At 64.3% G+C, this 55,772-nt stretch carries 59 protein-coding genes, 1 tRNA gene and 1 pseudogene (2 of these 61 cut by a window edge); 52 read left to right on the top strand and 9 right to left on the bottom strand.

Annotated features, from left to right (window positions below):
• The 20 genes from ACVENA_RS06640 to ACVENA_RS06735 all read left to right on the top strand — a co-directional run.
• Positions 1-1,474: the 3' portion of an acyl-CoA dehydrogenase gene (locus ACVENA_RS06640; RefSeq protein WP_449328118.1), read on the top strand. Its footprint begins 275 nt before the window's first position; 1,474 of the gene's 1,749 nt are visible here — the last part of the coding sequence; the start codon falls outside the window, past its left edge; its stop codon occupies positions 1,472-1,474.
• 171 nt (positions 1,475-1,645) lie between these two features.
• Positions 1,646-4,189, top strand: coding sequence for a TonB-dependent receptor (locus ACVENA_RS06645; protein WP_449328119.1), 2,544 nt, complete (start codon positions 1,646-1,648; stop codon positions 4,187-4,189).
• A gap of 144 nt (positions 4,190-4,333) precedes the next feature.
• The gene (locus ACVENA_RS06650) at positions 4,334-6,028 is read left to right on the top strand and encodes a sigma 54-interacting transcriptional regulator (protein WP_449328120.1); all 1,695 of its coding nucleotides are present in this window, start codon (positions 4,334-4,336) and stop codon (positions 6,026-6,028) included.
• Positions 6,029-6,228: 200 nt separating this feature from the next.
• Positions 6,229-6,570: a phenol hydroxylase subunit gene (locus ACVENA_RS06655; protein WP_449328121.1), complete on the top strand. Its 342-nt coding sequence runs from the start codon at positions 6,229-6,231 to the stop codon at positions 6,568-6,570.
• A complete protein-coding gene (locus ACVENA_RS06660; RefSeq protein WP_449328122.1) occupies positions 6,567-7,562 on the top strand; it encodes a phenol hydroxylase in 996 nt (331 codons plus the stop codon). The genes ACVENA_RS06655 and ACVENA_RS06660 overlap by 4 nt, the downstream gene beginning before the upstream one ends.
• A gap of 12 nt (positions 7,563-7,574) precedes the next feature.
• Complete coding sequence (locus ACVENA_RS06665; protein ID WP_449328123.1) at positions 7,575-7,844, top strand: MmoB/DmpM family protein; 270 nt, start codon at positions 7,575-7,577, stop codon at positions 7,842-7,844.
• 14 nt (positions 7,845-7,858) lie between these two features.
• The gene (locus ACVENA_RS06670; protein WP_449328124.1) at positions 7,859-9,373 is read left to right on the top strand and encodes a YHS domain-containing protein; all 1,515 of its coding nucleotides are present in this window, start codon (positions 7,859-7,861) and stop codon (positions 9,371-9,373) included.
• A 70-nt stretch (positions 9,374-9,443) separates the two neighbouring features.
• Positions 9,444-9,800, top strand: coding sequence for a phenol hydroxylase subunit P4 (locus ACVENA_RS06675; protein ID WP_449328125.1), 357 nt, complete (start codon positions 9,444-9,446; stop codon positions 9,798-9,800).
• A 5-nt stretch (positions 9,801-9,805) separates the two neighbouring features.
• The gene (locus ACVENA_RS06680; protein ID WP_449328903.1) at positions 9,806-10,861 is read left to right on the top strand and encodes a 2Fe-2S iron-sulfur cluster-binding protein; all 1,056 of its coding nucleotides are present in this window, start codon (positions 9,806-9,808) and stop codon (positions 10,859-10,861) included.
• A gap of 2 nt (positions 10,862-10,863) precedes the next feature.
• Positions 10,864-11,325, top strand: a complete 462-nt coding sequence (locus ACVENA_RS06685) for a GlcG/HbpS family heme-binding protein (RefSeq protein ID WP_449328126.1) — start codon at positions 10,864-10,866, stop codon at positions 11,323-11,325.
• Between the two features lie 92 nt (positions 11,326-11,417).
• The gene (locus tag ACVENA_RS06690) at positions 11,418-11,831 is read left to right on the top strand and encodes a 2Fe-2S iron-sulfur cluster-binding protein (protein ID WP_449328127.1); all 414 of its coding nucleotides are present in this window, start codon (positions 11,418-11,420) and stop codon (positions 11,829-11,831) included.
• Positions 11,771-12,763 (top strand): catechol 2,3-dioxygenase, encoded by a 993-nt coding sequence (locus ACVENA_RS06695; protein ID WP_449328128.1) that lies wholly within the window; start codon positions 11,771-11,773, stop codon positions 12,761-12,763. Before ACVENA_RS06690 ends, ACVENA_RS06695 begins: the two co-directional genes overlap by 61 nt.
• A gap of 3 nt (positions 12,764-12,766) precedes the next feature.
• Positions 12,767-13,516: an SDR family oxidoreductase gene (locus tag ACVENA_RS06700; RefSeq protein WP_449328129.1), complete on the top strand. Its 750-nt coding sequence runs from the start codon at positions 12,767-12,769 to the stop codon at positions 13,514-13,516.
• Between the two features lie 9 nt (positions 13,517-13,525).
• Positions 13,526-13,957 carry a tautomerase family protein gene (locus ACVENA_RS06705; protein ID WP_449328130.1) on the top strand — a complete coding sequence of 144 codons (432 nt, stop codon included), beginning with the start codon at positions 13,526-13,528 and terminating at the stop codon, positions 13,955-13,957.
• Between the two features lie 375 nt (positions 13,958-14,332).
• Positions 14,333-15,049, top strand: coding sequence for an NAD(P)H-dependent oxidoreductase (locus ACVENA_RS06710; RefSeq protein WP_449328131.1), 717 nt, complete (start codon positions 14,333-14,335; stop codon positions 15,047-15,049).
• 269 nt (positions 15,050-15,318) lie between these two features.
• The gene (locus tag ACVENA_RS06715; protein ID WP_449328132.1) at positions 15,319-16,248 is read left to right on the top strand and encodes a catechol 2,3-dioxygenase; all 930 of its coding nucleotides are present in this window, start codon (positions 15,319-15,321) and stop codon (positions 16,246-16,248) included.
• 267 nt (positions 16,249-16,515) lie between these two features.
• Entirely contained in the window at positions 16,516-17,268 is a 753-nt protein-coding gene (locus ACVENA_RS06720) for a LuxR family transcriptional regulator (protein ID WP_449328133.1), read from the top strand.
• A 57-nt stretch (positions 17,269-17,325) separates the two neighbouring features.
• Positions 17,326-17,931 (top strand): acyl-homoserine-lactone synthase, encoded by a 606-nt coding sequence (locus ACVENA_RS06725; RefSeq protein WP_449328134.1) that lies wholly within the window; start codon positions 17,326-17,328, stop codon positions 17,929-17,931.
• Positions 17,932-17,942: 11 nt separating this feature from the next.
• Positions 17,943-18,821: a phytanoyl-CoA dioxygenase family protein gene (locus tag ACVENA_RS06730; RefSeq protein ID WP_449328135.1), complete on the top strand. Its 879-nt coding sequence runs from the start codon at positions 17,943-17,945 to the stop codon at positions 18,819-18,821.
• A 24-nt stretch (positions 18,822-18,845) separates the two neighbouring features.
• A complete protein-coding gene (locus tag ACVENA_RS06735; RefSeq protein WP_449328136.1) occupies positions 18,846-19,601 on the top strand; it encodes a DNA -binding domain-containing protein in 756 nt (251 codons plus the stop codon).
• Between the two features lie 28 nt (positions 19,602-19,629).
• Here the strand turns inward: ACVENA_RS06735 and ACVENA_RS06740 are convergent, their stop codons facing one another.
• Positions 19,630-19,833 (bottom strand): helix-turn-helix domain-containing protein, encoded by a 204-nt coding sequence (locus ACVENA_RS06740; RefSeq protein WP_449328137.1) that lies wholly within the window; start codon positions 19,831-19,833, stop codon positions 19,630-19,632.
• A 783-nt stretch (positions 19,834-20,616) separates the two neighbouring features.
• Here ACVENA_RS06740 and ACVENA_RS06745 point away from each other — a divergent pair.
• The 8 genes from ACVENA_RS06745 (at position 20,617) to ACVENA_RS06780 (ending at position 25,947) form a co-directional block, all read left to right on the top strand.
• The gene (locus tag ACVENA_RS06745) at positions 20,617-21,024 is read left to right on the top strand and encodes a DUF736 family protein (protein WP_449328138.1); all 408 of its coding nucleotides are present in this window, start codon (positions 20,617-20,619) and stop codon (positions 21,022-21,024) included.
• Between the two features lie 68 nt (positions 21,025-21,092).
• Complete coding sequence (locus ACVENA_RS06750; protein ID WP_449328139.1) at positions 21,093-22,064, top strand: ArdC family protein; 972 nt, start codon at positions 21,093-21,095, stop codon at positions 22,062-22,064.
• Entirely contained in the window at positions 22,061-22,483 is a 423-nt protein-coding gene (locus ACVENA_RS06755) for a DUF2958 domain-containing protein (protein WP_449328140.1), read from the top strand. Before ACVENA_RS06750 ends, ACVENA_RS06755 begins: the two co-directional genes overlap by 4 nt.
• An 84-nt stretch (positions 22,484-22,567) precedes the next feature.
• Complete coding sequence (locus ACVENA_RS06760) at positions 22,568-24,355, top strand: ParB/RepB/Spo0J family partition protein (RefSeq protein ID WP_449328141.1); 1,788 nt, start codon at positions 22,568-22,570, stop codon at positions 24,353-24,355.
• Between the two features lie 51 nt (positions 24,356-24,406).
• Positions 24,407-24,595 (top strand): hypothetical protein, encoded by a 189-nt coding sequence (locus ACVENA_RS06765; RefSeq protein WP_449328142.1) that lies wholly within the window; start codon positions 24,407-24,409, stop codon positions 24,593-24,595.
• A 38-nt stretch (positions 24,596-24,633) separates the two neighbouring features.
• Positions 24,634-25,101, top strand: coding sequence for a hypothetical protein (locus ACVENA_RS06770; RefSeq protein ID WP_449328143.1), 468 nt, complete (start codon positions 24,634-24,636; stop codon positions 25,099-25,101).
• Positions 25,094-25,594, top strand: coding sequence for a hypothetical protein (locus ACVENA_RS06775; protein ID WP_449328144.1), 501 nt, complete (start codon positions 25,094-25,096; stop codon positions 25,592-25,594). The genes ACVENA_RS06770 and ACVENA_RS06775 overlap by 8 nt, the downstream gene beginning before the upstream one ends.
• Positions 25,595-25,683: 89 nt before the next feature.
• The gene (locus ACVENA_RS06780; protein ID WP_449328145.1) at positions 25,684-25,947 is read left to right on the top strand and encodes a hypothetical protein; all 264 of its coding nucleotides are present in this window, start codon (positions 25,684-25,686) and stop codon (positions 25,945-25,947) included.
• A 13-nt stretch (positions 25,948-25,960) separates the two neighbouring features.
• On the opposite strand, the gene ACVENA_RS06785 is transcribed toward ACVENA_RS06780, so the two are convergent.
• Positions 25,961-26,191, bottom strand: coding sequence for a hypothetical protein (locus tag ACVENA_RS06785; RefSeq protein ID WP_449328146.1), 231 nt, complete (start codon positions 26,189-26,191; stop codon positions 25,961-25,963).
• 206 nt (positions 26,192-26,397) lie between these two features.
• Here ACVENA_RS06785 and ACVENA_RS06790 point away from each other — a divergent pair, with 206 nt between their 5' ends.
• The 4 genes from ACVENA_RS06790 (at position 26,398) to rlxS (ending at position 30,077) form a co-directional block, all read left to right on the top strand.
• Positions 26,398-26,631 (top strand): helix-turn-helix domain-containing protein, encoded by a 234-nt coding sequence (locus tag ACVENA_RS06790; protein WP_449328147.1) that lies wholly within the window; start codon positions 26,398-26,400, stop codon positions 26,629-26,631.
• Entirely contained in the window at positions 26,628-27,212 is a 585-nt protein-coding gene (locus ACVENA_RS06795) for a S26 family signal peptidase (RefSeq protein WP_449328148.1), read from the top strand. The genes ACVENA_RS06790 and ACVENA_RS06795 overlap by 4 nt, the downstream gene beginning before the upstream one ends.
• Positions 27,200-27,820: a lytic transglycosylase domain-containing protein gene (locus tag ACVENA_RS06800; protein ID WP_449328149.1), complete on the top strand. Its 621-nt coding sequence runs from the start codon at positions 27,200-27,202 to the stop codon at positions 27,818-27,820. The genes ACVENA_RS06795 and ACVENA_RS06800 overlap by 13 nt, the downstream gene beginning before the upstream one ends.
• A 292-nt stretch (positions 27,821-28,112) precedes the next feature.
• Positions 28,113-30,077, top strand: coding sequence for a relaxase/mobilization nuclease RlxS (gene rlxS / locus ACVENA_RS06805; protein WP_449328150.1), 1,965 nt, complete (start codon positions 28,113-28,115; stop codon positions 30,075-30,077).
• Positions 30,078-30,080: 3 nt separating this feature from the next.
• On the opposite strand, the gene ACVENA_RS06810 is transcribed toward rlxS, so the two are convergent.
• The 3 genes from ACVENA_RS06810 to ACVENA_RS06820 all read right to left on the bottom strand — a co-directional run bounded on the left by ACVENA_RS06810 (position 30,081) and on the right by ACVENA_RS06820 (position 32,742).
• Entirely contained in the window at positions 30,081-31,094 is a 1,014-nt protein-coding gene (locus ACVENA_RS06810; protein ID WP_449328151.1) for a toll/interleukin-1 receptor domain-containing protein, read from the bottom strand.
• A gap of 80 nt (positions 31,095-31,174) precedes the next feature.
• Positions 31,175-32,014, bottom strand: a complete 840-nt coding sequence (locus ACVENA_RS06815) for a nucleotidyl transferase AbiEii/AbiGii toxin family protein (RefSeq protein ID WP_449328152.1) — start codon at positions 32,012-32,014, stop codon at positions 31,175-31,177.
• A 116-nt stretch (positions 32,015-32,130) separates the two neighbouring features.
• Complete coding sequence (locus ACVENA_RS06820; RefSeq protein WP_449328153.1) at positions 32,131-32,742, bottom strand: type IV toxin-antitoxin system AbiEi family antitoxin domain-containing protein; 612 nt, start codon at positions 32,740-32,742, stop codon at positions 32,131-32,133.
• Between the two features lie 252 nt (positions 32,743-32,994).
• On the opposite strand from ACVENA_RS06820, the gene ACVENA_RS06825 reads away from it, so the two are divergent.
• The 15 genes and pseudogenes from ACVENA_RS06825 (at position 32,995) to ACVENA_RS06895 (ending at position 46,771) form a co-directional block, all read left to right on the top strand.
• Positions 32,995-35,034: a conjugal transfer protein TraG gene (locus tag ACVENA_RS06825; protein WP_449328154.1), complete on the top strand. Its 2,040-nt coding sequence runs from the start codon at positions 32,995-32,997 to the stop codon at positions 35,032-35,034.
• Between the two features lie 2 nt (positions 35,035-35,036).
• On the top strand, positions 35,037-35,432 hold the full coding sequence (locus ACVENA_RS06830; RefSeq protein WP_449328155.1) for a CopG family transcriptional regulator: 396 nt from the start codon (positions 35,037-35,039) through the stop codon (positions 35,430-35,432).
• A gap of 47 nt (positions 35,433-35,479) precedes the next feature.
• Positions 35,480-36,430, top strand: coding sequence for a P-type conjugative transfer ATPase TrbB (trbB, locus tag ACVENA_RS06835; RefSeq protein WP_449328904.1), 951 nt, complete (start codon positions 35,480-35,482; stop codon positions 36,428-36,430).
• Positions 36,431-36,448: 18 nt separating this feature from the next.
• Positions 36,449-36,790: a TrbC/VirB2 family protein gene (locus ACVENA_RS06840; RefSeq protein WP_449328156.1), complete on the top strand. Its 342-nt coding sequence runs from the start codon at positions 36,449-36,451 to the stop codon at positions 36,788-36,790.
• Positions 36,787-37,071: a VirB3 family type IV secretion system protein gene (locus ACVENA_RS06845; protein WP_449328157.1), complete on the top strand. Its 285-nt coding sequence runs from the start codon at positions 36,787-36,789 to the stop codon at positions 37,069-37,071. The genes ACVENA_RS06840 and ACVENA_RS06845 overlap by 4 nt, the downstream gene beginning before the upstream one ends.
• Positions 37,065-39,503 carry a conjugal transfer protein TrbE gene (gene trbE / locus ACVENA_RS06850; RefSeq protein ID WP_449328158.1) on the top strand — a complete coding sequence of 813 codons (2,439 nt, stop codon included), beginning with the start codon at positions 37,065-37,067 and terminating at the stop codon, positions 39,501-39,503. The genes ACVENA_RS06845 and trbE overlap by 7 nt, the downstream gene beginning before the upstream one ends.
• 26 nt (positions 39,504-39,529) lie before the next feature.
• Positions 39,530-40,261, top strand: coding sequence for a P-type conjugative transfer protein TrbJ (gene trbJ / locus ACVENA_RS06855; protein WP_449328159.1), 732 nt, complete (start codon positions 39,530-39,532; stop codon positions 40,259-40,261).
• A 126-nt stretch (positions 40,262-40,387) separates the two neighbouring features.
• Positions 40,388-40,924, top strand: a complete 537-nt coding sequence (locus ACVENA_RS06860; protein ID WP_449328160.1) for a hypothetical protein — start codon at positions 40,388-40,390, stop codon at positions 40,922-40,924.
• On the top strand, positions 40,917-42,227 hold the full coding sequence (gene trbL / locus ACVENA_RS06865; RefSeq protein ID WP_449328161.1) for a P-type conjugative transfer protein TrbL: 1,311 nt from the start codon (positions 40,917-40,919) through the stop codon (positions 42,225-42,227). The genes ACVENA_RS06860 and trbL overlap by 8 nt, the downstream gene beginning before the upstream one ends.
• Positions 42,227-43,045: a conjugal transfer protein TrbF gene (gene trbF, locus ACVENA_RS06870; RefSeq protein WP_449328162.1), complete on the top strand. Its 819-nt coding sequence runs from the start codon at positions 42,227-42,229 to the stop codon at positions 43,043-43,045. Before trbL ends, trbF begins: the two co-directional genes overlap by 1 nt.
• Positions 43,042-44,007, top strand: coding sequence for a P-type conjugative transfer protein TrbG (trbG, locus tag ACVENA_RS06875; protein ID WP_449328163.1), 966 nt, complete (start codon positions 43,042-43,044; stop codon positions 44,005-44,007). Before trbF ends, trbG begins: the two co-directional genes overlap by 4 nt.
• Positions 44,004-45,224 carry a TrbI/VirB10 family protein gene (locus ACVENA_RS06880; RefSeq protein WP_449328164.1) on the top strand — a complete coding sequence of 407 codons (1,221 nt, stop codon included), beginning with the start codon at positions 44,004-44,006 and terminating at the stop codon, positions 45,222-45,224. Before trbG ends, ACVENA_RS06880 begins: the two co-directional genes overlap by 4 nt.
• Position 45,225: 1 nt before the next feature.
• On the top strand, positions 45,226-45,456 hold the full coding sequence (locus tag ACVENA_RS06885) for a DUF2274 domain-containing protein (RefSeq protein WP_449328165.1): 231 nt from the start codon (positions 45,226-45,228) through the stop codon (positions 45,454-45,456).
• A pseudogene (locus tag ACVENA_RS06890) lies at positions 45,453-45,560 on the top strand (helix-turn-helix domain-containing protein); the annotation flags it as partial. The gene ACVENA_RS06885 and the pseudogene ACVENA_RS06890, both read left to right, overlap by 4 nt.
• A gap of 110 nt (positions 45,561-45,670) precedes the next feature.
• Positions 45,671-46,771, top strand: a complete 1,101-nt coding sequence (locus tag ACVENA_RS06895) for a tyrosine-type recombinase/integrase (protein ID WP_449328166.1) — start codon at positions 45,671-45,673, stop codon at positions 46,769-46,771.
• A gap of 17 nt (positions 46,772-46,788) precedes the next feature.
• Here the strand turns inward: ACVENA_RS06895 and ACVENA_RS06900 are convergent.
• From ACVENA_RS06900 to ACVENA_RS06910, 3 genes are all read right to left on the bottom strand, one after another.
• Positions 46,789-46,864: transfer RNA gene (locus ACVENA_RS06900), tRNA-Lys, on the bottom strand.
• A 306-nt stretch (positions 46,865-47,170) separates the two neighbouring features.
• Positions 47,171-47,359 carry a ribbon-helix-helix domain-containing protein gene (locus tag ACVENA_RS06905; RefSeq protein WP_449328167.1) on the bottom strand — a complete coding sequence of 63 codons (189 nt, stop codon included), beginning with the start codon at positions 47,357-47,359 and terminating at the stop codon, positions 47,171-47,173.
• Complete coding sequence (locus ACVENA_RS06910) at positions 47,304-48,098, bottom strand: hypothetical protein (protein ID WP_449328168.1); 795 nt, start codon at positions 48,096-48,098, stop codon at positions 47,304-47,306. The genes ACVENA_RS06905 and ACVENA_RS06910 overlap by 56 nt, the downstream gene beginning before the upstream one ends.
• On the opposite strand from ACVENA_RS06910, the gene ACVENA_RS06915 reads away from it, so the two are divergent.
• The gene (locus tag ACVENA_RS06915) at positions 48,091-49,056 is read left to right on the top strand and encodes a YadA family autotransporter adhesin (RefSeq protein ID WP_449328169.1); all 966 of its coding nucleotides are present in this window, start codon (positions 48,091-48,093) and stop codon (positions 49,054-49,056) included. The genes ACVENA_RS06910 and ACVENA_RS06915 overlap by 8 nt on opposite strands.
• 232 nt (positions 49,057-49,288) lie before the next feature.
• Here the strand turns inward: ACVENA_RS06915 and ACVENA_RS06920 are convergent, their stop codons facing one another.
• Entirely contained in the window at positions 49,289-50,326 is a 1,038-nt protein-coding gene (locus tag ACVENA_RS06920; RefSeq protein ID WP_449328170.1) for a LacI family DNA-binding transcriptional regulator, read from the bottom strand.
• Between the two features lie 137 nt (positions 50,327-50,463).
• Here ACVENA_RS06920 and ACVENA_RS06925 point away from each other — a divergent pair, with 137 nt between their 5' ends.
• The 4 genes in view from ACVENA_RS06925 to ACVENA_RS06940 are tightly spaced (at most 7 nt apart) and all read left to right on the top strand, a layout consistent with a single transcriptional unit that may run on beyond the window.
• Positions 50,464-52,953: a TonB-dependent receptor gene (locus tag ACVENA_RS06925; RefSeq protein ID WP_449328171.1), complete on the top strand. Its 2,490-nt coding sequence runs from the start codon at positions 50,464-50,466 to the stop codon at positions 52,951-52,953.
• Between the two features lie 7 nt (positions 52,954-52,960).
• Complete coding sequence (locus ACVENA_RS06930; RefSeq protein ID WP_449328172.1) at positions 52,961-54,283, top strand: family 1 glycosylhydrolase; 1,323 nt, start codon at positions 52,961-52,963, stop codon at positions 54,281-54,283.
• Complete coding sequence (locus ACVENA_RS06935; RefSeq protein WP_449328173.1) at positions 54,280-55,245, top strand: alpha/beta hydrolase; 966 nt, start codon at positions 54,280-54,282, stop codon at positions 55,243-55,245. The genes ACVENA_RS06930 and ACVENA_RS06935 overlap by 4 nt, the downstream gene beginning before the upstream one ends.
• A gap of 2 nt (positions 55,246-55,247) precedes the next feature.
• Positions 55,248-55,772 carry the 5' portion of an alpha/beta hydrolase gene (locus ACVENA_RS06940; RefSeq protein ID WP_449328174.1) on the top strand. The gene runs 507 nt beyond the window's last position, so only the first 525 of its 1,032 coding nucleotides appear in the window; its start codon is at positions 55,248-55,250; its stop codon lies off the right edge, out of view.

The following is a 55,772-nucleotide window of genomic DNA, read 5'->3' on the forward strand; positions in this document are numbered from 1 at the left end:
TGCGGTTTCGCCCGAGCTTGGCGGGATGGGGCTGCCTTTCTCTCTGGCCGTGGCGGCGATGGAATCGCTTGGCACAGCCAATATGGGCTTCGGCCTGATCCATCTTCTCTCCTCCGGCGCGATCCACGCCATCGAAGCCTACGGCTCCGACCATCAGAAGAAGGTCTGGCTTCCCCATCTCGTGAGCGGTCGTTGGAACGGCACGATGAACCTCACGGAACCCTTGGCGGGCAGCGATGTCGGGGCCTTGCGGACGCGTGCGGAACCGGCCGCTGGCGAGGGGCAGTGGCGCATTCGCGGCCAGAAGATCTTCATCACGTTCGGCGAATGCGACCTCGTTGAAAATGTCGTCCATCTCGTCCTCGCGCGAACGAACGATGCGCCCTCGGGCACAAAGGGGATTTCCCTGTTCCTCGTGCCCAAGCTGCGGCTCGACGATCAGGGGCGGCCGACCATTCCCAACGGCGTGCGCTGCGTTTCCATCGAGCACAAGCTGGGCATTCATGGCTCTCCGACCTGCGTGATGGCCTATGGCGAAGACGGCGAGGAATGCCTCGGCGAGCTTGTCGGCGAGCTTGGCGGCGGCATGCGGGCGATGTTCGTGATGATGAACAAGGCGCGCCTGCTGGTCGGCAACCAGGGCGTGCAGATCGCCGAACGCGCGACTCAGCAGGCGCTCGCTTATGCTCATCAGCGTATCCAGTCGGCGCGCGCCAGCGATCCGACTGCGGGACCGGTGGCGATCATCGAGCATCCGGATGTCCGGCGCATGCTGCTCCGGATGAGGTCGCTGACGGAGGCCGCGCGCGCGCTGACCTATGCCTGTGCGGGCGCGATCGATATGGGCTCGGCGGGCGATGGCAAGGCGGCAGCGCGCGCCGAAGTCCTGACCCCTCTGGCAAAATCCTGGGCCAGCGATATTGGCTGCGAGGTCGCCAGCCTCGGCATCCAGGTGCATGGCGGCATAGGCTACATCGAGGAGGCGGGCGCTGCCCAGCATTATCGCGATGCCCGTATCGCCCCGATCTACGAGGGAACCAACGGCATTCAGGCCGCTGATCTGGTGGGACGCAAGCTCGCGATGGCGGACGGCGCGGCGATCGGCGATCTGATCGAGGATATTCTCGCAGAATGCGGTGAGGAGCCCTTGCTCGGTGCTCTGGCTCGGGCGTGCCTGGAGGTCCTCGCCTGGCTCAAAGGCCGTCCCGTGGATGATCGCCTGGCGGGAAGTCACGATTTCCTGACGATGCTGGCCGTGGCCACGGCCGGTTGCCTCATGGTGCGGCAGGCGAGGGCAGCCAAGGCCGGGCTAGCTGGTGATGCGGACAGCGCATGGCTCCAGGCCAAGGCGGCCACGACACGCTTTTTTCTCGATCGGATCGTTCCCGAGGCATTGGGGCGCAAGGTCGGCGCGATCGCCGGATCCGAAGGGCTCTATGGCCTTTCGCCCCAGGCCCTCATCGGTGTTTGGTGATACGTTTGGAGCATCGCGGAGCGGCTAAAATGGTATTGGATAGTATCTCTTCCGCTGACTAACGAACCTTTCCAAGGATTGAAGTGTCACCGCCTTTGGAGAGGCAAATTCAATATACTCGGCCATGTTCCGAGTTCCTCTCCCGAAGCGCGCCCAAACAGGGAGGGGATTATGACGAAATATCTGCGCCTCGGGATTTCCGCGCTCGCGGTCATCACCGCATCGGCTTCGCCCGCCTTTGCGCAGGAGGCCGCGCCGCAGGCCGAGGAAGCGGCGCCCGAAGGCGGGCTGCAGGAGATCGTGGTCACTGCCCAGAAGCGCGCCGAGAACGTCCAGAGCGTGCCGGTCGCCATTACCGCCGTTTCCGGCGACATGCTGACGGCCAAGGGCATCACCGATGTCGCCAGTCTCGCCGGCCAGGCGCCGAACGTGACGCTGCGCAGCACCGCGCAGTTCGGCGGATCGAGCTCGGTCCTCATTTCCTACATTCGCGGCATCGGCCAGAACGACTTCGCATTCAATCTCGAGCCGGGCGTCGGCGTCTATATCGATGGCGTCTACCTTGCCCGCAATATCGGTGCGAACGCCGATCTGCTCGACCTGCAACGCATCGAGGTGCTCAAGGGGCCGCAGGGGACCCTGTTCGGACGCAATACGATGGGCGGCGCTCTCAGCATCGTCACCCGAGATCCGGGCAATGAACTGAAGGTCAAGGCGGAAGTTACCACTGGCCGCTTCAATCGCATCGATTTCCGCGGTTCGATCGACATTCCGCTCGTCGAGGACCGCCTTGTCGCGAGCCTTGCCGTTTCGACCAAGCATCGCGATGGCTACCAGGAGCGCATTCCCTACACCGGCTATACCGACCAGAACCCCATCTATCTGCTCGCCACCGGCGGGGCCTATGGCGGTCCGACCAACACCAATTCGTTCGAAGGCAATCTCTACCCGATCACCAGCCAGAAGCGCCCCGATCGTTCGGGCAACCAGAACCAGACGGCCGTGCGCGGCAAGTTGGTCTGGACGCCGACCGATAACCTCAAGGTTCGGCTGATCGGCGACTATCTGCGGGTGAACGAACAGGCAGCGCCGTTCTCGTTGCTGCGCGTCGAGCAGAATGCCTATGTCGCGGTCTACAACACCTGCATCACCGGCAATCAGGCGGTGATAGACGGTGTTTCGGCCATGGCCGGCTTGCCTGGGCTGTCCAACGTCTGCAACGGTATACGCGGGAACGTGGGTTCGCCGACCGGCACGCAGCCGTCTCTGGCAAGCCAGGCCGGCCAGCATCTTCCCTATGACGGTCGCTACGTCGTCAGGAAAGCGGACGGCAGCATCGATCCCGACAAGTCCTATGCGGCGGGTGCCAACTTCAACATCGTGAAGAACTGGGGCCTCAATGGTCAGATCGAATATGATGTCGCCGACAACCTGCAGCTGAAGTCGATCACGGCCTATCGCAAGCTCGACTCACGCTTCGGCGCCGATGTCGGCGGCGATCCGTCAGGCGCCTTCCAGCCTACCTTCGGCGATGATGAGCAGCAGTTCACCCAGGAGCTCCAACTGATCGGCAAGGGCTTCGGTGGCCGCTGGAAATACGTCTTCGGCGGTTACTTCTTCCACGAAAGCGGGAGCCATGTCGAAGGTGTGAGCTTCACCGGTGGCCTGCTGCAGATCAATTCGCCCAATGACCGCTACGACACCAAGTCCTACGCGATCTACACCCACAACAACATCGAGCTGATCCCCGATCGGCTGGGGATCACGATCGGCGCGCGCTACACCCACGAAAACAAGTGGTTCGAGGGCACGCAGCAGGACGAGAACAGCTTCGTCTATCGGCTGATGGCGCTGCCGCCGTCGGTTCTCGCCGACCCGTCCGATCCCACATGGCTCTATCCGCTGGGTCGGAACACGCAGAAGTTCAACAACTTCTCGTACCGCATCGGCGCCGAGTACCACATCGACAGGGACATCATGGCCTATGTGTCCTATGCGACCGCCTTCAAGGCGGGGGGCTGGACGACGCGCCTGACCGGGCCGTTGTTCGACACCACGACGCTTCAGCCGCTTCCCGCCCCGACCTTCGGCCCGGAAAAGGCCAAGACCGCGGAAATCGGCCTGAAGGCCACCTTGCTCGACCGCAGGCTGCGTCTCAACTTCGCGGCGTTCCACACCGACTATCGGAATATCCAGCTTACTTTCGTCAACGGCTCCTCGCCGGTGACCGCCAATGGCGGCAACGGCAAGATCGACGGCTTCGAAGTGGAAATGAACGCCGCCCTGTTGCCGCATTGGTCGCTCGATGCCAGCGCCGGCTATCTCAACGCCCGTTACACCAAGATCCTGCCCGGTATTCCGCTGACCGGCGACGAGGATTTCGTGAACACGCCGAAATGGACGGCTCAGGTCGGCACGTCCTACGAGATCGAGACCGGCATCGGTTCGTTCACGCCCCGGATCGACTGGACCTTTGCGACCAAGACCTACAATGACGAGACCAACACGGCGGACCTGATGACGCCGTCGCACAGCTTTTTCAATGCGTCGCTCACCTACAAGATGGCGAACAGCGGGATTGAGCTGCAGGCCGGCGTCACCAACCTTACGGACAAGCGGATCATCGCTTCGGGTTTCTCGAATGCGGAAGCGGTCTACAGTGGTGTGTTCAGCCGGCCGCGTGAGTGGTTCCTGACCTTGCGCTATTCCAATTGATCCACCCTGCTTGGGAGGTCGCCTGGGCGACCTCCCGCCTTTTCGCCACATGCGCTTGCGGGACAGTCCGTCTCTTCATTCTCGGGACAATTGCTGCCATGAAACCGGAAAACATAGTCGCGGAGAAGGTAGCGGTGTGATCCAATGGATGAAAATCGCCTGATTGAGCAATATGGGCTTCACGAAAGCCTGAAGTTCCAGACGGCCGACGGACATATCTGGTTCGATCAGGCGCGTATGCTATTGTTGCATGCCACGACGCTTGGTGAGATGCGTCGCGAACTGATCGAGCAACTCGGCAGCGTCAAGGCCAGAGGCATTCTCTGGCGCTTCGGCTTTCGTGGCGGTCAGAGCGACGCCCGCGTCGCGGCCAAGCGCGCGACGAAGGCGGACGACTACGATTCCTTTCGTCTGGGTCCCGCGATCCACGCGCTGGAAGGCATGGTCAAATCCGATATTGTCGACCTTTCGATCGACTGGGAAGCTGCGAGCCTAGAGGGCGTCGTTCAGTGGATTTCGAGCTGGGAAGCCGAATCCCACGCCGAGCTCGGGCTAGCTCTCGATGAGGCAGATCCGACGGCGTGCTGGAGCCTGACCGGCTATGCATCGGGTTATGTCAGCGAGTATTTCAAGCGATTGATCCTGTTCCGCGAGGTCGAATGCGTCTGCGCGGGTCATGCCAAATGCAAGGTTGTCGGAAGGCCGGCGGAAGGTTGGGGCGACGATTCGCCGATCGAGCAGCTTTGGCTCGAGCATGGTGATCTCAGGCGTTTGGAGGCAGAGGAGGAACTGCGCCTACTCCGGCGGCACGCGCGCCGCGGCGAAAGCCGGCCGCCGGCACCGGGGAAGGGGCCGATCATCGGCGCTTCGCCCGCCTTTATCCGCGCCTTCTCATTGCTCGGCAAGGCCGCGCAGAGCGCGATCAATGTGCTCCTCCTGGGAGAAACCGGGGTGGGCAAGGAAGTCTTTGCCCGTTGGCTGCACGAAAACGGTCCGCGGGCTGCCGGACCGTTTGTCGCGATCAACTGCGCGGCCATCCCACTCGATTTGGTGGAAGCCGAGCTGTTCGGCGTGCGGCGCGGGGCTTATACCGGGGCCGATGAAACGAGGCCGGGGCGTTTCGAGCGCGCAGATGGCGGCACGCTGTTCCTCGACGAGGTGGGCGACCTGCCGCTCGCGGCGCAAGTCAAGCTGCTGCGCGTGTTGCAGACCGGAGAACTTGAGCGTCTCGGCGATACGCGTCCGATCAAGGTGGATGTCCGCATCGTATCGGCGACCAATGCGCATCTGGAGGACGCCATTCGGGAAGGGCGGTTCCGCTCTGATCTCTACTACCGGTTGGCGACCTATCCGGTTGCGATCCCGCCGCTGAGAGAACGGGGCGGGGATATAGGGCTTCTCGCCCGCATGCTGGTCGATCGCTTCTCACCGCGTTATGGCAAGCAGGTCGTCGGCTTTACCGATCATGCGCTCTGGACGCTCGAAGGCTATGATTGGCCGGGGAACGTGCGCGAGCTCGAAAACGTCATTGAGCGCGCGGTGCTGCTCGTCGATGATGGCCAGGTCATCGGCACCGAGCAACTGCCGCCCGAATTGCTCCGGGGTGAAGAGGGCGCGATCGGCGTGAGCCGGGGTGGGGCGCTCGTTCACAAACCGGCGGCATCGTGCGAGAAGATGCTCGAGGACATGCTTGTCGACGGCTTCGATCTCGCCGCGCACGAGCAGATGATGGTCGAACTCGCGCTACGCAAGACCGGCGGCAATCTCGCCGATGCGGCCAGGATGCTCAACCTCTCGAAGCGCCAACTCACATACCGCCTCAACAAGCAGGGCGTGTGATCGTCGGCCTCGTGACATTTTTGGTCCGGTAGTCGACCGGACATGACAAATATGTCCTGAGATCCCGCCGCCCGCCGGGCTTCACCTTCGAATTTCCCCCAATATCCGCTCATTTTGCAAAGTGGCACGGGCCTTGCTGAACAGGTCTCGCGCCCTGTCGAAAAGGCGCGACAAAACAGGATGGGAAAGGTCTGCAGGTCATGGAAGGCGAAAGCCCGGCACAAACCGCGAGAAGCTACGAGAGCGGCGCTCATGCCTCGTCTAGTGACACGGTGTTTGATCCGTCGCGCAAGTTCGTGCGCGTGAACGGCGAGCGGCGCGGTCTGGTCGAATTCGACTTCGGCGTGGGCGACCTCGCGCTCAGCGTCGAGATGATGCTGCCACCTGAAGATTTTCGCCAATTCTGCGCAGACCAGCAGGCCACCCTGGTCACGGCGAGCCGTGACGCTGCCCAGGGGGACGAAGCGGTCGCGATGTCGTGGCGCCCATCGGACGTCCAGCACCTCATAGAGCGGCAGGCCAGCCTGCCTGGAGAGCAATGATGCAGATCGACCTCAAGACCATCCAGATCGAGCCGAAGCGCAAGACCTTTGACAATCTCGTGCGGCGGTTCGGCGACAAGCCGGCCTCTCGTTATCAGGAAGCCTCCTACGATATCCAGGCGAAGGAGAATCTGCACTACCGCCCGACATGGGCGCCGGACCAGGAACTCTACGATACCCAGAGTTCGCGGGTGAAGATGGCGGACTGGGACGCCTTCAAGGATCCCCGTCAATATTTCTACAGCACCTATACATTGACGAGGGCTCGCCAGCAGGAAGCGGTTGAAGGCGCCTTCGCCTTCGTCGAGAGCCGGGGGTTGCACCAGTCCGTGCCGGTCGATGTGTCGAGCGCTGCGCTCGCCGTGTTGGTGCCGCTGCGTCATGCGGCCTGGGCTTCTAACCAGAACAATGTGCTGATCGCCGGGTACGGCGTGGGCACGACCTTTACTCAGCCCTGCCTCTATCAGGGCATGGATGCGCTGGCGATCGCGCAATATATCTCGCGCGCTGGCCTCTTGTTCGGTGGAGCCGAGGCGCTGTCCGCCGGGCGCGAGGCATGGATCGGGGCGGATGTCTGGCAGCCACTGCGGAGGCTCGCCGAAGACACGATGGTGGTGCGCGATCCGGTAGAACTGTTCGTCGCGCAGAACTTCGCCATCGACGGCCTGTTGTATCCGGTCGTCTATGAAACGCTGATCGATGGCGTTCTCTCGGCCAGAGGCGCCTCGGCGATAAGCATGGTCACCCAGTTCCAGGTCGATTGGTACGCGGAAACCGCCAAGTGGGTGGACAGCGTGCTCAAGATCGCCGCCGCAGAGAGCGAGGGCAATGCCGCCGCGCTCGCGGAATGGTTCGCAAGCTGGAGCGCGCGCGCCGCCGCGGCGCTTCTGCCTGTCGTGGAGCCGGTGCTGGGCGAGGGCGCGGACGCCGTGATCGCCGAGGCGCAGGACAGCCTGCGCAAGCGGGCCGCCAAGGCCGGCCTCGCGCTCTGAGGAGAGATAATCATGTCGACCGTGTTCATTGTGTTTCAGGCCAACGAGGAAACCCGTCCGATCATCGAAGCGATCGTGCAGGACAATCCGGCCGCCGAAGTGGAAAATCAGCCGGCAATGGTGCGCGTCGCGGCGCCCGATGAAATGACGATCAAGCGCGAGACGATCGAGGAGCTGATCGGCCGGCGCTTCGATCTCCAGGAACTTCACATCAACCTCGTGACCCTGTCGGGCCACGTCGACGAGGACGACGACCGGCTCGTGCTGAGCTGGAACAATTGAGAGGATACCCGATCATGGACATGCAAACCCCGGCGCCCAAGCTCGGCATCAAGGAGCGCTATCGCCTGCTCACCCGTGACCTGGGATGGGAGCCCACCTATCAGTCGAAGGAGGCGCTTTTCCCCTACACCCGTTATGAGGGGATCAAGATCCATGATTGGGACAAATGGGAGGATCCCTTCCGCCTGACCATGGATGCCTACTGGAAATACCAGGCGGAGAAGGAGCGCAAATATTACGCCATTCTCGATGCCCATGCCCAGAACAACGGGCATCTCAATATCACCGATGCGCGCTACCTGACCGCGCTCAAGATCTTCATCCAGGCGATCAGCCCCGGAGAATATTGCGCGCACAAGGGCTTCGCGCGCATCGGCCGCGAGTTCGAGGGCGTCGGCACGCAGGTCGCCTGCCAGATGCAGTCGCTCGATGAAATCCGCCACGCGCAGACCCAGATCCACGCCGCATCCAACTACAACAAATATTATAACGGCTTCCATGCCTTCGCCGACGGCCGCGACCGTATCTGGTACACCTCGGTCGCGCGCTCCTTCTTCGACGATGCCATGTCCGCCGGGCCGTTCGAATTCATTACCGCGATCGGCTTCGCCTTCGAATATGTCCTGACCAACCTGCTGTTCGTCCCGTTCATGTCTGGCGCCGCCTACAATGGCGACATGGCCACCGTGACCTTCGGCTTCTCCGCGCAGTCGGACGAAGCGCGGCACATGACACTGGGCCTCGAGTGCATCAAGTTCATGCTCGAGCAGGACCCCGACAACCTGCCGATCGTGCAGGGCTGGCTCGACAAATGGTTCTGGCGCGGAATGCGGATGCTCTCGCTCGTCGGCACGATGATGGATTACATGCTGCCCAAGCGCGTGATGAGCTGGAAGGAAGCGTGGGAGATCTATGGCGTCGAGAATGGCGGCGCGCTGTTCCGTGATCTCGCCCGCTATGGCATCCGCCCGCCCAAGGGCTGGGACCTGGCCAGCGAGGCATCCGAGCATGTCACCCATCAGTTCATGCTTGGGCTTTACCAGTGGAGCTTCGGCACGGCCTTCCATGCATGGATCCCGAACGAGCAGGACATGGACTGGCTCTCGAAGAAATATCCGGACACTTTCGATCGCTACTACCGGCCGCGCTGGGAGCACATCAACCAGATGGCGGCGGCCGGCACGCCCTACGCCAACTATGGCCTCGCCAAGCTGTGCCAGACCTGCCAGCTCCCTGTCGTCTTCACCGAACCGGGCGATCCGACGCGCCATTGCTATCGCGAGACTGTCTACGAAGGCGAGAAGTTCCACTTCTGCTCCGACGGCTGCAAGGACATTTTCGAGCATGAGCCCGAGAAGTTCGTCCAGGCATGGCTGCCGATGAACCAGCTGTTCGCCGCGCCCAACTTCGGCGACCTCGGCAAATGGATGGAGTGGGTCGGCCTGCGGCCCGGGATCGACAATGGCGACTATTCGACGTCCGAGGACCGCGCCAATTTCGAGACCTGGCGGCAGAGAGCTTCCGCCTGAGGCCAGGCGCGGACAGCGCTCCGCGACGCCCGCGCCCCTGACACCACTGCATTCGTAGAAAGGACCCATCATGTCGGTCAAGGCTATCGGGACATACAAGTTTCCTTCGCGCGATCGTGAAGAGATATTCGGCGACAACATCATCACCTATTTCAGCTGGGAGCAGCACCTGCTGTTCGCGGCGCCGTTCCTGCTGTTCACGCCGAGGGACGTTACCTTCGGCCAGCTGATCGAAGACCGGGTCAAGCCGCTTCTAGTGTCCGATCCCCAGGCCGGTGAGATCGACTGGAACGGTGTCGAATGGCTGAATGGCGACAAGCCGTTCGCGCCGGATTTCGCGGCCACGCTGGAAGCCAACGGGATCGGGCACAAGGATCATATCCGCATGATCACCCTGTTTCCCAGCGCGCTTTTCCCCAAGCCCTGAACGCCATGGCTCATGAACTGACGATAGAGCCGCTGGGCGCGAGCGTGCCGATCGAGGAGGGGCAGACCATTCTCGATGCCGCCCTGCGCGCCGGCATATATCTTCCCCATGCCTGCGGCCATGGTCTGTGCGCCACCTGCAAGGTGCGCGTCGTCGACGGCGAGGTGGACCATGGAGATGCCTCCAGCTTCGCGCTCATGGATTTTGAGCGGGACGAGGGCAACACGCTGGCCTGCTGCGCCACCGTCGAGGAGGATGTCACGATCGAGGCGGACGTTGATGAGGATCCCGACGCCGAGGTCATCCCGATCCGCGACTTCGCTGGCCGAGTGACCCGGATCGAAAGCCTGACGCCGACAATCAAAGGCCTGTGGATCGATCTCGGTCAACCTCTCCACTTCCAGGCCGGCCAATATATCAATCTTGTCTTGCCGGACGGCATCGGCACGCGCGCCTTCTCGATCGCCAGCGCGCCGGGCGATGGGCAGTTGATCGAGCTCAACATCAGGCTCGTACCGGGCGGCGCCGGGACCGCTTATGTTCACGAGGTCTTGCGCGAAGGGGATCCGATTAAGGTCACCGGCCCCTATGGCCGCTTCTTCGTGCGCAAGTCCGCGAACGTGCCGATGCTGTTCATGGCCGGCGGCTCGGGTCTGTCGAGCCCCCGTTCGATGATCCTCGATCTGCTGGCGCAGAATTGCGACCTGCCAATCACACTGATCTATGGTCAGCGCAGCGGCGAGGAACTCTACTATCACAACGAGTTTCTCGAGGCTGCCGCCAGCCATGCCAATTTCACCTATTTACCGGTGTTGTCGCGCGAGCCGGACGACAGCGCCTGGCAGGGCGAGCGCGGCTTCGTCCATGAACTGGCGCAGCGCCACTTCGGCGGCGACTTCCGGGGGCACAAGGCCTATCTGTGCGGCCCGCCGTTGATGATCGAGGCCTGCATCGCGACGCTGATGCAGGGGCGGCTGTTCGAACGGGACATCTACACCGAGAAGTTCATTTCGGCAGCGGATGCCCAACAGATCCGCTCGCCCCTGTTCCGGTCGATCTGACGATGAAACAGGGCCAGAAAGATGAGGCGGGGAGGGGCGGGGGTTCCTTCGCGCCCGAGGCGCTGCCTGGCGAAGTGCTGGAGCAGGTGCTTGCCGCGGCGCGCGCCGAGTGTGAACGCCTTGGCGTTCGGGCCTCTGTAGCGGTTGTCGATACCGCGGGGGCGTTGGCCGCGTTCCTCAGGCTGCCCGGCGCGTTCCTCATCTCGACCGAACTCGCGATCGACAAGGCATGGACCGCGGCGGGGTTTTCACTCTCGACACGCGGCCTTGGCGACATGCTGGCGCAGGCCGAGGACAGTGTGCGCGACGGCCTCTTGCGGCGCCCGCGCTTGACTGTCGTTCCGGGCGGCATCCCCATCCTGCAAGGGGCGCACTGCCTGGGTGCGATTGGTGTGTCGGGCGGATCCGCGCAGGAGGACGAGCAAATCGCAGCGGCCGGACTTCAGCAGGCCGGAACTGGTTGAGAATACGCAAACCGTATCGCGGGCTGCACGCTAAGGTATTGGAGAGTATCGTGCGGAGGCAGTACCTCAAGAGGTGGGAGAAGGACGAAACAATGGCACCCGATTCCGCCAGCATGGCGGCAGCACAAGAGATGATGGGGCGCTCGGCTGCAGAGCCAGGCCACCGGTTTCGTGTGCGGGTGGCCGGAACGTCGTTCCAGTTTCTCGCCCAGGCCGATATCCCGTTGCTGCATGGTATGATCGCCGCTGGCACCTCGGCCGTAACCGTAGGCTGCCGTGGCGGAGGCTGCGGAATTTGCCGCATCCGCGTGATTGGCGGTCTTTATCGGGCTTTGCCCATGAGCCGGAGCCGTATCTCGCAGGCCGATGAGGCGACGGGAATTGTGCTGGCCTGCAGGATCATTCCCCAGGGCGACCTGGAAATCGAAGTGCTTCCGCTCAAAGTGTGGCGAAAGCCGGAACCCAAGCGTGGCGACGCCGCGCCAGAAAATCCTGGAGAAAATTGATGTCTATCCACGGCGTCCTGAGGCTGGGCGAAATTTGTGTGCGGGTTCTCGATATCGAGGCCTCGCGCCGGCACTATGGCGACTATCTGGGCCTGATCGAAACGGGCCGCGATGACGATGGCAAAACCTACTACAAGGCCTGGGACGAGCATGATTGCCACTCGGTCGTCATCCGCCCTGCTGACCATTGCGGCGTCGATTATGTCGCGTTCAAGGTTCTCGATGACGACGCATTGTCCGAGCTCGACCGGCGGCTGCGGGACTATGGCGTCAAAACCCGCCAGATCCCGTCTGGAACCTACGCCCGCAGCGGACGGCGCGTCGAGTTCACGCTCCCCACAGGCCATGTCTGCCAACTCTATGCCTTCAAGGAGCAGGTCGGCAACGGCATGGATGCGGCCAATCCGGGAACGATCCCCGACGATGGCTACATCAAGGGCATGCGCATCATCCGTCTGGACCATTGCCTGCTCGGCGGACGGGATATCGCCGCGTCGCGCGATTTGTTCATCAAGGTGTTCGGATTCAACCTCACCGAGGAATTGCAGGATCACGAATCCCGCGCAGCCCTGGCCACATTCGTGTCTTGTTCGAACAAGCCGCATGATATCGCCTTCGTCGCCCAGCCCGAGGACGGCAAGCTCCATCATATGTCGTTCCTGCTGGAGTCCGTCAGCGATCTCTATCACGCTGCGGATCGCATGGGGAAATATGACATTCCCATCGATTTCGGGCCGAACCGCCACGGCGTGACCCGCGGCGCCACGGTCTATTTCTTCGATCCGTCGGGCAACAGGAACGAGGTCTTCACCGGCGGCTATGTCTACTATCCGGACAATCCGGCGCTGATCTGGGATACCTCGAAATTCGGGAACGCCCTGTTCAGCCAGGGCAACGTCGTCGTTCCCAGCTTCCTTAATGTGGTGACCTGACCGATGCGCGAACAGGCAATCGTCGTCGGTGCGGGCGGCGCGCTCGGGCAAGCCATCGTGGCGGACCTCGTTGGTGCCGGCATCGACGTTCTCGGCATCGCCCGAAACCCGGCATCGCTCGCCGCGCTTGGCGAACGGCATGGCGACAGGTTTCGGGCCGTCATCGCCGATATGGCCGATGACGCGGCGATCGCGGCGATCGGCGCTGCGATCACCGCGCCGGTGGCCATGGTGGTCCATGCTCCGGGGGTGACGGTGGCGGGTGGCGTGCGCGCCGCGCCCACGGCGGCGCTGGTCGAGGCCTGCAATATCAAGGTCGGAGGCTTCGTTCGCCTGGTGCGGGCCGCCGAACCGAATCTGCGGCGGGGATCGCGTCTCGTCGCGATCGGGGGCCATTATGGCTTCGAGCCGACTGCCTATGCCGCGACCGCGGGCGTCGCCAATGCGGCGCTTGCCAATCTCGTGCGGCAGATGAGCTGGGCCTATGGCGAGCTCGGTGTGACGGCTCATCTCGTTGCGCCGGGGCCGGCGGATACCGACCGCCTGCACGGCATCGCCAGGGCGCGCGCCGAGAAGGAGGGCGTGAGCTTCGAAGTGATGCTCGATCGCATGCGAGCGGACTCCGCGATCGGAGCATTCACGTCGGTCGAGTCCGTGGCCTGGGCGATCGCTTTGCTTCTCGACCCACGGGCCGACGCATTCGCCGGCTCGACCATGATGCTCGATGCAGGGCGTCGCCACGCCATTCCTTGAGGAGACGAAATGCCCATTGTCGAGTTCCATCTGACCGAGGGACGGCAATCCGAAGGTGACATCGGCGCGTTGCTCGAACAGGCGACCGATTTCTATGTCCGGACGCTGTATCCTGCCGTCGATCCTCTACCTCTGGACCGCGTAAGGGCTTTCGTCTCACTGCATCGGCCGCAGCATTGGGCGACCGCAGGCGTGCTGGCGTCGGAAGGAGGAGCAGATGCGCCCTACTTCACCTGCCTGGCGCTGGCGGGAAGGCCACAGGAGCAGCTTCACACCTTGCTGCGCGGATTCACCGATCTGATCGTGGAGCACTGTCGCTGCGAACGCCGCCATGTCCGCGGGCAGGTGATCTCGATCGCGCCGGAGAACTGGTGCATCGCCGGGGAGCCCGCCAGCATGGTCCGCGCCGGCGAAACAGAATGGCGCGCCAAAGGAAGCTGAGAGTGCCGGGCACCCTGTGACAATGCGCCACGGGCGGCATCGCGGTAGGAGCGCGACGTGACGAGCTGGCAAGGCGTGTTGCGCATGGGCGCAGGGTGGTTGGTGCGGTGGCTTGAAGCCTATGGTTGCATCCATCTTCGGGCCTTTGGCGATGGCGGGGAGGCGTCGCACGGTTCGAACGACGGAGCCGTGAGGCCGAGTCCATCGGCGGGTGAGGACGTAGGCAAGCAACCGGTCGGCAGCGATGCGATCGGTCGGCGCCTCCCGTGAGACCATCGTCCATCGGCAAAATCACGATTCAAGCCGTCCGGCTGAGAGCCTTGATCGCGTCGACATGCAGGCATCACGACGAAGCGAAGCATTGGAAATCCATATATGTCTGGAACAGCACTTCTCGTTCATGCGCATTCGGAAACAGATTCGTTCGTTACGGCGATGCGCGACAGAATTGCCGGGCGCCTGGCCGCCGATGGGTGGCGGATCGCGCATTCAGACCTCTATGCAATGGGCTTCAATCCCGTCTTGTCGCCAGCGGATTTTTCTGCCCGGAAGGATTCAGGGCATCTGGTTTACGCTCTGGAGCAACGCCATGCCTACGAGACCGGCACCATCGCGTCCGATATCAGCCTCGAGATAGCCAAGATCCTGGCCGCAGACCTCGTCATCTTCACCTTTCCGCTGTTCTGGTTCGGTGTTCCCGCGATCTTGAAGGGGTGGATCGACCGGGTTTTCGTATCGGGGACGTTCTACCGGGGCCGGCATATCTACGGCTCGGGCGGCATGGCCGGGAAGCGGGCTTTCGCGGCGTTCAGCCTTGGCGGGCGCCAGCATATGTTCGGCCCCGGATCGATCCACGGTGAGCTCGTGACCGGAATGCTGCGACCTTTCCTCCAGGGCGCGCTGGGCTATGTCGGCTTCGAGGTGATCGAGCCGTTCGTTGCTTATCACGTCCCTTATCTGAGTCCCGAAGGACGCCAGGAAATTCTCGCGTCGCTTGAATCGGCTGTCGCTCGTCTGGACGAGCGCGAGCTGTTGGCGATGCCCGATCTGGCTGTCTTCGATGCGCAATTTTTGCCTTTGCCTCTCACCTGAGGAGAGCAGGGACAACTTTCGACCAAGTGATACCGAAAAGGTAACAATGCAGCGGGAAAATGGTATTTGCTCGCAACTCATGAAAGGCCTAGTCGCCTTAGTGCAAACAAGTTGACGTCCCCGGGGACTTTGATCTGGAAACGCCGATGGACCTGCAAAGGCAGGAGGCGGCCAGAGGGGCAGTCGATGCTAATTCATGAAATTCGGGCACGTCGCGCGAACGGTGTTTCGGCGCGAATAGCGGATCGGATGGTATTGAGGGAGTGGATATGGCACTTGATGGCGTACTGCGCCCTGGACATGCGCAGATCAGAGTCCTGGAACTGGACAAGGCGGTTCAATTTTACCGCGATGTTCTGGGGCTTGAGGAAACCGGTCGTGACAGTTCAGGCAGGGTTTTCCTGAAGTGCTGGGACGAGCGCGACCACCACAGCCTCATTCTGCGCGAATGCGACCGGGCGGGAATCGATAGTCTCGCCTTCAAGGTACGGGACGAAGCTACGCTTGACCGATTGAACTCAGATCTGAACGCTTATGGCGTCGCCACAGAATGGATGCCCGCCGGCGATCTGCTCGAAACCGGGCGGCGCGTGTGTTTCACGATCCCTTCAGGCCACACCATTGAACTCTATGCGACCAAGACCTCTGTCGGCAACGGCATCGGCATGGTCAATCCCGCACCGTGGCGGTTGAGCGCCGAACATGGGATCGGCCCGGTCCGGTTCGATCATGCCCTGCTTTATGGTCCCGATATCGCCAAGGTGCACGACCTGTTCGTTGAAGTGCTCGGCTTCTACCTGGTCGAGCGCGTGCTCACACCCGATGGGAACGGCAACGCAGCTATCTGGCTCTCCTGCGGACAGAAGGTCCACGATATAGCGTTTGCTGAATATCCCGAGCCCGGAAAGCTGCATCACGTCTCGTTTCTCATGGAAAGCTGGGAAAAGGTCCTGCGAGCTGGCGACATTATGTCGATGAACGAGGTTCCAGTCGATATCGGTCCGACACGCCATGGCGTGACGCGCGGCTGCACGATCTATGCTTGGGATCCGTCAGGCAATCGTTTCGAAACCTTCATGGGCGGGCATCTACCTTATCCGGACTACGAGCCTCTGACGTGGTCCTTCGATCACTTTGGTCAGGGGCTTGATTATCCTCAGCGCAAGCTTCACGAAAGCTTCCTGACAATAGTGAGTTGATAGTTTCATAATAATATGAGTGAAAAACTATAAACGCACATGCTTATTAACAATGTGAGCGATTATTAAAATTTGAGGGTATGTATAGGACATATTTCTTATTTGCAATTTACCATCTTTTACAAAAGATGGCGCGGTAGTAAAAATTTTCAAGCTTCGATTTGTAGAAAATACTCAACAAATCCTCATTGCTTAGACATTGATCATGGATGGCTTAATGTGGGTGCAATGCCCAAACTCCCTGGATGCTAGGTGGGAGTTTGGCCAATGTGGCTGTCCCGCTTCGTCAAGGACTTTCGTAATGCTGCAGACGCAGCGACCGCAGAAATGGAACTGGCCGGGACAATTAATGATGTCGCGCGCGAACTGGGATTCGAATTCGTCGCTGTTCTCCACTCGGCAAGCCTGGTCAGGCCATGTTCCCAACTCATCCGGTATGAAAATTATCCGCAGGGTTGGGATCGCCGGTTGATAGGTCGTGGCGGCAAGATCGTCGACCCCATCCTCGCGATCGCGCGTCGGCGAGCATCGAGCTTCCTTTGGGGCGATGTGCTGGCACGCGTGGTATTGTCTGGAGAGCAGCACGCCATTCTTGACGATGCGTCACGCTATGGCATCCGTCAGGGCATAACCATCCCAGTGAATGTGCCCGGCGAGCCCGAGGGGTCGGTTAATTTCGCAACGAGCAGGATTCACGACATCACTTCCGAGCGCATTCTTGTCGCGGATGTGGTGGGACGCATAGCATTTGATGCGGCGCGCCGGATCGCAGGCCTTTCGAATGGCCCAGATTTCGTTCCCCATATCGCTGACCGCGTGCGCGAATGCATCTTCTGGATCGCGCATGGCAAGACCGATCAGGACATCGCCGCCATTCTCGGCATAGGCCTCGAAACCGTCCGGACTTACGTCAAGTCGGCGTTCCGCCTGCTCAATGTGATAACCCGCGCCCAGCTCGTCTATGAGGCTTTGCGTCTCGGGTTGATCGAGTTCCTGCCGTCTATTCCCCCATTCGGGTGAATATCTCTGCCATCGGCATCCTGATCATTGTCCGGCTCCACTTCGAGGAGCTTGCCCATGATCAGACTATCCCAAGGCTACGATCTCGCCGACATCTATGACACCGGAATGTTCGAGGACCGGCGATTGCTGTTCGTCGATACGATGGGCTGGGATGTGCCCGTGTCGCACGGCCGCTTCGAGATCGACCAGTTCGACGGACCCGACGCGGTTTATATCGCGGACCTCGATGACAGCGGTCATCATCAAGGATCGATGCGTCTCCTGCCTTCGACACGGCCGCACATTCTCGGCGATCTGTTTTCCGGGCTGTGCGATCGCGCCGTCCCGCGCGCCGCCGACATCTTCGAGATCACCCGGCTTTGCCTGCCGTCACGGCTTGGGGCCGGGGAACGGCTGCGTGTGCGCAACCGCCTGATCACCGCCATGGTCGATCACGCGCTGGGCGAAGGAATCCGGACCCTGACCGGGGTGGTTCGGTCGGGCTTTCGCGAGGCGGTGCTGGCGATGGGCTGGGATGCCTCGCCGCTTGGGCCGGTTCGCACGATCGGCGGTATGACGCTCGGCGCCTTTCGCATCGAGATCGATGCCGACACGCCCGCACGCCTTGCGCGCACCGGCATTTACGCTCCCGTGGCCAAGTTCGCCGCGGTCGCTGCGTGAGGAGGATGGCAATGACGCACCTCATCACGCACCACGCAGCCGATTTGCTGAGCCAGGGCTACACCGTCGTTCGCGGCGCGGTGTCCGCCTCGCTTGCCGAAGCGCTCAACGCGGACCTTGATCGTTGCTTTTCCGAGACGCCGTTCTGCGATGGCGATTTCTATGGTCGGCGCACCAAGCGGTTCGGCAGCCTGCTGACGCGATCTGCGCTCGCCGCGCAATTTGTCCAACACCCCGTCGCGCTTGGGCTTGCCGAACATGCGTTGGGATCGTTCTGCGACCGCATCGCGCTCAACCTGACCCAGGGCGTCGAAATCCACGAAGGCGCGCTCGCGCAATATCCGCACCGCGACGAGGACATGTGGGCCGGACCCAGGGGCGAGATCGAATACCTGATCAACGTCATCTGGCCCTTGACCCCGTTCACCGCCGAGAACGGCGGCACCCGGATCTGGCCGGGGAGCAACCAGTATCTGGGTGAGCCGCAGGCGGAAGATCGGGCCATCGTTCCCGAACTCGAGCCGGGGGACATGCTCGCCTTCCTCGGCAGCACGCTCCACGGCGGCGGCGCCAACCGGACCCCGACGCCCCGGCGCGGGCTGATCGTCAGCTACAGCCTTGGATGGCTCAAGCCCTTCGAACTGCAATGGCTGGTCTACCCGCCCGAGATCGCGCGGACCTTCTCGCCGGAACTCGCGGCACTGATCGGCTATGCCCAGCACCGGCCCAATCTCGGCAATGTCGAGGGACAAGACCCCTCGGTGCTGCTCTATGGCAAGCCGGCCGCGCATCAAGCCGCAATCGACGCGCTACGCGACGATCAGGCCGAGGCGCTACGCGGCTATGTCGCGGAGCAGCAGGCGGCGAGGGCAGGGGCTTCGCAGCCCTGACGACAGGAGACGGGAGCCTGCGTCGTGGCCATCGCCGGCGGCGACTGGCGCGACGCGGGCTCCTACGCCCGGCTCCTGGGCGGAGACCGGCGCTGCTTTGCCTGGGAGTGGTTGCGGCGGACCCCGGCCTATGTCGCAGCCTGGCGCGAGCGGCAGGCGCCTTCTCCTTTCGGCCTGATCGCGTTTTCGGATCCTGACGACGACGCGTTGACAGCGCGGCCAATCTGGAGCCGCGGGATCGATGCCGGCGTTTTGCAGGGCAGCGTAGTTTCCGGCGATGGCGATGATGGCGGTGTGGATCGGTTCGACTTCAGGCGACTTGACCCATTGCTGACAGTGCTGCCGGGCGAGAGGGACCGAGCCCATATTCTCATCTCGGACGGTCTGCGCTCGATCCGCATCGATTTGCTGGGTAATGGCGGCTTGCGTGAGCCTCTGGCGCTTGCCTGGCGCATTGCGGGCGTGACCTGCGCCGATCCGCAGATCACGGCGTTGACGCAGTTTGTCGCCCTGGCGCGACACGGCCGCTTTTCCCGGACCCTGCATCCCGTCGAACGGCGCGCGGCGCGGTGGACGCAAATGCTGCGCGTTCATGATGCGATAGCGGTCGGAGTTTCGACGCGTGAGATCGTTGCCGGGTTGTTCGGCGTCGATACGCTTCAGCCGCGGTGGCGCACCGATGCCGCATCCTGGCGACTGCGAGTGCAGCGGCTTGCGCGCGGGGCCGGGCGCTGTCTGGCGATGGGGCCGGGTGGATGGCTCGGCGGCGGGCCGGTTTAGGCCGGTGCCGGAGGATATGGGTTTGGCGTCAGGCGCTCGTGCGCTGGCGCATCCTTGCCGCGGTATCGGGATGCAGCATTTCCCAGGTCTCGACGCCCAGCGCTTCGGCGAGATTGCCGAGCTTGTCGATCGAGATTGCGTATTTCTCGTTTTCCAGATCGCTGATGTAGCTGCGGTCGATGCCCGATTTCACCGCAAGTTCTTCCTGCGCGATCTTTCGAACTTCGCGCAATGCTTTCAAGTTTCCGGCTACGATTTTGCGATCCCTGGTCATTGTGCGCCATTGTGGACGCCGCAGATATTTCCGCTGTCGGGAATACCCTACAGAAGCGGAGGTTGACCCCTCGCGCCGTGGGCGCGACCGCGCTCTATTCCGCTAGGCGCCTTCGCCGCCAAGCTCCACCGGGCCGGCTTTGCCGTCCCGGCCAAAGGTGACGATCGCTGGGGCAGCCGGACAGGGCGTCCGGCAATGTGGAATCGCGCGGGGGCCGCGCGATGGGGGACCGTGCGCGAGACGATCCCATGCGCCCCCTTCGCCGTCTCACAGCATCCCTGGCGTGCCGCACGGATTTTCATCGGCAAGGAGTTGCGTCGGAGGAAAGCTGCGCTAGCCGGAACGGGGCCGGCGGCGTTTGTCTGCCTTGCGGCAGCGCCAGCCCCGTTCCGGCAAGCTCCGCGTAAATCCTCCTCCCGTGCCTCTTGCCGACAAGAAATCCGCGCGGCCCTGGGGATCCTGCGAGGACGGCTCCGGGTGCGATGGGATCGGGGCAAGCCCCGCGCCCGGCCCCTGGTAGACGCGGTATCGGTCGCACGGGCGGCCGATGCGTTCTTGTCGTTTGCTGGCGCGCTGGTCGCGCGCCCCGGGGATGCTCGGACTCTCCAGTTGCGATGGATTTCTGTCAATAAAACAATGCGATAGAATGGATTTTTCCAATCCTGTATAAGTATAACTGTCGGAGGGAAAGAGAACGTCCGCTGACATCGACACAAAACCGACAGGCAAGGAGTAAAGACGATGAACATTGGTGAAATGATCCGCAGCGATACCGGCATGGTTTCTGGCTATATCGCCGAAGCGGGGTTCGACTTCGAGAATGTCTATTTCGAGAAGGTGACTTCCGACAATCCGCGTGCGCCGCTGTTCAACCTGATGAGCAAGAGCCCGCGCGGTCGCGGGGTGCGGCTGGGTTCGATCTGGGAACGGGCATCGCGCGAGACCGGCGAAGTCTATTTCGGCGGCTACATCGACACGGCGCAGTCGGGTTATGTGCCCATCCGCCTGTTCCGGTCGCGGCAGGATACGAGCGTCTGGAATATCGTGCGCAAGACCGCGCAGCGGCGGCGCGAGGTGGACGGTATCGACCTGCCCGATGATATGGGCACCTCGGGCGATGACCACGGCTATTCCGATACCCTGAACTGATCCGATCCGGGGGAGCGGTTAGCCGCTTCCCCGACCCTTTCCCACAATTGCCAGAAGGAGCCTTCGCCATGACGAAGGAGACTGCGCGCCGCGCGCGCGGGAGCGATGCCGCGCGTTCGCATGAATCCCGTGCCAGCCTTTACGACGAGGTGACCGCCCGGATCGTCGGCGAACTGGAAGCGGGCCGCTTCCCGTGGGTGCAGCCTTGGGGCCATGGCGGCACCGTCAATCCCGGCTTGCCGCGCAATGCGCTTACCGCCCGCAATTATTCGGGTGTGAACGTGCTGATATTTTGGGGCGCGGTGATCGAACATGGCTGGCCCTCGCAAAGCTGGCTCACGTTCCGGCAGGCGCTCGAAGCCGGGGGCAATGTCCGCAAGGGCGAAAAGGGCGTGACCGTGGTTTATGCCGACCGCTTCACCCCCGAAGCGGAGAAGGAACGGGCGCGCCAGACCGGCGAGGACGCCAAGGCCATTCCTTTCCTCAAACGCTTTACCGTGTTCAATCTGGCGCAGTGCGAAGGCTTGCGACCCGGCCTTGCCGCCGATCCCGCGCCGCTGCCAACACGCGAAATCGTGCCCTTGGCCGAAGACGTCATTGCCGCATCGGGCGTGGATTTCCGCATCGGCGGGAACAAGGCGTTCTATGTGCCAAGCGCAGACTATGTGCAGGTGCCGCCACAACCGGCGTTCTTCGATCAGGTCAATTTCTACCGGACGGCGCTGCACGAACTCTGTCATGCCAGCGGCCATCATTCCCGGCTCGCTCGCAATCTTCTCAACCCGTTCGGCAGCAAGGATTACGCCCGCGAGGAACTGATTGCCGAAATGGGATCGGCCTTCCTGTGCGCGGCGCTCGGCATCGTGCCGACCGTGCGCCATGCCGATTATCTGGGCACGTGGCTCGCCGTGCTGCGCGAGGACAACCGCGCGATCTTTCGCGCAGCGAGCGCCGCTAGCAAGGCCGCCGACTGGCTTTTGACCCGCCACGGCGAGGCGAAAGCCGCCGCGCTGGCCGAAGGCGGGAGGCTGGCGGCATGATCCTGCTTCCTCCCGACCTGCGCGCCTTGCTGCGCGCCAACGACGAAGCTCGGCGCGTCGCCGCGCTGGTCGAAACCCGCGAACCCGATCCCGCGCCCGTGGTCAAATTCTTCAACCCGCTGGGCGCGGCGACATGGCTGGCAAGCGAGCTTTACGAGGATGGCGACACCTTGTTCGGGCTGGCCGATCTGGGCTTCGGTTGCCCCGAACTGGGCGTGTTCAGCCTCCATGAAATCGCTTCGGTTCGCTTGCCGTTCGGGCTGGGCATCGAGCGCGACCTGACCTTTGCGAGCGACACCCCGCTATCGGTTTGGGCCGATGCGGCCCGCGCCGCAGGTTCCATTTCCCAAGCCGAAACCCAGCTTTGCCGCCTTGCGGCGCACCCCATTCCGCACCCCGGCGACGACCGGGACGGATGACGCGGGCGGGCGTTTCCCGCCGATGAAAAGCCGGTCCGCCATCCCGGAAAGAGCGACGGACCGGCACCTTAGAAAGGTAGTGCCATGAGACTGGAATTCATCGAGCTTGGCAAGCTGTCGGTCAGCAAGGCCAACATGCGCTATGCCAAGAAGGCCCCGGACGTGTCCGACATTCTGCCGACCGTGCGCAAGCGCGGCGTTATCGTGCCGGTGCTGGTCCGCCCTAACTGCGCCGAAGGCGCGTTCGAGATCGTCGCGGGCGCACGGCGTTTCACCGCTGCCAGCATCGTCGCCGACGAGCGCCGCGCGGGCGGCCTCGACGTCGAGGCGATGCCCTGCGCGATCCTCGACGATGGCGACGATGCCGACGCCATCGAGGCTTCGCTGATCGAGAACACCGCCCGGCTCGACGCCGACGAGGTGACGCGCTGGGAAACCTTCACCCGGCTGGTTCGCGAAGGGCGCGGCATCGCCGACCTGTCGGCGACCTTCGGCCTCCCCGAACTCGCGGTGAAGCGCATCCTCGCGCTCGGCAACCTGATACCGCGCATCCGCACCCTCTACCGCGACGGCGAAATCGACGCGGCGACCGTCCGTCATCTGACCATGGCCAGCAAGAGCCAGCAGCGCGCCTGGCTGGCGCTCTACGATGATCCCGACGGCTATGTCCCGACCGGCCACCAGCTCAAGGCATGGCTGTTCGGCGGGCAGTCGATCCCGGTCAAACACGCCCTGTTCAATTGCGAGGGCATAGGCGGAATCGTCGCCGACCTGTTCGGCGAGGACCGCTATTTTGCCGATGTGGACAGCTTCTGGACCGCGCAGAATGCGGCCATCGAAGCGCGCCGCGAAGACTATCTCGAAGCGGGCTGGAGCGATGTTGTGATCGTGCCGCCGACCGAACATTTCTCGACCTGGGAATATCAGAAGGCCCCCAAGCGCAAGGGCGGGCGCGTCTATATCGACGTGCGCGGCAATGGCGAGGTGACCTTCCACGAAGGCTATGTGACCGGCAAGGAAGCCCGCCGCCTTGAACGCGGCGAGGCGCTGGACACGGGCCGCAAAGCGCCCCGGCCCGAAGTGACCGGCACGATGCAGACCTATCTTGACCTGCATCGCCATGCCGCCGTGCGCGCCGCGCTGACCGGCAAGCCCGGCATTGCGCTGCGCTTGATGGTCGCCCATGCCATCGCCGGTTCGCACCTGTGGACCGTCAAGCCCGAGCCGCAAACCACGCGCAACGATGGGATTCGCGAGAGCGTCGAGACGTGCCGGGCCGAAGCCGATTTCGACGTCAAGCGGCGGGAAGTTCTGGCGCTTCTGCACTTCTCACCCGAGGAACCGACCGTTCTTGGCGGGAATGGCGATGCCTATGGTTTGGTAGGCATCTTTCTCGCCTTGCTTCCCCTGTCCGATCATGCGGTGATGGACATCATTGCCGTGGTCATGGGCGAGAGCCTTGCGGCGGGCAGCGCTGCCGTCGAGGTGGTGGGGCAGGAAATCGGCGTCGATATGACCTGTTACTGGCAGGCCGACGATGCGTTCTTCGAGTTGATCCGCGACCGGGAAGTGTTGACCGCCCTTGTCGCCGAAGTGGCGGGAGCGACCGTCGCCACGGCCAATGCTGGCGAGAAATCGAAGACCCTGAAAACCATCGTGCGCAACCACCTTGCCGGGGCCGAGGGCCGCGCCAAGGTGGATGGCTGGGTGCCTCGCTGGATGGCGTTTCCGCCCGCCGCCTACACCCCGCGCAGCGGCGTTGGCACCGTGGACAAGGCCGGACTGGTGGCGGCGGCGCGGCAGGACATCGACACCGCCGAGCCGTCCGGGCCGGAGCCGAGCGGCCCCGCCGCGATGGCGCTGGCGGCGTGAATCCCGAGGGGATGGCGGCATGTCCGCCATCCCCGTTTCATGGAGGGTATCATGGCTTCCGAATGCCCCAGCTACCGCCTCGAACAGCAATATCCGCACCGCCAGAAGCATAGCACCATCTGGTCTGAATATGGCGTCTACCGTTCGTTCGAGCGCGCCCGCGCCAAGGCGGCATTGCTCGATAGGCCCTGCCGGATCACCGAATGCCGCGTCGTCTGGCGCTCGGTCGCGCTGCGCTAGCGCGCCGCTTCTCCCCAAATCCCGAAAGGAATTTCACCATGGCCGACCGCGTGTCCGCATCCATCACCATCGGCGGCAATCTGCCCGCCATCCTCCTGCCCGGTTTGCTCGCCGCCATCGAACGCGAGGGGCTTTCGACCGATTGGGACGGCGAACCCTTCGCCGCCGACCAGCTTCCCCATGCCGAACCGCTCGTGCTGATGGCGCACGAAGTGGCGTGGGGCTGTTTCACCGAACTCGAAGCGTTTTGCACCAAGCATGGCCTGCGCTTCGCGCGCTGGTCCGGGGCCTATGCCGGACAATGGAGCGCGGAACGCACGGTCTTCACTGGCGACGGCGAGCCGCAATCCTATGCCGCCGACGAAGACGATTATATCCTCATCGGGCGCTGCACGGTCGAGCGCCTGGGCAGCATGGCAGCGATCCGCGCGCATTTCGACGCGGCGGATTTTACCGTTCCGCCGCTGGTGATCGTCGCCCATGAACAGGAGGCGGCGCATGGCTGACATGTGGACACAGGGCAGTTTCGCCATTCGTTGCAGCGCCGCCGAGGCGGCACTGCTGACCGAGGCGATCAATGCCGCGCATGATATTTGCGCCGCACTTGATCGCGATCCACCGGGCGCGGATTTGTTGGCGGCGTTTCCGCCGAGCGATCCCGGCGATCCGTGGAGCGGCTTCATACAGGCATTTCCCGACCCGGTATTTCCCTGCGTCGGAGGCGATTTCTGGAGCGAAGCGCTGCCCGATGAGCCGGGATATTGCGCGGTATCCTTCGCCAGCATGGACGATTTCGATCCCGCCGCCGTGGCCATGCTGATCCAGCGATGTTGCGTCGAAACGCTGCGGGCGGGGCCGGTTGGCTTCGAGTGGGCGGCGACCTGCTCCAAGCCCCGGATAGGCGAATTTGGCGGCGGATGGTGCGCCGTCTTCGCCGACCGTATCGAGATCGAAACTACCGGCGAAGCGCTGTCGCAGGCGCTGGATGGCGGGATTTGACCTGAACCTTTCGCCCGCGCGCCAACGCCGTTCCGGCGTGGCGCGCGGGCGACGTTTGACGGCAAACGTCCGGCATGACAGCGTGCCTTATGGCTCCTGAAAATCATCCATCAGGCAAATGGTGGCGGCGCGGGACGCGCAGCCGCTACCACAGTTACTATCATCCAGCGACCAACCGGCAGGGCAGATTGCTGTTCTGCCTGATCGCCATGCTGGGTCTTGCGGCGCTCGGCTTCACCGCATTCCATATGCTGCGCCAGCACGCCCTGTCGCACGACGACCGCGTGCTGGGAACGATCGGCATCGCCTGCGTACTGCTGGGGGTTTGGCAGATACGCACATTGTCGCGATAGCCCGTTGGGGCCGCTACGATATGCCTGACCCGCGCTTGCCGATGACCTGCCGGGTCTTGCCGCACAGGCCGCAAACGTCTTGCGTCCAGCCAAATCCCCGCCGCACCGCCAGTTCGTTGAGCGCGATGCCCACCGAACTTTCGTCAACATCGGCGAGCCGCTCTGTCAGGCATCCTGAACAAGCGGGCGCGGGCGACAACCGCTCCACCAATCGCCGAATCTGATTGAGAATCACCGTCATCATTACCCCGCCGCCCCGCTCTAACGATTGCGGCGGGCCAGTGTAAACGCGCATCGCTGTGCAGATATTGCGCGCCCGAAACACCGGAATTCCGGTCAGGGGACACGAAAACGCGCCGGTCGATCTTCGAGCCTCTGCCAGTGCCGGTCGGACCGGCATGTTCCGACGCCAGACGCGGCCTCCCGCCGCCCTTTGGAACAGATACAGTCATGGCAGACGACACAGATCGCGCGAGCGCCGCACGACGCGGCAGTCCCTATCTCAACGCGCAGCAGGCAGCCCATTTCCTGCAGATGTCTGCGCGCACGCTCCAGCGTCTACGCGCCAAGGGCGAAGGACCAGTGGTGCGCCGCCATGCGCGCATGGTGCTCTATCATATCGACGATCTCCTGGCCTGGTCGCGCGCACGGGAAGACGCCCGGGCGAAGGGGGCAGAGTCGTGAGCGGCCAGCGCACGCGCGGCGGTGACCTGCCGCTTCTCGCATGGGGTGAAGACCTGCGCCGCCGCAAGGTAGAGCGTCGCCGATTGCGCCGCTGCGCGGCGCTGGTCGGCGGGGGTGTGGGCGCGGTCTTGCTGTCCATCGTCCTGCCGCCCATGCCGCTTCTTGTTTGGAACGCCAGCGCCAGCGCGCCAGTCGGGCTCTACGCGGTGAGCCACACCATGGGGCCGCATCGTGGCGATATGGTCATCGCGCGGGTGCCCTTGGCGGTGCGCGAACTGGCGGCATCGCGCCGCTACATTCCCGCCAATGTCCCCTTGGTGAAGCATGTCGGCGCGGTGCCGGGCGATACCGTTTGCGCTTTCGGCAACGTCATCACCATCGAGCGGGTGCCGGCCGCGGTGCGCTATGATTTTGATTGGCGCGGGCGGACCATGCCGCGTTGGTTCGGGTGCCGATTGCTTCGTCAGGGAGACGTGTTCCTGCTGTCGCCCGCCGCGCCCGGTTCGTTTGACGGGCGCTATTTCGGGGTTACTTCAAGCGCCGATGTCGTCGGTATCGCGAGGCCGCTATGGCTGCGCTGAAAGGCATTCTTGCGCTCGCCATGACCGTCGTTGGCGTCCGGGCGAGTGCTGTCGTGCGATCCGATGCCGTCTCGCAGTGGACGCCCTATATTGCCGAAGCATCGGCCCGTTTCGGCATCCCGGCGCCATGGATCGAGCGTGTCATGCGCGCGGAAAGCGGGGGGCATACCACGCTGAACGGACGTGCCATTCGCTCGCGTGTCGGCGCTATGGGGCTGATGCAGTTGATGCCCGCGACCTGGGCGGCGATGCGCGATACCTATCGCCTCGGTTCCAATCCCGACGATCCGCACGACAACATTATCGCGGGCACCGCCTATCTTCGGCTGATGGCGGATCGTTTCGGCTATCCCGGCCTGTTCGCCGCCTACAACGCCGGGCCGGGGCGCTATGCTGCTTATCTCGCCGGGAGATCGCACCTTCCCGGCGAAACCATCGCCTATATCGGCGGCATCACCGGCCATGCCCGGATGACCCCGGCGACCGTCGCCGCCAGCCCGCGCGAGCTGCTGTTCGTGCTGCGGCGCGACCTTGGCGACGCACCACGAACTGTTCCGGATAAGGCGCAGAACGACCCGATGTTTGCGATCAAACGGAGCGATCCGTGATGCCGTTGGACCGGGTTTTCGCGGCATTTGAGCAGCGTGAAGCCCCGGTTTCGTTGGCAGCTTTCTGCCCGGATTTTGCCCGACAGCGGCGGCGTGATCTGCGTGCTGCGGGCCTAGATATGGAGCCGGGAATGGCGAAATCAGGGGGAGGGGAGGTTGTGCAAGATAAAGGCAGTGCCTCTGGGGCACTGCTAATGCTCTGTCTGCACATCGTTTTTTCCGGAGGCTGTGCCTTGGAGACCGGAGGCGGGCGGTTCTGGGTGGATGGTGCTGCTGATTGGGCGCCCGGCCGGTGAGCAACGACGAGGAGTTCACGCCGAAGCTCGGCAAGCCTGGGTCGCGCGGCAAGGGCAAGGCCCGCAAATATGTCGGGACGGTGGTCGCGGCCTCGGCCCGTCTCGGTGGCGCGATGGGAAAGCGATCGGCGCGCTTCGACGGGTCTCGTATCGGGCGGGGCGCGAGCATGGGACGAGTGCTGTCGGGACGCGATCGGCTTGCCGGCTATCGCAGCCGGCGCGTCGTCACCAAGATGAGCTACCGGAAACTTGGCGCGAACGGACTTCAGGCCGCGCGCGTCCATCTACAATATCTCCAGCGTGGCGGCGTCGATCGGGATGGCGGGAAGGGGCAGCTCTATTCGGCGGGCGAGGATGGAGTGGATGGACGGGCGTTTCTCGAACGTAGCGTCGGTGACGAACGCCAGTTCCGCTTCATCGTCTCTGCCGAGGACGGCGATCAATATGCCGACCTCAAATCGCTGACCCGGCGGCTGATGGCGCAGATGGAGCAGGATCTGGGTACCCGGCTCGACTGGGTGGCGGTCGATCATCACGACACCGGCCATCCCCATACCCATATCGTGTTGCGCGGGCGCGATGATCGCGGCGGCAATCTCATCATTGCCCGCGAATATGTAAGTCACGGCCTGCGCCAGCGCGCGATCGACCTCGTCAATCTCGACCTGGGGCCGCGCACCACGCTCGAGATCGAGGAACGCTTGCGCCATGACATCGGCGCCGAGAGGGCGACGGCGATCGACCGCCGCATGATCCGCGAGATGGACGAGCATCGCGAGATCGGTCAGTCGATGCGTGATCCCTTTCAGCAGGCGCTTCGCATTGGCCGCCTGCGCAAGCTCGAGGAGATGGGCCTTGCCGAGGAGGTTGGCGGCGGCCGATGGCGGTTGGCCGATGGGCTGGAGGACACACTGCGCCGGGTCGGCGAACGCGGCGACGTGATCCGCACGATGCAACGCGAGATGACCGCCCGCAACCGCGCCGGCGTCGAGCAGCATGTGTTCGATCCCGCCGAAGGCTCTGCGATCGTCGGACGCGTGGTTGCGCGCGGGCTCTCCGACGAGCTCAATGATCGGCACTTTCTGCTGGTCGATGGCGTCGATGGCCGCAGTCATTATGTCGACATCGGACGCGGCGATGCGATCGGACCGACGCCTGAAGGGTCTATCGTGCGGATCGAGGCCGCCCGCGGCAGCGTGCGGGATGCCGATCGGACCGTCGCGGAAATCGCGGCCGCGAACGAGGGGCGATATTCGGTCGATCTGCACCTGCGCCATGACCCGTCGGCGAGCGAAGCCTTTGCCCAAACCCATGTGCGGCGACTGGAGGCAATCCGGCGGCTCACCGGCGGCGTCGAATGCCAGCCCGATGGAAGCTGGGAAATCGCCACCGATCATCTGGCCCGCATCGAAGCCTATGAGGCAAGGCTGGCGCGTGCCCGGCCGGTCACGGTCGAGATGCTTTCGACCATGCCGATCGACAAACTCATCGCAGCGGGTGCTGCAACCTGGCTCGATCGGCGGGTCGCGGGTGAGGATGCGATGCCGGTTCGCGATGCGGGATTTGGGCGCGAGGTCCGGCAGGCGGAAGGCCAGCGGCGGCAATGGTTGGTCGAGCAGGGGCTGGCCGAGGAACAGGATACCGGCATCCGGCTGCGCACCGATGCCCTTGCAGTCCTGCGACGGCGGGAACTGCTGCGGGTTGCGGGGCAGCTCTCCGACGAACTGGGCCTGGCGTTCGTGGAAACGAAGGCAGGCGGGCGGATCGAGGGCACGCTCAGGCGGCAGGTCGATATGCTTGGCGGACGTTATGCGCTGGTCGAGAAATCGCGCGAGTTTACGCTGGTGCCCTGGCGGCCGGCGCTGGAGCGGCAGATTGGCAAGCCCGTCGCCGGCATCATGCGCGGCGACGGTATGAGCTGGACATTCGGGCGAGGGAGGGGAGGACCGTCGATTTCGTGAGGGCTAGAATGGAATATTGTCGAGATCATCCCCTTGGGGCAAGACTTCCTGGATGCGCCGCCCTTGTATCTCAAACTCTTTGCCCGTGGTCCGTTCGAGAAATTCTCGCAGACGGCGATGACCTCGGTGCGTAAGATACGTCGCGTTGTGAAGCTGGTCGTTGCGATAGAATCCGTCGATGATGGCGGTTAGCTCCTTCTCCGAGAGCCTTTCGACGCCACCATTCAGTCGGTCGAATCGCGATCTTGCATCGCCCCAATCCGGCGCCGCCACGAAGGAGGTGACCAATGCAGCTTGCAGCCGTTCCCTCTGCCCAAGGGCTTTGGCGATCAGTGGGTAGAGTGCCACGGCTGCTTCGAGCGGTTTGTCCTTATTGCCGCGCAGCGCCTGCTCGTGGCCGATAAATCCCGGCGGGTCTTTCTTGCCGAGCTTGAGGCTTATGATCGGTTTATCGGCTCCAAGGGCATAACCCACCTCCTGCATGGTCCAGATGCTGTCCTGGAAATCGTCGGTCAGGAATAGGAGCATCACCTCCATCGTTTCCAGCCCGCGCATGATTTCCTTGCGCCATTCAGACATGGGCTGGATCGTGTCGTGGGCGACGAATGACGAAATGCCATAGGGTTCCAGCGCAGATGCAAGCTCATTCGCAGCGCCCTTGTGTGTGTCCCGATGGCTGATGAACAAGCGGACCATTCCCGGCTTCCAGAAGGGAAGTGTGTCAGGATTGGCGGGGTGCTTCTGCGAGAACGGTATCGCCGCCTGATATTTGGGATCGTTTTCATCGTTCAGTTCGAACTGAACGGCCCGGAAATATTCGTTGGGAATCTGCCGGGCGAGATCATTCAGGTCGGAGCAAATCCCTTCGGCCACTTTGTCCTGCTGTTTGATCCCAACCTTGGCCAGAACATGAAGTGGCAGGTAAAGGCGCGCATCATGACCATGTGTGCCACCATCATAGTTGTCGAAGTCCGTTTCTTCGATGACCCGCGCGCGGCAACTGGTGACGATTTCCATTTCAAGCGCGCGCTCTCGGGCGGCATATTCGGCGTGAAGGCGGAGGAGATAGCTTCCGATCCTTGTGGGCAAATAATGGCTCATAGGCTGCCCACACTCTGTTCGACCCAGCCTTGGCCTGGAATCCAGCGAAGCGACCTGGTCGCTTCATAGTCTGACAGCGCATTGAGCGTCGGGCCAAGGAATGTCCTGAGCCGACCGATCAGTTCGGGAAAGGGCGGCGGCTCCAGCGTCGGTGCGCTGCGATTAAGAAAGGCGCGCCATTGGACCAGCTTATCCGGTCGTTCTGCAAAGCCCGGCGTCAGACCGGCAGGCCAGTCGGTGGGAAACGGCCTTTCGCGCCCATCGAGCGTCAACCGCACCGCTTCGACCAGCATCTGCAAATCGAAGGGAAACGTCTCGGAGATCGCCCAAATGTCGTAGTGATCCTTGAGCCGCGACGTGGCGGCATCGAAACGAACCATCGCATCGAACTTTTCCGCGACGACGCTTTCGGGGGGATAGGCCCGGATATGGGCGGGCGGTAGATCGGGTATAAGGCACGGATAGTCGAGATCGAGCGGCGCGGGATGAACCGGATCGCCAAAGCCGATGTCGATCTGGATGGGTATGCGCGTGCTTTTGAGCCGGGCTTCGAGCCGGACATGCAGGCCGCGATAATCCTCATCCTCTCGCGTGCGTTCAACTCTGATGCTGTTGCCCACGAAAATCAGACCGTCCGTAGACGATGCCGCGTCCCTCTCGACACCGCAGATTTCCAGGAACGTCGCATGGGCTGCTTCGATATCGTCATCGCCGAATCCCAGAAGGTCGAGGTCGCCTGTCGCCCTGAAAGGCGCATCGGTCCATGCCGCGAACAGCATCGCGCCTTTTAGGATGAAGCGATTGCGCGCCGACGTTCTCGATAGGCGATACAGCAACCGCTCGATGCCATAACGGACGAGCAGACGCTGGAAATCCTGGCCCGAGGCGCGCGACTGGTCGAGCAGGCGCTGGCGTATCGAGGCCGCCACATCGCGTTTCTGCGGTGGCAGTGTCATGACAGGCTTTCGAGATAGGGGCGCATGACATTCTGCACCCGGCAGATGGCCGCGTAACGCCAGAGATCGGCATGAGTCGCCTTGCGCTGACGCAGACCGTCGCGCAGCGCTTCGATCGCCACGTCGAGCCCAACCCGGCTGCGGTATTTGAAGCAGTCGACGATGGTTTTTGCAGGATCGTAGATCGGCACCGTGACGCCTTCGATTTGGGCGGTCATGCGTCCCGCCTCAAAGGCTTCGCCCGATGCGCGCACGGCTTCGACGCGGAATGGAAGCGTCCGCGGGATCCGCGCCTTGTGATGGAAGCAGAGCCATATCGCATGCGGGAGCTGGGTAGTCAGTTCGTGAAATTGCAGGGCGGATAGCAGCGCGACGACGCCATGTGGCGCGAGACGTGCCGCCTCGGCCAGACTATGCATGGCGTTCACGTCGTCCGTATCGGCCATTTGATACAGCCCGCGCGCAAGACGAACGAGCTGCCCCTGTTCGCACAGGCGCTTGACGATTGACGGCGCGATACCTGCCTCACGGAAATCCCTGGCGCGGGCGATCCCGCGTGAACGGGCGAGAGCAATGGCGCGGTTTGAGAGGGGTTCGCCGACTTTCATTGGGTCAAATTGTGCAAAACGTCGGCATCTGTCAATAAGTGCCGACATTTTGCGCGCTCTGCCTTACCGTTCCTTGTATTGGGCGCATTGCACATCGATCACTGAGCATTGGACATTTGCGCTCCGGCTCCAACTCATTGTCCTCCCCTGACCATCTCTGGCGTCGTAACGACACTGCCGCCGTCGCAGCTCCAGCAACATTTTCGAGGCCAAGGCCCGCGGTGATTCCCTGTCGGCGGGCGGAGAGTCCGCATGACCCCCACCAAGCTTCTCATCGGCCAGATCCTCGTCGTCTTCGCTATCGTCCTCGCGGGCATCTGGTTCGCCACCCAATGGGCTGCATGGCGCCTGGCGTGGCAGCCGGAACTCGGCGCACCGTGGTTCATCATCTACCACTGGCCGGTCTATCGCCCATGGTCGATCTTCCCGTGGTGGTATCATTTCGATGCCTATGCGCCGCAAATCTTCGACCGTGCCGGTGCGATCGCGGGCGCCAGCGGCTTCGTCGGCTGCGGTGCGGCGATCTTCGGATCGCTGTGGCGCGCCCGCCAACGTCGGCAGGTCACTACTTACGGCTCCGCCCGTTGGGCCAGCGCGCGCGACATCACCCGCGCCGGCTTGCACGATGACGCAGGGGTGTTCCTGGGCAAGTCGGAAGGCGCGTATCTGCGTCATGACGGCCCGGAACATGTCATGGCCTTTGCGCCGACCCGTTCAGGCAAGGGCGTGGGCCTGGTCGTACCGACCCTGCTCGGCTGGACCGGCTCGGCGGTCATCCACGACATCAAGGGCGAGAACTGGCAACTGACCGCCGGATGGCGCCAGCGCTTCTCGCACTGCCTGCTGTTCAATCCGACCGACGCCGCGTCCGCCAAATACAACCCGCTGCTCGAGGTTCGGCGCGGCGAATACGAGGTCCGCGACGTCCAGAACATCGCTGACATCCTCGTCGATCCGGAAGGCGCGCTCGAACGCCGCAACCACTGGGAGAAAACCAGCCATTCGCTGCTCGTCGGCGCGATCCTCCATGTCCTCTACGCCGAGGAAGAGAAGACGCTCGCCCGCGTCGCCACCTTCCTGTCCGATCCGCAGCGGCCTTTCGTCGCGACGCTCAAGCGGATGATGACCACCAATCACCTGGGCACCAGGGACGCACCGAGAGTCCATCCGGTCGTGGCCTCGGCCGCGCGCGAAGTGCTCAACAAGAGCGAGAACGAGCGCTCGGGCGTGCTCTCGACCGCCATGTCGTTCCTCGGCCTCTATCGCGATCCGACCGTCGCTGAAGTTACCTCGCGCTGCGATTGGCGGATCGCCGACCTGCTCGACGCGAGGCAGCCGGTCTCGCTCTATCTGGTCGTGCCGCCGTCCGACATCAGCCGCACCAAGCCCCTGGTGCGTCTGATCCTCAACCAGATCGGCCGCAGGCTGACCGAGCAGCTTCACACCGAGGACGGCAAAGCCCGGCACACACTGCTGCTGATGCTCGACGAGTTTCCGGCGCTGGGGCGGCTCGACTTCTTCGAGACCAGCCTTGCCTTCATGGCGGGCTACGGCATCCGCGCCTTCCTGATCGCGCAAAGCCTCAACCAGATCGAGAAGGCCTACGGCGAGCACAATTCCATCCTCGACAACTGCCATGTCCGCGTCGCCTTCGCGACCAACGACGATCGCACCGCGAAGCGGATTTCCGACGCGCTCGGCACCGCGACCGAACAGCGCGCGATGCGCAACTACGCCGGGCACCGGCTCGCGCCCTGGCTCGCGCACGTCATGGTCAGCCGGCAGGAGACGGCGCGCGCATTGCTGACGCCGGGCGAGGTGATGCAGCTTCCGCCCAGCGACGAACTGGTGCTGGTCTCCGGGCATTCGCCGATCCGCGCGAAGAAGCTGCGCTACTACGAGGATCGTACCTTCACGGCCCGCCTCCTGCCACCACCGGCGACGGGGGACGGCCCCTATGCCGACCGACCGCCGCAGCGGCCGAACGACTGGGGCGGCCTCGCCTGCCTGCCGGATGCGCGCCTTGCGAGCAAAGACGGTGATGCCGAAGATGCCGATGCCAGTGACGAAGGCGGTTTGCAGCAGGAGCGCCACCCCGGCCTGCCGCAGGAACAGCCGATCGCGCCCGACGAGCCCGCGACGCCCGACCCGCTGGGGCTCGGCGAGGACGATGCCGATGGTTCCGCCGACGCGCGGATGATGGACCAGGCCCGCGCCGCCAGCGTCGCGCGCACGGCCTATGGCATCGATGCCGGCGTTTCGCCGTCGTCCGACCTGCTGCCGGGCTTCTGATCATGGCGCGTATCCGTCATCAGTTCATGCTCGATGCCAGGTTGAGCCAGCGGCTCGACGAGCTTGCCGCGCGGCCCGGTGCGACCAAGTCGGCGATCCTCGCCGATGCGGTCGACGCCTGGCTAAACCGGCGCGGCTCGAACGAACTCGACGATCGCTTCGGGCACCGGCTCGACCGGCTGACCACCACGCTCGGGCGCATCGAGCGCAACACGCATATCCTGATCGAGACGCTGGCGCTGTTCGTTCGCTATGAACTGGCGATCCACGCGCCGCTTGCCGACAATGACAACGCGGGCCGTGCCATCGCGCGCGAGCGCTTCGCCGCCTTCGTCGGGCAGGTCAGCCGCCAGATTGCTTCGGGCAAGCGCACGCTCGGGCAGGAGGACGAGCTGTGAGCGGCGCGCCTCCATCCGCCATCACGTCGGACACGCGCCGCCGCGCCATGCTCCGCACCGCAATGGGACCGGCGATCACCGCCGCGCTTGCCGATCCTCGGGTCATCGAAGTGATGGTCAACCCCGACGGCGCGTTGCGCGTCGACATATTGGGGGAGGGCCGCGTCGATACCGACGTCCGCCTCGATCCCGCACAAGTCGAACGCATCATCCGCCTGGTAGCGAGCCATGCGCGCAGCGAGGTGCATGGTGACAAGCCGATCGTCTCGGCGGAGCTGCCGCCGCATGGGGCAAGTGCGGGCGAACGGTTCGAAGGTGTCCTGCCGCCCGTGGCCTTGTTTCCCTGCTTCTCGATCCGCAAGCCGGCCGCGAAGGTCTACACGCTACTCGACTATGTGAACGACGGTATCATGTCGGCCGACGCTGCATTGCTGCTCAGCGGCGCGGTCGTCGACCGAAATAATATTCTGGTCGTCGGCGGCACCTCGTCGGGCAAGACCACACTTGCCAATGCGCTGCTCGCCGAGATGGCGCATCAGGGCGACCGGGTGATCCTCATCGAGGATACGCGTGAGCTGCAATGCGCCGCGCCCGACGTGGTGGCACTGCGCACGCGTTCTGGCAATGCGAGTGGGGCCGGCTCGGTCACCATGGCCGATCTTGTCCGCTCGACGCTGCGCCTGCGCCCCGACCGCATCATCGTCGGTGAGGTGCGCGGCCCCGAAGCGCTCGACATGCTGAAGGCCTGGAACACCGGCCATCCTGGCGGGATTGCCACGGTCCACGCCAACTCGGCGCTGTCGGCGCTCTACCGCATCGAACAGCTGGTGCAGGAAGCCGTTACAGCCGTGCCGCGCGCGCTGATCGCCGACGCCATCGACCTCATCGTGTTCATCGCCGGGCGCGGTCTCGCGCGGCGGATCGACACCATCGCCCGCGTTGCCGGGCTCGACCGGCACGGCAGCTACGCCCTCACCGACATCACCCCGAAACCCTAGCCCCAAGGAGAACGACCCATGCCTTCGCGTATCCTCAAGATTTTCGCCCGCCGCACCAGCCTGATTACGGCCGCGGTCGTCGGCCTCGCCATGACCTTTCCCACCAGCGCGGAGGCCGCTGGTTCGGGCATGCCGTGGGAGCAACCGCTCCAGCAGGTGCTCGAATCCGTGCAGGGGCCGGTCGCCAAGATCGTCGCGGTGATCATCATCATTACCACCGGCTTGACGCTCGCGTTCGGCGAGACGGCGGGCGGGTTTCGGCGGCTGATCCAGATTGTCTTCGGTCTGTCGATCGCCTTTGCCGCCTCCTCGTTCTTCCTGTCGTTCTTCTCGTTCGGCGGCGGAGCGCTGATCGCGTGAATATCGGCAGCCACAACACCGGCGGCCATATCGAGGGCTTCGAGGTTCCCATTCATGGGAGCCTCGGGGCGCCGATCCTGCTCGGCGGCGCACCGCGCGGGCTCGCCATCGTCAACGGCACGCTTGCCGCCGCCATCGGTCTCGGGCTGCAACAATGGATCGCCGGCATCGTCGTCTGGGCGGTGGGCCACAGCGTCGCCGTCTTTGCGGCCCGCCGCGATTCCGCCTTTGCGCCGGTCCTTGCCCGCCATCTTCGCCAGCGGAGCTATCTCACATGCTGAACTTGCGCGAATATCGCCATGTGGCCGATCGGCTTGCCGACCATCTCCCCTGGGCCGCTCTGGTCGCCGAAGGCGTCGTCCTCAACAAGGACGGCAGCTTCCAGCGCACTTTGGCGTTCCGTGGGCCTGATCTTGAATCCGCGACCGAGGCCGAGCTGGTTTCCGCCTGCGCGCGAGCCAACAATGTCCTGAAGCGCTTCGGCACCGGCTGGGCGCTGCATTTCGAAGCCGAACGGCGAGAGGCGCTGGGGTATCCGGCAAGCAGCTTTCCCGATCCGGTCACCTGGCTGGTCGATCGCGAGCGGCGCGGCCGGTTCGAAGCCGAAGGGGCGCACTACGAGAGCCGCTATCATCTGACCCTGACCTGGCTGCCCGCTGCCGATGGCGCGGACGCGGCGGGACGCTCGCTGGTCGATCGGCCCGATGCCGGCGCCGGTTCTCTTCGGGGACGCGACTGGCGCGGCGCATTGACCAATTTTATCGCCGAGACCGACAGGGCGCTCGATCTCTTCGCGGCGTTCATGCCGGAAGTGCGGGCGCTGACTTCGGCCGAGACGCTGACCTATCTGCATGGCACGATCTCCGCGCGCCGTCATCCGGTCGCGGTGCCCGAGACGCCGATCTACCTCGATGGACTCCTTGCCGATACGCCTCTGATCGGTGGGATCGAACCGATGCTGGGCGAGCGCCATCTGCGCACACTCACCGTCACGGGCTTTCCCAACATGAGCCGGCCGGGGATTCTCGACGCGCTTAACGAAGCAGATTTTCCCTATCGGTGGGCCACGCGCTTCATCGCGCTCGACAAGAGCGATGCGACCAGGCTGCTGACCAGGCTGCGCCGGCAGTGGTTCAACAAGAGGAAGTCGATCACCGCGCTGCTACGCGAAGTGATGTACAATCAGCCCGCGCAGCTTCTGGACTCCGACGCCGACAACAAGGTCGCCGATGCCGACATGGCGCTCCAGGCCCTCGGCGGTGATCATGTCGCCTTCGGCTACTTGACCACGACGATCACGGTGTCGGACGTGTCGCGACCCCAGGTCGAGGACAAGATCCGGGAGGTCGAGCGTATCGTCGGCGGCCTGGGGTTCACGACGATCCATGAAGGCGTCAACGCGGTCGAAGCCTGGCTGTCATCTTTGCCCGGGCACGCCTATGCCAATGTCCGCCAGCCCATCGTCCATACGCTGAACCTCGCGCATCTGATGCCGTTGTCCTCGGTCTGGGCGGGACCGGCAGGCAACGACCATCTTGACGGACCGCCGCTGCTGGTCGCGCAGACCGCCGGTTCGACGCCGTTCCGGCTTTCCACCCATGTCGGTGACGTCGGCCATATGATGGTGGTCGGCCCGACCGGCGCGGGTAAATCGGTGCTGCTGGCGATGATCGCCATGCAGTTCCGGCGTTATGCGGGCTCCCAGGTCTACATCTTCGACAAGGGCTTTTCCGCGCGCGCCGCCGTGCTGGCGATGGGCGGGGCGCATCATGCGCTAGGGCTGGGATCGGATGCCGGTGCTGCACTGGCGTTCCAGCCCTTGCGCCGCATCGACGATCCCGCCGAACGGAGCTGGGCCGCCGAATGGATCGCCGCGTTGCTCGATGCCGAGAAGGTCACGGTCACACCCGAGGTCAAGGATGCCGTCTGGTCGGCGTTGAACAGCCTTGCTTCGGCACCGCCGCAGGAGCGGACGATGACAGGCCTGACGCTGCTGTTGCAGTCCAATGCCCTGCGCGCCGCGATCCAGCCCTATACGCTCGATGGACCGCACGGGTCGCTGCTCGATGCCGCAGAGAGCGGATTCCGGTTCGCCGACGTGCAATGCTTCGAAACCGAGGTGCTGCTCGGCCAGGCGAGCGTCGTCGCGCCGGTCCTCACCTATCTGTTTCACCGGCTCGAAGAACGGTTCGATGGCCGGCCGACACTGCTGATTCTCGACGAGGCCTGGATATTCCTCGACCACCCGCTGTTCGCCGCGCGCATCCGTGAATGGCTGAAGACGCTCAGGAAGAAGAACGTCGCGGTGCTGTTCGCGACGCAGAGCCTCGCCGACATCGCCGACAGCAGCATCGCGCCGGCCATCATCGAGAGCTGCCCGCAGCGTATCCTGCTGCCGAACGATCGGGCGATCGAGCCGCAAGGCAGGGCGGCCTACGAACGGTTCGGGCTCAATGACCGCCAGATCGAGCTGGTCAGCCGGGCGACGCCCAAACGGCATTATTATCTGCAATCGGCGCGCGGCAACCGGCTGTTCGAGCTTGGTCTCGGGCCGATCGCGCTGGCGCTCGCCGGCGCCTCCGATCCCGCCAGCCAGAAGCGCATCGATGCGATCCTTGCGGAGCACGGGGTCGATGGCTTTGCCGCCCACTTTCTCGGATCCGCCGATCTCGCCTGGGCCACCGACCTGCTCGGTGCCTTTCCCACCCCCTGATCCCCCAAGCAGAAGGAACCATCCCGATGAAGTCCAGAATCCTTTCGACCGCGCTGTCGCTCGCCGCGACCGGCTCGCTGATCGCTGCCGCTGTCCTGCCGGCAACGCCGGCGCAGGCGATCATCGTCTATGATCCGTCGAACTACAGTCAGAACATCCTGACCGCAGCGCGCACGCTCACGCAGATCAACAACCAGATCCGCATGCTCCAGAACCAGGCGCAGAGCCTGATCAATCAGGCGAAGAACCTGACGACGATCACCTTCCCCGAATTGCAGGCATTGCAGCAGACCATCCAGCAGATCGACCAGCTGATGGGCCAGGCCCAGGGCATCCAGTTTCGTGTCGCCAATCTCGACCAGCAGTTCCGTTCGATGTTCCCGGCGAGCTTCAACCAGGCGCTGACCGGCAACGCCCAGGTCATCGCCGCACACAGCCGGCTCGATACCTCGATGGCGGCCTACAAGCAGACGATGACCGTGCAGGCGCAGGTGGTCGAGAACATCGCCGCCGACCAGGCGGCATTGAACGGGATCGTGCAGCGCAGCCAGAGCGCCGAAGGCGCGTTGCAGGTCACCCAGGCCACCAACCAGCTTCTGGCTCTCGTCGCCAAGCAGCAGTTCCAGATCCAGAACCTGATGGCGGCACAATTCCGGGCCGATGCCATGGAGCGCGCCAACCGCATCCAGCAGCAGACCGACGCACAGGGCGCGGCCGCCAAGTTCCTCGGTTCCGGCACCGCCTACACCCCCCAGTAGGCGGACGCCGATGAGGCGACGTAAAGCCAAGTGCCGTCGCCGTTCCTGCCGCGGGGCTCGTTTGCCCCCATGCCTCCCGGACGGGTCCCGCGGCCTTTTGGTTTCTCCTGAAAGATCGAAACGACCATGCGTATCGCTTATGCCGACCCGCCCTATATCGCCTGTGCGCATCGCTATAGCGACCAGCCGGACTATGCCGGCGAGGTCGACCATGCCGCGCTGATCGAACGCCTCGAAACCGACTTTGACGGCTGGGTGCTTCATGCCGCGGCGACGCCGCACAGCATGGCGGTGCTGGCGCCGATCGTCAGCGCCACCGGCGCGAGATGGATGGTCTGGGTCAAGGGCTTCGCGGCGTTCAAGCGCAACGTCAGCGTCGCTTATGCATGGGAACCCGTGATCGTGAAGGCGGCGCGCAAGCCGGTCGTCTCGAAGCGGCTCGTGCTGCGCGACTGGATCGAGCATGGCATCACGCAGCGCCGGGGTCTGGTTGGCGCGAAGCCCGAGGCCGTCTGCCACTGGGCGTTCGAACTGGCCGGCGCTCGGCCCGATGACGAGTTGATCGATCTCTTCCCCGGCACCGGCGCGGTGAGCCGCGCCTGGGCGACATGGCAAGGCAAGTTCGCGCTGCCCGAAGCGGAGGAGGGCCGCCGCCATGGGTGACCTCAACGTCATCGACCAGTTCATGCAGGCGTTCATCCGCTACATCGATAGCGGGTTCGGCCTGCTGGGCGGCGACGTCAGCTTCCTCTCGCGCACGCTGATCGCGCTCGACATCACGCTCGCTGGTCTGTTCTGGGCGCTGGGCGGCGAGGACAATGTGCTCGGCCGGCTGATCAAGAAGATCCTCTATATCGGCGCCTTCGCGTTCATCCTGAACAGCTTCTCGACGCTCTCGGACATCATCTTCCGTTCGTTCGCGCAGGCCGGGCTTACGGCGGGCGGCGGCACGATCACGGCGGCTGATCTGCTCAAGCCCGGCAAGCTCGCGGGCACGGGTTTCACCGCCGCATGGCCGCTGCTGCAACAGGTGAACCAGTATCTCGGGTTCACGACCTTCTTCGACAACTTCCTGACCATCGTCGTGCTGCTGGTTGCCTGGGTCATCGTCATCCTCGCCTTCTTCATCCTCGCGGTGCAGATGTTCGTGACGATCCTCGAGTTCAAGCTGACGAGCCTCGCCGGCTTCGTCCTCGTGCCGTTCGCGCTGTGGAACCGGACCAGCTTCCTTGCCGAGCGCGTGCTCGGCAACGTCGTCTCCTCGGGCATCAAGGTCATGGTGCTCGCGGTCATCGTCGGCATCGGCTCGAACTACTTCACGCAGTTCACGACCGCGCTGCAAGGGCAGGAGCCCGACATCGGCCAGGCCATGAGCCTGGTGCTCGCCAGCCTTGCTCTGTTCGGCCTTGGCATTTTCGGTCCCGGCATCGCCTCCGGCCTGGTCGCCGGCGCACCGCAGCTTGGCGCGGGCGCGGCGCTAGGCTCCGTGCTCGGTGCTGGCGGCATCATGTATCTGGGCGGCGCTGGCGCGCTCGGTGCGGGACGCGGCCTTGCCGCCGCCGGTCTCGGCGCGGTACGCGCCGGCACCGCGATGGGGTCGGCGGCCTCGACCGCCTATACACTCGGCCAGGAAGCGGCGGGTTCGTCGAGCGTCGGCGCCGGAATGAGCGGCGTGGCGCAGGCTGCGGGAAGTGCCGCGAAATCGCGCATGTCCTCAGCGCTCGGAATTGGCGAAGCAGCCGAGTCCGGGAGACAAGCCGCGTTCAACGCCATGACCGGCCGCGCGGCTGCCGCAGGCGCCGCTGGCGAAACAGGCAGCGAGGCTTCCGCCATGCCCGGTTGGGCGCGTGCGATGAAGGCGCAGCAAACCACCCGTCATCACGGCCAGGCCGCGATCCACACGATCAATCAGGGCGACCGTGGCGGCCACGGCGCCACGCCCGACATCAAGGAAAGGGACGACTGATGCTCTTCAAGCGAGCGGTGCAACGCTATGGGCGAACGCCCGAACCCGAAACACCCTATCAACGCGCCGGCCAGCTTTGGGACGAGCGCATCGGTTCGGCCCGCGTGCAGGCGCGCAACTGGCGGCTGATCGCGTTCGGCTGCCTCGGGCTGACCGCGGCATTGTCGGGCGGTCTGCTCTGGCAATCCTTGCAAAGCCGGGTCGTGCCGTATGTGGTCGAGGTCGATCGGCTCGGCGAAGCGCGGGCGGTCGAGCCCGCCGAGAAGAATTACCAGCCCACCGATCCACAGGTCGCCTGGTTCCTCTCGCGGTTCATCATCGACGTGCGCGGACGATCGCTCGATCCGGTACTGATGCGGGCCGACTGGCTCTCCGCCTACGACTTCACCACCAGGCGGGGCGCTCTGTTTCTCGGCGAATATGCGCGAACCGCCGATCCATTCGCGCAGGTCGGCGAGCGTACCGTGTCGGTGCAGGTCACCAGCGTCGTGCGGGCGTCCGACAAATCGTTTCAGGTGAAGTGGGTCGAGACGGCTTACGAGCGAGGGAGCCAGACGGGCGCGTCGCACTGGACCGCGATCCTGACCGTCGTGATGGCGCCGCCATCGAGCGCCGACACGCTGCGCAAGAATCCGCTCGGCGTCTACATCGATGCGATCGACTGGAGCCGCGAGCTGGAAACGCCGGCGGCGCTTCCAGCCGCATCGCCGGTGGCATCAGCGACCGCCAGCACGCCGACGCCGACGAACATCCCGGCAGGCTCGCCGCTCGATCCTCACCTCGCCGACCCGACCCCCAACCCGGAGACCCGCCCATGAAGTCCGCATTCTTTGCGGCGACGGCGCTTGCTGCTGCCGTGCCCGCCTTCGCGCAAACCGTTCCGAACGCTCCGGTGTCGTCCACCGCACCGGGAGCGCCGTCGGCTGTCATCACGATGCCGCCCGCCGCATCGGTCGTTTCTCCGCCACCCGTGGTTGCCGTGTCGGCGCCGCGACACCGCCACGTATCGCCTTCGCCGGCCGAACTGCGTGTCCGCGCCGCCAATCGCAAGGCGACACTCGAGCCGGCGACCGGCGGCTATCTCAATGCCGCGCAGGTCTATCCGTACAGTGACGGCGTGATCTATCATGTGCTGACCGCGCCGGGTCAGGTCACCGACATCGCCTTGCAGGCTGGCGAGATGCTGGGCGCTGTGGCCGCTGGCGACACCGTGCGCTGGGTTGTCGGCGACACGACGAGCGGCAGTGGCGATACCCGGCGCACCCATGTCCTCGTGAAGCCGTTCACTTCGGGGCTTGCCACCAACGTCGTCATCACCACCGACCGGCGCACCTATCATCTGGCGCTCAGCAGCACCGAACATACCGCTATGGCGGCGCTATCCTGGACCTATCCGGCCGACCAGCTCATCGCGCTCAAGGCGGCGGCCCAGCAGGCGAGGGCCGCCGCGCCTGTCGCCTCGGGTCTCGCGGTTGACCGACTTCATTTTGATTATGTGATCACCGGCGATGAGCCGGCCTGGCGGCCGCTACGCGCGTTCGATGACGGGCGGCAGACGTTCATCGAGTTCCCGGCGGACCTGGCGGTAGGCGAGGCGCCGCCGTTGTTCCTGGTCGATGGCAACGGCACGGCCAGCCTCGTCAATTACCGGGTGCAGGGCCGCTACTATATCGTCGATCGGCTGTTCGACGTCGCCGAACTGCGGCTCGGGCTCAAGCATCAGGATGTGGTGCGGATCAGCCGCGCGGGCGCTGCCGCCAAGCACCGGAGGGGCGCATGAGCGCGGTTGCCGAGAACGGAGCCGCCCCGGCCCAGTCCGCCAAGCTCGATCCGGAAAGTCTGGCGATCCGCACCCGGCCGCCGCGCGCGATCCGGTTCAAGCGCGGCGTGATCATCGGCATCGCCGCGCTTGGTTCGGTGAGCCTGGTCGCGGTCACATGGATGGCGCTCAAGCCGCGGTTGTTTCAGGCGGTCAACACGCAGGAAGAACTGTCGCAGCCCAATGCGCGGCCGACCGACGCTTTGAACGGCGCACCGGCGACCTATGGCGACGTGCCCAGGCTCGGGCCGCCGTTGCCCGGCGATCTCGGCAAACCGATCCTCGATCATCAGCAGGCGATGACCATCCCGGTCAATCCGATCAATCCGGCCGATCAGCAGCTCCAGCAGGCACAAGCCGCCGAGCGCGAGCGTCAGCTCGCCGAACTCAAGGCCGCGCGGGAATCCGGGGTGCTGGTGCAGGGGCGGCAGGGCAGCGTCGGCGGCGAGGCTTCAGCAATCCCATCGGCGGCAGCGAGCGCGGATAGCGCCGCTGCCCCCAAGCTGGCGCTCGATCCCGCCAACGATCCCAACGCGCAGGGGCGTAAGGAAGCCTTTGTCGGCACGCTCGATCCGCGCGGGGACGTGAATCCACATCTGCTCGCTGCGGCGCCATCACCCTATACGCTGTCCGCAGGAAGTGTGATCTCGGCGAGTCTCATCACCGGGCTGCGCTCCGATCTTCCCGGCCTCGTCACCGCGCAGGTCACCGAAAACACCTATGACAGCGCGACCGGGCGTATTCTGCTGATCCCGCAGGGCGCGCGGCTGATCGGCAGCTATGACAGCGTGGTGGCGTTCGGGCAGAGCCGCGCGCTCATCGTCTGGCAGCGGATCATCATGCCCGACGGTTCTTCGCTGCGGATCGACAACGTGCCCGCCACCGATCCCTCCGGCTATGCCGGGCTGGCCGACAAAGTGGATTTTCATACGTGGCAATTGCTCAAGGGCATTGGGCTCTCGACCCTGCTCGGGGTCAGCTCGCAGCTCGCGTTGTCCGGTCAGAGCGACCTTGTCCAGGCCATGCGGACATCGACGCAGGACAGCGTTGCGCGGGCCGGCGATCAGATTACCCAGCGAAACCTCGGTATCCAGCCGACGATCACCATCCGGCCCGGCGCGCCGGTCAGGCTGGTCGTCCACAAGGATCTGGTGCTCGCCCCGGTCGGGGGCCGCTGACATGGCGGGGATCAAGCTCGGCAAGCTGCCCGATCGCACGCCGGTGAAGATTGCCGTGACGGTGACGCCCGAGCTTGATCACGCGCTGCGCGACTATCTCGAGCTTTATCGGGCGGCTTATGGGGATACGGCTTCAACAGTCGCCGACCTCATTCCCGCGATGCTCGAAGCCTTTCTCGTCAGCGACCGCACCTTCGCCAAGACACGGCGCAATGCTGTCACGTCGCCATGACGGATTCATCGGGATTTCTGACTCTCAAACAGGCCGCGGATTTCCTCGGCGTGCATCCCAACACCGTGCGCAGATATGCCCGACTGGCGATGATTCCCTGCGCCAAGATCGGTCGCGATTGGCGGTTTCTGGAAGTCGATCTTGTCGCCTGGCTGCGTGAGCGGTATTCTGCGCCCGCACGGATGCATCTGAGTGCCGACGAGAAGGAGGCACTATGGCACTCTGGAAACGTGCAGGTATCTACAATGTCGACATCACAGCCCCGGACGGAAGCAGAATTAGACGCTCTGCTGGCACCACCGACCGGGCAAAGGCGAAGGAATACCACGACAGGCTGAAAGCCGAACTGTGGGATTTGGCGCGGCTCAAGCGGAAGCCCCTGCGTAGCTGGGACGAAGCGGCGGTGCGCTGGCTCAAGGAGAAGTCGCACAAGAAGTCCTACCGGGACGACGTGCAGCGGATCCGCTGGTGGACTGGTCATTTGCGGGGCAAGACCCTTGACCAGATCGACCGGGGGCTGATCGACCGGCTGGTGACGAAACATGTTCAGGCCTCGGATCGCACGAAGGACCTCTATGTGGCGCTCATTCGCGCCATGTTCCGGCGGGCGATGCGGGAATGGGAATGGATCGATCACGTCCCGGCGTTCAAGACCTACAGCAGGGGAGGGCAGGTCCGCGTTCGCTGGATCACCGAGGAGCAGGCCGAACGGCTGCTTCGCGAACTGCCCGACCATCAGCGTGAAGTGGCCGTGTTTGCGCTCTCCACCGGCCTGCGCCAGGGGAACGTCCTCGATCTGACCTGGGACCGGGTTCAGTTGGCCCGGCGCATGGCCAGGATCGAGCATGGCGATACGAAGAACGGGAATGCCCTTGGCGTACCCCTCAACGATCTCGCCATGGCTGTCTTGCAGCGGCAGTTGGGCAAGCACGAGACCCATGTGTTCACTTATCGGGGCGAACCGCTTCGGTCGGCGAATACGCGGGCGTGGCGCAAAGCGCTGGCGAGATGCGGGATCACCAATTTTCGCTGGCACGATCTGCGGCACACCTGGGCGAGTTGGCTCCGGCAGAATGACGTGCCCACCTGGGTGCTTCAGGAACTGGGGGGATGGAAATCGGAGACGATGGTACGGCGTTATGCCCATCTGTCGGTGAAGCATTTGCAGCCCTATGCCGACCAGCTGATTTTTGCGCCGAAAATCGGGTTGTCCGAAAAGGTGCAGGAAACTGCGGAAGGCAATGACACAAAATCACCCACATCGGCGCCCGAAGGCGGCCTTCGGGTGGTCGCCCGGAATGGAGTAAGATGTTGATTAAAAAGGCAGAAAAATGGTGGACGCACTTGGGCTCGAACCAAGGACCCGCTGATTAAGAGTCAGCTGCTCTACCAACTGAGCTATGCGTCCACATGCCGGTTTGCGGCGGTCTCCTCAGCGGCTCCGGGGAGCCTTGTGCTGCGAAGAGAGCGGCCCGCTATCATGCCAATTCGCTGATGGCAATGGTCCTCGCCGATATTTTTTCACATCTATCCTCCATCGGGCAGTTGTGCATTGTGCGACGGACTCGCTGCGGTACCATCCAAACTCGCTAGGTCGCGGGCGTCTCTGCCACGGCGCCCGCTGAGCAGGATGTTCGTATCGCGGTTGACGCGCACTTCGTTCGCGGCCGGTCGGTCCAGAGCGATGCGCGCATGGCTTCGGGTTCGCCGTCGATCAATTTCTCGATATCGCCCGGTTCAACGCCCGCATGCACGCCTGGATATCGCGGGCGGTTTTGTGGAGCACTTCCTGATTGACGGCTTCCCCGACAAAGCGTGACAGGTCGCCCTTGCGACCGCCGCCGCCATTATGGCGCGAGTCCTGATTTCGGCGCTTTGAATATCTGGCCGTCGATCGGCGCATTGACGGAGACAGTCTTCCAATAGACGGTGTTGGCTTTTACGCCGTCATAATAAAGGGACACCTCGCGCGCCTGCAACCAGCGCGGATTGTCGAGCATGACGAAATCGTCATAGGTGCGCACGTGAAATCCGCGCGGCGTCACGAAGCCCATGTAGCGGATATAATGGCTGTCGCGATCGATGCCGAACAGCGTCCGGGCCCCGTTCGGGTCGATGATCCGGATCATCCGCACCGGGTGGCCCTCGACGTTGGTGTCGGGCGCCCGCTCGATCCGGAAACCGTCGTTCAGCGCCTGGCGGATGATGCCGAAGCCGAAATTATTCGCCCAATAGGCGTCAGCCTCCGCCTTTGGCATCACCCCTTTCTCGGTCCAGGTCGTCGTGCCGTCGAAACCGACCTCGAACAGCAGGCGCTCGCCGTCGCGGGCGATGATCCGCACCTTGCCGTCGGCCTGATGGGCGACGGTACGGCCGGGGTTCATCTCGCGCCACATGCGATAGTCAGTGGCGCGCGAGCGCGGTGTCGCGGAATCGGGCGCATAGAAGACCGCCGTTCCGGCCAGATAAAGGGTGCGCGGGGTGAGCCACGCCACGCCGCCCGCCGCGTCGATCGCCGCCTGCAATATCTCCCGCGGCGACTGCGTGTCCGCAGCGACGGGCGTCGCGGGTTGATCAGCTGCGATCGCGGGCGGGTCTGTCACCACGGCGAAGATTGCCGACGGATCGGTGACGATGGACAAATTGGGATCGGACGTGATCGATTCGATCGAACAGGGTGACGCCCAGACGCTCGCCGATGCCAAGGCTTATGCCGATCAGGGCGATGCGCGGGTCGAGGCGATCGCGAACGACGCCCGCGCCGTCGCCGACGCGGCGCTGGAGAACGGCAAATATTTGAAAGTCAATGGAACCGGCGACGTTCCGCTGGCGAACGGCGTCGACGCGGTCGCGATCGGATCGGGCAGCGTCGCCGACAGCGACCAGTCGGTGGCGATGGGGGCCGGTGCGCAGGCACGCGGCGGCAAGGCGGTGTCGATCGGCGCGCAGAATGTCGCCACCGGCAATGGCGCGGTCGCGATCGGCGACCCCAACAACGCCACCGGCACGGGCGCGGTCGCAGTCGGGGCCGACAATACCGCAACGGGGGACGGCGCGGTCGCGATCGGCAACGCCAACACCGCCACGGGGAACGGCGCGATCGCGCTCGGCAACGGGGCATCGGCGACGGCGGACAACAGCATCGCGCTCGGCAACAGCGCCGTGGCCGACGAGGCGAATACGGTGTCGGTCGGCTCGGCAGGGGCGACGCGCCGGATCACCAATGTGTCCGCGGGCGTCGCGCCGACCGATGTCGTGAACATGTCGCAGCTCACCGGATTGACGAACAACGTCAACGCCATCAGAGGACGGGTCGACATCCTGGAGAGCCGTGTCGACCAGCAGAGCTTCGACCTCCGGCGTATCGATCGCATGGCGGGCCGCGGCGTGGCGATCGCGACGGCACTTGCCTCGATCCCGCCGCTCAGCGGCGACAAGAATGTCGGGATCGGCTTCGGCACGGGCACCTACGACGGGCGGTTCGCCTTCTCCTTCGCGCTCATCGCCCGCGCCGGGGATAGTGCGCAATTTCGTGTGAATGCCGGGACCGCCGGCAATGGCAAGATCGCCGCCGGTGCGGGAGCAACCTTCGGATTCTGATCCCGGCGTGCAATCAGGATGGTCTGCTTCTTGCGCGCGCAAGGAGCGGACCATCCGCAATCGGTCATTTCGCCATGCGGCCAGCGGCTCCGGGGAGTCTTGTTCTGCGAAGAGAGCGGCCTGCCATATGCTCATTCGCGCATGGCAAGGGCCTTTGCCGATATTTTTTCCGCCAGGGTCAAGTCGCCGCGAAATGGAGCGGGCGGCCGCGGGCCTTTCGGCCAGAGCGGCATCATGTCTGCCGGGCGACGAGTTGGGTCGGCAGCATGGCGGATCGCGGCCGCCCGCCGTCCAGCGTCTGCATCAGCTTTTCGACCAGTAGCGCCCCCGCGACTCCGGTCTGCTGCGCGATGGTGGTGATCGACGGGGTGAAATGCGCGGCGGGCGGAATATCGTTATAGCCGATGAGCGAATAGTCGCGCGGGGTCAGATGGCCTTCGGCGTTGAAGGCGCCGATGACCGCCATCGCGGCGGTGTCGGAAAAGGTGAAGACGGCATCGGGCCGTTCGGTACACGCCTTCAGATAGGCGTGGGCCTGGTCGTGAACCGCCGAAAAGGCCATGGATTCGATCGAAAGAACCTCGATCTCGATATTCTGGCCTGCCCGCGCGGCCGCTTGCAGCCCCTCGAAGCGCAGGCGGATCTCCTCGTGCTGGCGGTTGCCGACGAACAGCCAGCGGCGGCGCCCGAAGGACAGGAAGCGCTCGCCTGCCAACCGGCCGCCCAGGAAATTGTCGCTCCCGACCGCGCAATAGCCGCTTGCGTCGCTCACCGCGCCCCACACGACCATCGGAATGTCCTTGCGCGCGACCTTCCGCAGCAGCGCGTCGCGCGCGCCCTGTCCCAGCACGATGAAGCCGTCGGCGCCGCGTGAGCGGTGGAGATCGACGAAACCCTCGACCGTATCGAGCCCCGACGGCGACAGCAGCAGATCGAGATCGCGCACCGACAGCGCTTCGGAAATGCCCGCGAGCAACTCGAAGATGAAGGGGTCGCCGATCGCGCCCTGGCGGTGCGATCCGAAGTCGAGCACGACGGCGATCGCATTGGCGCGTTCGCGCCGCAGCTTCTGCGCGTGGCGATTCAGCGCATAGCCCTGCTCGCGTGCGACCGCGAGCACGCGCTCGCGCGTTTCGGCGCTGACCAGCGGGCTGCCGCTGAGCACCCGCGAGACGGTCGGCTTTGAAACTTTTGCAATACGCGCGACGTCGTCCATCGTCGGGCGTGTCGTGCGCGGCATCGTGGTCGTATCGCTGTTCCGGGCCGCCATAAGCCGTTCATATGGCAGCGATGCCGCGCGCGCAATGCTCGATCGCAATGCTATGAAACTTGTTGTTGAAATGCATTTCATAAAAATCTATCAGAATCGGCGAACGGGTGACACAGCCCGCCGAGGGAGGATGATCGATGGCAATCACGCGCAATTATTGGATGTCGCTTTGCTGGGGCGTGGCGCCGCTGGCGCTGGCCGCCGTTCCCGCGCCGGTGCTGGCGCAGGACGCGTCGCAGGCCGATTCGGCCGCGGGCGGGCTCGACGAAATCATCGTGACCGCGCGCCGCGTCGACGAACGCGCGCAGCAGGTGCCGATCGCGATCACGGCCTTCAGCCAGGACAATCTGCGCGAAAAGGGCGTGAACAACGGCACCGATCTTCAGAATTACACGCCGTCGCTGTCGGTTGTCGGCGACGTCGCGCGCAATCAGGAAACCTATTCGATCCGCGGCATGGGCGGCAGCACGGGGCAGGGCACGGGCAGCGGCCCGGGCGTCGTCGGCTATTTCGCCGAAGTGCCGACCAGCGTCAGCGGACCCGGCAGCTTTTTCGATCTTGCCTCGCTTCAGGTGCTGAAGGGCCCGCAGGGCACGCTGTTCGGCCGCAACACCACCGGCGGCGCGGTGCTGCTCGAACCCATGCACCCGAAGATGGGCGTCGTCGAGGGCTATGCCGACCTGACGCTCGGCAATTACGATCGGCGCAGCGGGCAGGGCGCGCTCAACATCCCGCTGGTCGGCGACAAGCTCGCGATCCGCGTTGCCGGGCAGTTCGACAAGCGCGACGGCTATGTCCGCGATGCCGTCACGGGCTTCGACTATCTCAATCGCAACAATTACAGCCTGCGCTTCGGCCTGCAGTTCAACCCCACCGACACGATCCGCAGCTATACGGCGGTCAGTTATGTCAATGTGAAGGAGCATGGTGGCGGCAGCATCCTGCTCGCGGTCAATCCCGATCGCCCCTATGCCGCCTTGCTCCAGCCCTATCTGCTGGAGCAGCAGGCGCGCGGCGTTCGCGAGACGGCGCTCAGTGTCCCGACGCGCGAGGTCGCGAAGAGCTTTCTCGCGCTCAACAATACCGAGATCGATCTGTCGGACACGCTGACGCTCAAGAATATCTTCAGCTATGCGCGCACCCGTTCGACGAGCGCGACCGACCGCGATTCCACGCCGCTGCCGATCGCCGACCTGCTCGGCGCCTATCCGGGCAGCTACAACAACAACCTGCGCACGATCACCGAGGAATTGCAACTCCGTTATGACGACGGCACGCTGCGCATCCAGGCGGGCGGCTTTTTCCTCGACGACAAGACGCCGTCGCCGCTGACCTTCCAGACCGTCAATCCGATGCAGTTCGGCGGCATCCTCGGCGGCGGTCCGATCATCCTGCCGCCCGCGCTGCAGGCGGCGCTCGGCGTCGACGGGCCGCTGCTCCCCGCGCTCAGCCTTCAGCCGACCGCGCGCGTCAGCGCCCAGAGCAGGGCGATCTATGCGCAGGCGCAATATAAGCTGACGCCCGACCTCACCGCGACCGCGGGTTTCCGCTGGACCTGGGACCGCTTCGGCGGCGAGATCCAGGCCTATCAGGCGGCCGAAAGCTACGACGTCTTCAACCAGCTCGCGGCGCTCGGCGTCATCACGCCGGCGCAGGCGGCACAGGTGATCGGGCTCAACGCCGATCTTTGCACCTATGACGCCTTCAAGGCGGTGGCGGCGGGCGGGTTCCCGACCCTCTATTACCCCAATTGCACGACGCCGACCTTCAACGGCAAGAGCAACGGGCCGACGTGGCAGGTCGGCCTCGACTGGCAGGCCAACCCCGACACGCTGCTCTATGTGGTGTCGCGGCGCGGCTATAAATCGGGCGCCACCAACCCGATCGTCTCACTGTTTCTTGGCGAGGAACACCCGCTGTTCGCGGTTCGGCCGGAACAGGTGACCGACCTCGAACTCGGGGTGAAGAAGGACTGGAATCTGGGCGGCGATGCCAGGGCCCGCACGAACATCTCGGCCTTCTATACCTGGTACAATGATATCCAGGTGATCCAGCGCGCGTCGATCGCGGGGTCCGACATTCTGACCAACGCCAAGAAGGCCCGGGTCATGGGGCTGGAGTTCGAGGGCCAACTCGTGCCGGTGCGCGGTCTGACGTTCAGCGCGGTCTATTCCTATAATTCGGCGAAATATCTCGAATATGATTCGATCGCGATTCCCGAAATCCCCTCGGCGCTGACCGCGGCGCAGCCGAGCCGCGACTTGTCGGGAACGCCCTTTTCCTTCGTGCCCAGGCACAAGTTCAGCCTCAACGGGCGGATCGACCTGCCGCCCGTCGAAGGGGTGGGGGAGATGGCGTTCAACGCGAACTGGACCTATCAGTCGAGCCAGCGCGTGACCCCCGAAGCGCAGCCGTTCGACACGATCGCGGGCTATGGCCTCGTCAATCTGCGGTTCGAGTGGAACAATATGTTTGGCGCGCCCATCGACCTCGCGGTCTATGGCACCAACATCTTCGACAAGGAATATCGCGTCACGGCCAATCCCGGCTATAATAATTCGGGTTTCATCAACTCGATCTATGGGGAGCCGGCGCAATATGGCGTGCAGGCCCGCTATCGCTTCTGAGCCCGGCATGACGACCGGAACCCGGTTCGACCGGCGCGAGATGATCGGTCTCGGCGCGGCGGCGATTGCCGCCGCCGCGGCCGGTCCGCTCCGCGCCGCGCCGGCCTCGCACCCCTTCCTCTGGGGCGCCGCGACCGCGGGGCATCAGGTCGAGGGTAACAATATCAATGCCGACATCTGGCTGCTCGAACAGGTCAAGCCGACCATCTTCGCCGAGCCGTCGGGGGATGCGTGCGATAGCCTGCACCGTTGGCGCGAGGATGTCGCGATCGTCAAGGCGCTCGGGCTCAACTGCTATCGCTTCTCGGTCGAATGGTCGCGGATCGAGCCGGCGCCGGGGCAGTTCAGCCAGGCCTGGCTCGATCATTATGCGCGCATCGTCGACCATTGCCGCGAACAGGGGCTGGCGCCGGTCGTCACCTTCAACCATTTCACCACCCCGCGCTGGTTCGCGGCGGCAGGCGGGTGGGAGAATCCCGACGCGCCTGACCTGTTCGCGCGCTATTGCGACCGGGTCGCGCGCGCAATGGCGGCGGGGATCAGCCATGCGCTGACCTTCAACGAGCCCAATCTGGCGCTCGGCGGCAACTGGGCCATTCACCCGCTATCGCAGGCGATGCGCGATGCCGTCGCGGCCTGCTGCGCGGCGGCGGCGAAGGCGAGCGGATCGGATCGCTTCTCGTTGCTCAACGCGGGCGATCCGGCGCCGATGATCCCCGGCGTGGTTGCCGCGCATGTCGCGGGGCGCGCGGCGATCCGCGCGGCGCGGTCCGATCTGCCGATCGGGATGAGTCTTGCCATCCCCGATAATGTCGCAGTCGGTGCGGACAGCGGGATCGAGCGCAAGCGCGCCGAAGTCTATGGCCCTTTCTTCGCGGTGATGGACAAGGATGATTTCATCGGCGTGCAGACCTATGGCCGCGCCTATGTCGGCGCCGACCGCGATGTCGATCCGCCCGCCGATGCGCCGAAGCGGCCGGGCGGCGGCGAATGGTTTCCCGCCGCGGTCGGCAATGTCGTGCGCTATGCCCACAAGGCGACGGGGCTGCCGGTGATGGTGACCGAGAATGGCATCGACGCCGCCGACGATAGCGAACGCGAGCGTTTCATTCCCGAAGCCGTCGCCTCGGTCGAGGCGGCGCGGCGCGACGGCGTGCCGGTGCTCGGCTATATCCATTGGTCGCTGCTCGACAATTTCGAATGGATGTCGGGCTATGGCCCGAAATTCGGGCTGGTGTCGGTCGACCGGCGAACCTTCAAGCGGACGGTCAAGCCGAGCGCGAAGCGGTTCGGTGCGATCGCGCGGGCGGGCGGAGTTCGGGCAGGATGATCCGGTCTTTTCTGGTGCCCCTGCTCGCAGCGGGGCTCGCATCCGCGACGGCTCAGGCGCAGGCGGTCAAGGCGCCGTGGCCCGACTTCCTGTCGCCCGAGGCGAAAGCGGGGCTCGCCGCCGACGCCGCGCGCTCGCCCGAACCCGCGGACATCGCGGGACGCCGCGCGCGCATCGACGCGATCCAGCAGGAGATCGGCGCGCCGCGCCTCGCGCGTTATGGCGTGACGATGAAGGAGGATGTGATCGCCGGGGTGCCGGTCCGCATCTTCACCTCCGCCAAGGGCGCGGCGAAGACGCCGATCTTGCTCAATCTTCATGGCGGCGGCTTCATCGTCGATGCGGGGTCGATCAGCGAGAATGCCGCGGTCGCGGCGCTCACCGGCTATCGCGTCGTCGCGGTGCGCTATCGCCTGCTCCCCGAACATCCCTTTCCCGCCGGGGTCGATGACGCGCTCGCCATCTATCGCGCCTTGCTGGCGGATCACGATCCGGCGCGGATCGGCGTCTATGGCACATCGGCCGGGGCGATCCTGTCGGCCGAGTTGGTCGCGCGGCTGCGCGCAGAGAAATTGCCGCAGCCCGCCGCGCTCGGCTTCTTCTCGGGCGCTGCCGACCTGTCGCGGGTCGGCGACAGCGCCGGGCTGTTCGCCGATGCGTTGGGCGTCGATGCGTTGGCCGCGCTCTATGCGGGCGGACGGGCGGTGAGCGATCCGCTCGTCTCGCCGCAGCGGGGCGACCTGACCGGCTGGCCCGCGACGCTTTGTCTTGCCAGCACGCGCGATTTCCTGCTGAGCGGCACCGCCGACTTCTGCCGCGCGATCGACGCGGCGGGCGCGCCCGCGAAGCTGGTGGTGTTCGACGGGCTGCCGCATGCCTTCTGGGCCTATATCGATGCGCCCGAAAGCGATGCCGCCTTCGCCGTGATGGCGCGCTTCTTCACCGAGCGGCTGGGAGAATGACCATGAGGATAGTGCTCGCCGCCGCGGCGCTCGCGGCCGCATCGCCCGCCGCGGCCCAGCTCGCGGTGCCGACCTTCACCTTGCCGGTGTCGAACCAGCTCAGCGACGAGGCGCAGGCCGTCCTCCAGCGCATGGCCGCCGCGACCGCGCCCGCCGAAATCGCGACCGACGTGGCAAAGCAGCGCGCCTTCTACGACCGCTACAACGACGACCGCCTCGCCGAGATGCGGAAGCACTTCCAGACCCGCGAGCAGCGCACGGTGATCAACGGCGTCACCGTCGACATCGTCGAACCCGCGGGCGGGGTCGCCAAGGGCAATGCCGCGCGGGTGCTCGTCAACGTCCACGGCGGCGCCTTCATGTGGGGATCGGGCAGCGGCGCGCTGGTCGAGGCGATTCCGGTCGCCGCGACGATGGGGGTCAAGGTGGTGACCGTCGATTACCGCCTCGCGCCCGAGCATCGTTATCCCGCGGCGTCCGAGGACGTCACCGCGGTCTACAAGGCGCTGCTCGAACAGTATCGGCCG

It is taken from the genome of Sphingopyxis sp. 550A, from assembly GCF_053569535.1.

Bases quoted from the DNA above. Each gene is read 5' to 3' on its own strand.
- ACVENA_RS06645 (WP_449328119.1), top strand. From the start codon at position 1,646: ATGACGAAATATCTGCGCCTCGGGATTTCCGCGCTCGCGGTCATCACC.
- ACVENA_RS06650 (WP_449328120.1), top strand. From the start codon at position 4,334: ATGGATGAAAATCGCCTGATTGAGCAATATGGGCTTCACGAAAGCCTG.
- ACVENA_RS06655 (WP_449328121.1), top strand. From the start codon at position 6,229: ATGGAAGGCGAAAGCCCGGCACAAACCGCGAGAAGCTACGAGAGCGGC.
- ACVENA_RS06660 (WP_449328122.1), top strand. From the start codon at position 6,567: ATGATGCAGATCGACCTCAAGACCATCCAGATCGAGCCGAAGCGCAAG.
- ACVENA_RS06665 (WP_449328123.1), top strand. From the start codon at position 7,575: ATGTCGACCGTGTTCATTGTGTTTCAGGCCAACGAGGAAACCCGTCCG.
- ACVENA_RS06670 (WP_449328124.1), top strand. From the start codon at position 7,859: ATGGACATGCAAACCCCGGCGCCCAAGCTCGGCATCAAGGAGCGCTAT.
- ACVENA_RS06675 (WP_449328125.1), top strand. From the start codon at position 9,444: ATGTCGGTCAAGGCTATCGGGACATACAAGTTTCCTTCGCGCGATCGT.
- ACVENA_RS06680 (WP_449328903.1), top strand. From the start codon at position 9,806: ATGGCTCATGAACTGACGATAGAGCCGCTGGGCGCGAGCGTGCCGATC.
- ACVENA_RS06685 (WP_449328126.1), top strand. From the start codon at position 10,864: ATGAAACAGGGCCAGAAAGATGAGGCGGGGAGGGGCGGGGGTTCCTTC.
- ACVENA_RS06690 (WP_449328127.1), top strand. From the start codon at position 11,418: ATGGCACCCGATTCCGCCAGCATGGCGGCAGCACAAGAGATGATGGGG.
- ACVENA_RS06700 (WP_449328129.1), top strand. From the start codon at position 12,767: ATGCGCGAACAGGCAATCGTCGTCGGTGCGGGCGGCGCGCTCGGGCAA.
- ACVENA_RS06705 (WP_449328130.1), top strand. From the start codon at position 13,526: ATGCCCATTGTCGAGTTCCATCTGACCGAGGGACGGCAATCCGAAGGT.
- ACVENA_RS06710 (WP_449328131.1), top strand. From the start codon at position 14,333: ATGTCTGGAACAGCACTTCTCGTTCATGCGCATTCGGAAACAGATTCG.
- ACVENA_RS06715 (WP_449328132.1), top strand. From the start codon at position 15,319: ATGGCACTTGATGGCGTACTGCGCCCTGGACATGCGCAGATCAGAGTC.
- ACVENA_RS06720 (WP_449328133.1), top strand. From the start codon at position 16,516: ATGTGGCTGTCCCGCTTCGTCAAGGACTTTCGTAATGCTGCAGACGCA.
- ACVENA_RS06725 (WP_449328134.1), top strand. From the start codon at position 17,326: ATGATCAGACTATCCCAAGGCTACGATCTCGCCGACATCTATGACACC.
- ACVENA_RS06730 (WP_449328135.1), top strand. From the start codon at position 17,943: ATGACGCACCTCATCACGCACCACGCAGCCGATTTGCTGAGCCAGGGC.
- ACVENA_RS06745 (WP_449328138.1), top strand. From the start codon at position 20,617: ATGAACATTGGTGAAATGATCCGCAGCGATACCGGCATGGTTTCTGGC.
- ACVENA_RS06750 (WP_449328139.1), top strand. From the start codon at position 21,093: ATGACGAAGGAGACTGCGCGCCGCGCGCGCGGGAGCGATGCCGCGCGT.
- ACVENA_RS06755 (WP_449328140.1), top strand. From the start codon at position 22,061: ATGATCCTGCTTCCTCCCGACCTGCGCGCCTTGCTGCGCGCCAACGAC.
- ACVENA_RS06760 (WP_449328141.1), top strand. From the start codon at position 22,568: ATGAGACTGGAATTCATCGAGCTTGGCAAGCTGTCGGTCAGCAAGGCC.
- ACVENA_RS06765 (WP_449328142.1), top strand. From the start codon at position 24,407: ATGGCTTCCGAATGCCCCAGCTACCGCCTCGAACAGCAATATCCGCAC.
- ACVENA_RS06770 (WP_449328143.1), top strand. From the start codon at position 24,634: ATGGCCGACCGCGTGTCCGCATCCATCACCATCGGCGGCAATCTGCCC.
- ACVENA_RS06775 (WP_449328144.1), top strand. From the start codon at position 25,094: ATGGCTGACATGTGGACACAGGGCAGTTTCGCCATTCGTTGCAGCGCC.
- ACVENA_RS06780 (WP_449328145.1), top strand. From the start codon at position 25,684: ATGGCTCCTGAAAATCATCCATCAGGCAAATGGTGGCGGCGCGGGACG.
- ACVENA_RS06785 (WP_449328146.1), bottom strand. From the start codon at position 26,191: ATGATGACGGTGATTCTCAATCAGATTCGGCGATTGGTGGAGCGGTTG.
- ACVENA_RS06790 (WP_449328147.1), top strand. From the start codon at position 26,398: ATGGCAGACGACACAGATCGCGCGAGCGCCGCACGACGCGGCAGTCCC.
- ACVENA_RS06800 (WP_449328149.1), top strand. From the start codon at position 27,200: ATGGCTGCGCTGAAAGGCATTCTTGCGCTCGCCATGACCGTCGTTGGC.
- ACVENA_RS06810 (WP_449328151.1), bottom strand. From the start codon at position 31,094: ATGGAAATCGTCACCAGTTGCCGCGCGCGGGTCATCGAAGAAACGGAC.
- ACVENA_RS06820 (WP_449328153.1), bottom strand. From the start codon at position 32,742: ATGAAAGTCGGCGAACCCCTCTCAAACCGCGCCATTGCTCTCGCCCGT.
- ACVENA_RS06825 (WP_449328154.1), top strand. From the start codon at position 32,995: ATGACCCCCACCAAGCTTCTCATCGGCCAGATCCTCGTCGTCTTCGCT.
- ACVENA_RS06830 (WP_449328155.1), top strand. From the start codon at position 35,037: ATGGCGCGTATCCGTCATCAGTTCATGCTCGATGCCAGGTTGAGCCAG.
- trbB (WP_449328904.1), top strand. From the start codon at position 35,480: ATGCTCCGCACCGCAATGGGACCGGCGATCACCGCCGCGCTTGCCGAT.
- ACVENA_RS06840 (WP_449328156.1), top strand. From the start codon at position 36,449: ATGCCTTCGCGTATCCTCAAGATTTTCGCCCGCCGCACCAGCCTGATT.
- trbE (WP_449328158.1), top strand. From the start codon at position 37,065: ATGCTGAACTTGCGCGAATATCGCCATGTGGCCGATCGGCTTGCCGAC.
- trbJ (WP_449328159.1), top strand. From the start codon at position 39,530: ATGAAGTCCAGAATCCTTTCGACCGCGCTGTCGCTCGCCGCGACCGGC.
- ACVENA_RS06860 (WP_449328160.1), top strand. From the start codon at position 40,388: ATGCGTATCGCTTATGCCGACCCGCCCTATATCGCCTGTGCGCATCGC.
- trbL (WP_449328161.1), top strand. From the start codon at position 40,917: ATGGGTGACCTCAACGTCATCGACCAGTTCATGCAGGCGTTCATCCGC.
- trbF (WP_449328162.1), top strand. From the start codon at position 42,227: ATGCTCTTCAAGCGAGCGGTGCAACGCTATGGGCGAACGCCCGAACCC.
- trbG (WP_449328163.1), top strand. From the start codon at position 43,042: ATGAAGTCCGCATTCTTTGCGGCGACGGCGCTTGCTGCTGCCGTGCCC.
- ACVENA_RS06880 (WP_449328164.1), top strand. From the start codon at position 44,004: ATGAGCGCGGTTGCCGAGAACGGAGCCGCCCCGGCCCAGTCCGCCAAG.
- ACVENA_RS06885 (WP_449328165.1), top strand. From the start codon at position 45,226: ATGGCGGGGATCAAGCTCGGCAAGCTGCCCGATCGCACGCCGGTGAAG.
- ACVENA_RS06895 (WP_449328166.1), top strand. From the start codon at position 45,671: ATGGCACTCTGGAAACGTGCAGGTATCTACAATGTCGACATCACAGCC.
- ACVENA_RS06905 (WP_449328167.1), bottom strand. From the start codon at position 47,359: ATGCGCCGATCGACGGCCAGATATTCAAAGCGCCGAAATCAGGACTCG.
- ACVENA_RS06915 (WP_449328169.1), top strand. From the start codon at position 48,091: ATGGACAAATTGGGATCGGACGTGATCGATTCGATCGAACAGGGTGAC.
- ACVENA_RS06920 (WP_449328170.1), bottom strand. From the start codon at position 50,326: ATGGCGGCCCGGAACAGCGATACGACCACGATGCCGCGCACGACACGC.
- ACVENA_RS06925 (WP_449328171.1), top strand. From the start codon at position 50,464: ATGGCAATCACGCGCAATTATTGGATGTCGCTTTGCTGGGGCGTGGCG.
- ACVENA_RS06930 (WP_449328172.1), top strand. From the start codon at position 52,961: ATGACGACCGGAACCCGGTTCGACCGGCGCGAGATGATCGGTCTCGGC.
- ACVENA_RS06935 (WP_449328173.1), top strand. From the start codon at position 54,280: ATGATCCGGTCTTTTCTGGTGCCCCTGCTCGCAGCGGGGCTCGCATCC.